Source organism: Pseudomonas sp. Irchel 3E19 (genome assembly GCF_900187585.1).
In the GTDB taxonomy this organism is placed as follows: domain Bacteria; phylum Pseudomonadota; class Gammaproteobacteria; order Pseudomonadales; family Pseudomonadaceae; genus Aquipseudomonas; species Aquipseudomonas baetica.
In genome coordinates, this window is record NZ_FYDT01000049.1 from 1 (window position 1) to 47,055 (window position 47,055).

Genomic DNA, 47,055 nt, shown 5'->3' on the forward strand with positions numbered 1-47,055 from the left:
CTGGTCGATCAGCTCTTTTGGAATGGACGGAAGGTCACGCTTGGCCTCACGGGCCGGTTTCTTTTTGGTTGGCATACATGCACCTCTGCAGCATGTTATGCCCGAACACAAAATTAATGACACTCCCGCCGTCATCGCTGGCAAGCCAGCTCCCACAGGCATTGGGGCTGGTCAGTTGGGGTTGGTTGGCTGGCAGGCCGCCTTCGCGAGCAGGCTCGCTCCCACCGTTTTAAATTTGCGTACAGCCCCAGCGGCAAAGCCGCCCCACTCAACAGGATGAGCGTTAGCTCGGCTGCAGCTCTTGATCTTGATCTTGTTCCACGGGCGACGTCGGAAGGCCTCGTTCCGGGATTTATCCGGGGGAGGGAGCGCAGCGACCGTTTGGCGCAGCCAAATGCATCGAGAGGAGGTGCAGCGAAGCAAACCGTAGGCGATGCGCCCGGATGGATCCCGGAGCGAAGGAACCCCGAGCCTCAGCGAGCGGGCCGCACGTAGGAGCAAGCCTTTTGGGTTACCTTTTCGGCGTTTGGAAAAGGTGACCCGCCGTCAGGGCGGAACCCTAAGCCGCCGTTACCGCAGCAACGGATATGTACCCAATAAAACCCACTAACTCAAAACGACAACGCCACCCGGCAACTCAGTGCATTTGACGCCATAAGCATCCCGAATCAGCAATGCAACGCCAGCAAGTTGGTCAAGGCTGAAACGAGCATGGACGCGGCGTTGGCCAAGTTCGCGGTTGAGCAGCAGCAACATGCCGGGACGGTAGCGGTTGATCTCATCAATCATCTGACTCAACGTCGCCCCGTTAAACACCAACACCTGCTGCCGCCAATTCATCACGGCCGCCGTGTCGACACTTTGTACGCTGCCAACTTGCCGCGCGTCGTAGGTCACTTGCTGCCCCGGTTCGAGGCGCAGGCTGCGGCCTTCAACGTCGACTTCCACCGCGCCATCGAGGCAGGTCACGCAGACTTGCTGATCCGTGTTACGCAAGTTGAAACGCGCCTGACTCGCGCGCAACCACCCTCCCCCAGCCTGCATCGCCAACGGCAACCGCGCGGTCTGCACTTCAACTTCACCACTGACCAGTTCAAAACCCTGCACACCTTCAGACACTGCACGCTGATTGATCCGCGTCTGCGTGTTCAGCTCCAGGCTCACACCCTGCGCCGGTTCAAAGCGGCGCTGCTGGCCGACCTCAGTAATGTAGTCAGCGCCCAGCCCTTCAAAACCACCAGGAATCGTCCCGCGCACCAGCAAAAACGCCGCCGACGCAGCAATCGCCCCACCGAGAAAAGTACGTCGACCAAACCCGCGCGGCGCCTGCAAGCCTTGCGCGGCAGGTTGCAAGTTGTGCCACAACCGCTTGGCCTCTTCGAACGCGCGGGCGTGCTCGGCGCTCTGGGCGCACCATTCGCGCAAGGCGCGGGCGTCGGCGACGGTGGCGCGGCCCGAGGTCAGCAGAACCAGCCAGTCACGGGCTTCGCTGTGCAGAGGGTCGGCCGCCGATGGCTCGGCAGGTGTCAGTCGAAAGATGTTCAAACGCGCAGATTCTCAACGAAATGATCGGGCACTATTCAGAAGACGGTTTTCCGGCCCCGCGACCGAACCGCTGAAACACTTTTCTTTCCAGTTTGGCTGCGCAGAAGCCCAACGCCGCTTTGATTTCCTTCTCGACCATGCGCGTGGAAATGCCGAAGCGCTGGGAGATTTCCAGATGCGGCGCCTCCTCCAGGCGCGCGGCGATGAAGATCCGCCGACGCCGCGCCGGCAGTTCGTAAAGCGCATTGAGCAGCGACTGGATTTCCTTTTGCCCGCCCACCACCCGCGCCGGGTCGAGCGCTTCGTCGCCGATTTGCAGCAGCTCTTCGACCTCCTCGCCGGTGAGCAGGCGCGCATCAGCCTGACGCCGGTCGGCAGCGATGTTCAGGGCCATGCGATAGAGGTAGGCATTGGGTCGCAAAAGGTTGGGCGGCGTCTCCATGCGGTCGACCCGCAGCCAGGTCTCGTGCAACACGTCGTTGGCCAGATCATCCGAGCCCAAACGCCGACGCAGGCGCACCCTGAAGTCCTCGTAAGACGTCAGGAACAGTTGAGCCATCGAACCTTGTCCGGTGTCTTTCATCCCCCGGAAACTCCTTCCCATTTGGTGCATTCCATGCGTTTCCCTGACGACTCCGGTAACAACAGCAACGTGACCGGCTGACGCAATGCGCTGGGCGTCGGCCGGTCGATCCTGAGATTGCGAAAGCTTTCCACCAGCGCGTTATCGCGCCGTACATCACCGGTCGAGGTGACCAACCGGTTGTGCTGCACCAGGCCATCGCGCCCGACCCACACCTGCAACACCGCGCGATAACTGCCGGGACGGGTCAGCGGCGAGCGGCACAGGTTGCGCTCGATTGCCGCTTGCACCGCCGTGGCGTAACTGCGGTTGACCGCGACGCTTTCCGGCGTCTGTTTTTGCGGCGGCGCCGGCACGTCTTCGACCTGCGCCACTTGCAAGGTAAATGCATCGTCCCGGGCGTAGCGCGCCATCAAACCACTGCCGCCAAGCAATCGACGCAGGGCATCGGCGGCGGTGTATTCGCCATCCACCGCCAACGAGCGCCGGCCGCGACTCAACTGACTGTCGACCAGCACCGCCACACCGGTGGCGTGGCTGTACTGATCCAGCGCGTGCGCCAGATCCTGTGCCGGAATGTGCAGCGTCATGCGCAGGTCCGCCGGCACCGCATCGGCCATGGCGTGGCCCGCCGTACAGCCAAGCAGCCACCCCAGACACATCCGGCGCACAAGCCTCGTTGAACGCTGAAACCCGTCCGTGGAATTGCCTCGCTGCACGGCTGACGAATCCTTGGAAATCGTCATCCTGAGGGCTGTTTATGAATCTGGTGTGACGGGCGGTGCAAAAAAACCATCACGGGAATTGCGCACGGCTTGCACTAGACTCAAACCAAAGCGCGGCCCCGTCGGGCCGGCCAGGAGGCGAGCATGAACACACTGTGGCGATTGAGCCTTGGCGGGCTGTTGTTGATGGCGCTGTCGAGCGCTTATGCCGAGGAACCGTTGGGCTGTGTCGAGGTGACGGTCGGCGGCTACAAGGCGCCGAATTACGATTGCCTGAGCCAGCAGATGGGCAACAACCCCGAAGGCGCTGCGGCGGCGAAAAAGAATCAAGAGGCGCTGAATGTGCCGGTGAACAAACGGCCGCCGAATCAGGTCGGCCTCGCGACACCGGCCGCGACCAGTACGCGGATGGGCAATACCTTTGGTACGTCGGTGAAACCGCAACGTCCACCGCAGTGACATCGACGAACCAATGACACCCATGTAGGAGCTGCCGAAGGCTGCGATCTTTTGACTTTGCCTTTAAAAAACAAGATCAAAAGATCGCAGCCTTCGGCAGCTCCTACACTGATTGTGCCCATGCCCCGGATGGGAACGATCATGTGGTGCTAGTCGCTTGGGGTTTGGCGGAAGCTCACCGCGAGGCGATTCCAGCTGTTGATTGTGGTGACGGCCATGGTCAGGTCGACCATCTCCCCTTCGCTGAATTGCTCGCGCGCCTGCTGGTAAATGTCATCCGGCACATGGCTGTCGGCAAGCAGCGTCACCGCCTCCGCCCAGGCGAGCGCCGCACGCTCACGCGGGTTGAAGAAGTTGCTGTCGCGCCACACCGCGATCGCATACAACCGTCGATCACTCTCCCCGGCCCTCCGCGCATCCACCGAATGCATGTCGGTACAGAACGCGCAGCCGTTGAGTTGCGAGGCGCGGATCCTGATCAGTTGCAGCAGCGGCTGCTCGATGCTCAGGTTGCTGGTCAGCGCCTCCATGGCAATCATCGCTTTCATCGCCTTGGGCGAAGCGTTGTAGTAATCCAGGCGCGGGGACATGGGCAGGTCTCGGTAGACGGAATAATGACTTCACCGTAAACGCTGACAGCGATGCATCACAGCCCCAATTGCACGGAAAACCGGCACACCACTGCATCCCAGCCAAACACAAATCCCCCTGTGGGAGTGGGCTTGCTCGCGAAGGCGGTGAGTCAGTCGATAGTTCAGTTGCCTGATACGACGCCTTCGCGAGCAAGCCCGCTCCCACATGGGAATGATGGTGGGGACGAGATTTGTGTCTGGCTACAGTCAGGGTGGGATTGGGGCCAATTTCGGGTTTTTCGGGTAGGCAACTATTGCCCATCCCGCAACAGCGGTAATCTGGCGGGCACTCAATTCGCCCTCCGGAGCCCAGTCGGTATGGAACTTCACGTTGTGATCAACGGCCGCAAGGATCTGGCCGGTCAGTTGTATCAGCAACTGCGTGGCGCCATCGAATCCGGGCGTTTGGCCGCTGGCACACAATTGCCTCCGAGCCGCTTGCTGGCCGAGCAACTGGGGATTTCGCGCAAAACCATTTCCGACACCTACGCCCAACTGACCTACGAAAACTTCCTCACCGGCGTGATCGGCAAAGGCACCTACGTCAACGCACGCCCGGCGCAAGTCCAGCGCAAGCAAAGCCATACCGAACTGGCCAGCGCCGAGGTGATCGAGCGCTGGCGCAATCTGCCGGTGTTTCTGCGTCACCCGACGCTGGAAGGTTCGCTGCGCTACGACTTTATCGGCGGCGCCACCAGCAAGGGCCAGTTCCCCCATGACGACTGGCGCCGCTGTGTCTCTCATGCGATGCGCCAGATGGCCGGTTCAAAAGGCTTCTACAGCGTGCCCGAAGGCTTGCCGGCGCTGCGCAATGCGATTGCCCGGCACATTGCGTTTTCCCGTGGGGTGAACTGCCAGGACGAAGACATTGTGGTGTGCAACGGCGCGCAACAGGCGCTGGACCTGATCACCCGCGTGTTGATCAGCCCCGGCAGTCGGGTCGCGATGGAGGACCCGGGCTACCCGCCGGCGCGCTTGCTGTTCGGCACCCACGGCGCGGATGTGGTCGGCGTGCCCGTGGATGACGAAGGCATTGTGGTTGAGCAAATTCCCGAGGGCACGCGACTGATCTACGTCACGCCCTCGCACCAGTTTCCCCTGAGCATGCCGATGAGCCAGGCGCGGCGCGAGGCGTTGCTGGCCCGCGCCTATGAACTGGGCGCAATCATCATCGAAGACGACTACGACAGCGAGTTTCGCTACGAAGGCAGGCCCACCGATTCCCTGTTCAGCCTCGACCAGCGCGGCATCGTCGCCTACGTCGGAACGTTCTCCAAAACCCTGCTGCCGGAGCTGCGACTGGGCTATGCGATCCTGCCGCCAGCGATCCTCGAAGCGGTAATCCGTGCCAAGCAACTCACTGATCTGCATGCCTGCACCCTGCCGCAATGGGCCTTGGCGAAGTTCATCGCCGAGGGTTGCCTGCTCAAGCATATCCGCCGCTGCCATACGATCTACGCCCAGCGCCGCGAACGGATTCTGGCGCGCATGGCCAGCGATCTGTCGCCGTGGCTTGAGGCGGTGCCACCCAGCGCCGGGTTCCACATGGCGGCGTTCTGCAAACGGCCGATCGATTTGCCGTTGGTGATCGAGCTGGCAAAAAAGGTCGAGGTCGGCCTCTACGCCATCGACGGCTTCTACTATCAGCAACCGATAAAAAGTGGTCTGTACTTCGGCTTCGGCGCCATCGAAAACCTGGACATCGATATCGCCCTGGATCGCCTGCGCGACATCCTCCAGCAAGTGGCTTGAGTGATTGGCCTAACCGATTAACCGCCGATTGGTTATTGGTGATACCGGGGTGCAGGCCTATTCTGCAAAGGCGTTTTCCCTCAATGAGCAGGATTCGTCCGGCCTGATTCAGGAGTGTGAGCAATGTCCAACGAAGTGATCAACACCGTACAGGTGCAGGCCGCCGCCGGCCGTTCGGATGAACTGGGCAAGCAACTGCAGAAGATCGTCGAAACCCTGCGCGAAACGCCGGGCTGCGACTCCTATATGGTCGACCGCTGCCCCGAGGACAGCCACCGCTGGATGGTCAGTGCCCGTTGGCAATCGGAAGCGGCGATGCAGGCGCATTTCAACCGGCCCGAGGCGCAGGGCTTTATCGACTTGATTGATAGCCGTCTGGCCAATAGTGTGGATTTCAACAGCTTTCCTATCGTCTGACCCGACGCCTTCGCGAGCAAGCCCGCTCCCACATTGGAATGCGTACCCTGTGGGAGCGGGCTTGCTCGCGAAGGCGTATTGCGCCCCGCCCATTTTCTTCCTGAAGCCCCACCAATTGGTCACCTGATCTTCCAGAATATTGGCCGTTTGAATGCCCTGCCCTGCGGACTACTGTGATTGCACCCCCAACCCTCACAGGTAACCCGCCATGAAAGCCCTGCACGTCCTCGCCGCCGCCCTCGCCCTGACGATTTCCGCCTCAGCCCTCGCCCATGACCCGTCCGAAAAAGTCACCGTCCTGCAAGACCAGATGCTGAAAAACGCCCCCGGCAAAAAAGCCATGATGATCGAGGTCGACTACAAACCCGGCCAGTCTTCCATCGCGCACAAACACGAGGGCACGGCCATGGCCTATGTGCTCGAAGGCGAAGTGATTTCCCAGGTGAAAGGTGAACAGGCGACCACCTACAAGAAAGGCCAGTTCTGGTACGAGCCCGCCGGCTCCGAGCATCTGGTGTCGAAAAATGCCAGCAAAAGCAAACCGGCCAAGTTGCTGGTGTTTATGGTGCTGGCCCCGGACGAACAGGTGTTGATCCCCCTGAAAGACTGATGGTTGTTTGGCCAGCCATAAATAAAAAGGCGCAAATCGCTGATTTGCGCCTTTTTATTGCTCGGGGCAATTAACCGATTGCGTTTAAAGCAAATAAAACTATCCACGCGCTGATAAACCGACAAATTGTCAGCTGCCTTACAGGTTCTCCGGTTTAGTCTGAGTTAGCGCCGAGCGCCGTTTTAAAACTCGGCAATTGCAACTTTCCGACTGAAGTTGTTTCACGGGAGATTCACCATGAAACTTGCGTTGGCCAGTACGTTGGTAATTTCGGTTTTAGCCCTCTCCGCCTGTTCAGTGCCTACCGCTCCGCGAGCGGTCTCATCCCTCGACACGCTACTGCCCCACCCGACCGGCCGCAGCAGCGCCACTCAGGTGAAAAGCGGTCCCGGCGTCGCGCTCGGCGTCATCTACAGCCCAAGTACCCAGACCAATCGCGAATACCTGCGCGACTATCAGGCCAACGCCGGCACCGGTTTCGGCCAGAGCCTGCTGGTGCAACCGATCCACGACGCCTATGTCGCCAGCTCAAAACCGGACATGGCCGTTGACTGGGTCAACGCCTCCCTGCAACGCCAGTTCGGCTCAGTGACGGTCTACCCGAACATGCAAAGCCTGCGCGCTGCAAGACCGGATGTGGTGGCAATTGTCGATACCCACAGCCAACTGATTACTTCGCGCAGTTCCGATATCAAGGCCGATGTCAGTGCCGATTTTTATGATGCGCAACTTCACTACATCGGCACGGCGAAAGGTTCGGAGGCGAAAGAACTGACGCCGATCTGGGCGGACTTCAAAGGGTCTGAAGACATTGTCGCGGATATTAATCAGCAACAGGATGTGCAAGTAAGGGCGCTGCAGAAGTTTGACCAGTCGCTCAGTAATTTATTGACCAGACCGACAAGTAACGTGTCGATGCTCGATAGTAAACAAGGTCAGAAGTTGTATTGAATGTAAGGGCCCTTTCGCGAGCAGGCTCGCTCCCACAGGGGACTTGTGTCGATCACAAAACCAATGTGGGAGCGAGCCTGCTCGCGATGAGGCCAGAACAGGCACCGCAAAACCTTCAGACATAAAAAAGCCCCGGCATCTCACGACACCGGGGCTTTCTCATTCAGCCACTACTTACGCCAATTCAGGCTCGGCATTCGCAGCAACCGCAGGCACCACCGCTTGCCCGCTCAACGCCAGATCCAGCAGTTCGCGGTTGGCAACGGCATACATGGCGTAGTCCGTGCCGCTCGCCGCACGGATTTCCACCAGCATGGCGCGCCAGCGCGAGATCATGCCTTCGTGCTGTTCCATCCACAGCGCCAGGCGTGCTTCCACGTCCTGAGTGCCGTCGCCCTGTTGCAGGACGGAGATGGTGATCGCACGTTGCTGCCAGTCGACATCATCACGGAACGCTTCACGGGCCAGGGCCTGCCAGTTGTTTTCAACCGGCAGCGCGCTGATCTGTTGCAGGTACCAGGTGATGTCCAGCGCACTGCCCACGGCGAAGTAGGCCTTGGCCACTTCGGCAGGGTTCTGCCCGGTCACGTCGGAGGCTTCGATGATCGGCAGCAGGGTGTACAGGTGCGAGGTACCCGCGACCATACGCGCCAGCAACTCCGGCACACCGGCTTCGACGTAAGCCTGATAACGCGCCTGCCAGTTTTCGCGGATTTCGCCGCTGAGCAGTTCGTCGAGCTTCAGACCCAACTCTTTCAGATGCGGACCGAAGTGCGCGGTGTCACGGGCAGCGTTCTGCTCGTTGCGACGGGCACGCAGGAACCAGCGCGTAGCGCGGCGACCCAGACGCATCAGCTCGTCCATCAGCTCCAGTTGCACGTCAGCAGAGACCTGATAGTCCAGGGCTTCGATCTGACGGAACCAGTGCGGGAGGTGGAAGATGTCGCGCACGATCACGTAGGCGCCAGCCACGTTCGCCGGGCTCATGCCGGTCGACTCTTTGAGTCGTTGAACGAAGGTGATGCCCATGTGGTTGACCAGATCGTTGGCGATCTGGGTGCTGACGATCTCGCGCTTCAGACGGTGACGACGCATGGCTTCGGAGAACTTGCTGACCAGGGTCGGCGGGAACGCCGTTTCCATGTCGCGGGTCAGGTAGTCATCATCCGGCACCAAGGAACCCAACAGCTGCTCCTTGAGGTCGATCTTGCTGTACGAGATCAGCACCGACAGCTCGGGACGGGTCAGACCGTGGCCTGCCGCAACGCGCTCGTTGATCTGTTCTTCGGTCGGCAGGAACTCGATGGCACGGTCCAGCTTGCCACGGCCTTCCAGATCGCCCATCAGACGTTTGTACTCGGCGATGCGCTCGTAGGCACGACGCGCCGCCAGGGACAGAGCCTGAGTCTGCTTGTAGTTGTTGCCCAGCACCAGGCCACCGACTTCGTCGGTCATGCTCGCCAGCAACTGGTTGCGTTGCTTGTCGGTCATGTCACCGGCCTGAACCACTTCGTTCAGCAGGATCTTGATGTTTACTTCGTGGTCGGAGCAGTCCACACCACCGGCGTTGTCGATGAAGTCGGTGTTGGAACCGCCGCCATTGAGACCGAATTCCACACGACCCAGTTGGGTCATGCCGAGGTTACCGCCCTCGCCCACAACCTTGCAGCGCAGTTCGTTGCCGTTCACGCGCAGTGCATCGTTAGCCTTGTCGCCGACATCGGCGTGGCTTTCGGTACTCGCTTTCACATAAGTACCGATACCGCCGTTCCACAGCAGATCCACCGGCGCCTTGAGCAAGGCGTTCAGCAGTTCGGTCGGGGTCAGCTTGTCGGCCTTGATGTCGAAGCGCTCTTTCATCTGCGGCGAGATCGCGATGCTCTTCGCGCTGCGCGAGAAGATACCGCCACCTTCGGACATGATGCTGGTGTCGTAGTCGGTCCAGGCCGAACGCGGCAAATCGAACATGCGCTGACGCTCAACGAAGCTGGTCGCCGGGTTCGGGTTCGGGTCGATAAAGATGTTCATGTGGTTGAAGGCAGCGACCAGTTGCAGCTTGTCGGACATCAGCAAGCCGTTACCGAACACGTCACCGGCCATGTCGCCGACGCCAACCACGGTGATGCTGTCTTCCTGAACATTGATGCCGCGCTCGCGGAAGTGGCGCTGTACGCCAACCCACGCGCCTTTGGCGGTGATGCCCATTTTCTTGTGGTCGTAACCGGCCGAACCACCCGACGCAAACGCGTCACCCAGCCAGAAGCCGTAGTCGATGGCGATGCCGTTGGCGATGTCGGAGAAGGTTGCAGTGCCCTTGTCCGCCGCGACCACCAGGTACGGGTCATCGTCGTCGTGACGCACGACGTTGGCCGGCGGCACCAGCGCGCCGTCTTTCAGGTTGTCGGTGATGTCCAACAGACCGGAAATGAAGATGCGGTAGCAGGCGATGCCCTCGGCCGCGATCTCGTCACGGCTGCCTCCCAGTGGCAGGCGACGCGGCAGGAAGCCGCCCTTCGCACCCACCGGCACGATGACCGAGTTCTTCACTTGCTGGGCTTTTACCAGGCCGAGGACTTCGGTACGGAAGTCTTCTTCGCGGTCGGACCAGCGCAGGCCACCGCGAGCAACGTTACCGAAGCGCAGGTGCACGCCTTCAACGCGTGGCGAGTAAACGAAGATTTCGAACTTCGGTACTGGCTTCGGCAGCTCAGGGATTGCATGCGGGTTGAACTTGAAGCTGAAGTACGACTTGTTCTGGCCGTTGGCATCCGTCTGGTAGAAGTTGGTGCGCAGGGTGGCTTTGATCAGGTCGAGGTAACGACGCAGGATGCGGTCTTCGTTGAGCACCTGGACGTCGTCCAGTGCGGTCAGAATCGCTTGCTCCAGGCGCTGTTGCTTGTCTTCCAGATCATCGCTGCCAAGCTTGCGTGCCAGGTAGAAACGGGTCTTGAACAACCGGGTCAACTCGCGAGCGATGTCGGTGTGGTTGTTCAGGGTGCTGGCGATGTAACCCAGATCGAAGCCCAGACGGATCTGCTTCAGGTAACGGGCGTAGGCACGCAGCAGCGCGACGTCGCGCCATGGCAGGCCGGCGGTCAGGACCAGACGGTTGAACGCATCGTTTTCGGCTTCGCCACGCACGATGTGGACGAAAGCGTCCTGCAGGGTGTCGTTGAGTTGCTGGATGTCGAGGTCCAGGCCTTCAGCGGCCGTGAACGCGAAGTCATGAATCCAGAACTCGCGGCCATTGGTGTGGCGCAGACGGTACGGGAATTCACCCAGCACGCGCAGGCCGAGGTTTTCCAGAATCGGCAGAACGTCGGACAGCGCCAGCGGGGTGTCGGCGTGGTACAGCTTGCAATGCAGCTCGCGTTGGCCGGAGACCTGGCCCAGCGGCTGATAGAAGCTCATCACCAGCGGATTTTTTTCGTTGAGGCTCAGCAGGTGCTGCATGTCGACCACGGCCGAATGCGCGGCGAAACGCTCGCGGTAACCGGCCGGGAAGCCTTTCGGGAAATCAGCCAGCACGTTGGTGCCGTGGGCTTCGCCGAAGCTTTCGACGGTCAGTGCGGCGTAGTCGTCCTGCCAGCTGCGGCACGCCTGGACGACTTCTTTTTCCAGCAGCACGGTGTCGATGTCGAGACGGTTTTTCGGGTCGACACGCAGAATCAACTGCACGCGCGCCAGCACGGACTCGGAGAAGAACGTCCAGAATTCGCAATCGGAGGCCTTCAGGCGCTCCATCAGCACTTGCTGGATTTTCTGGCGAACTTCGGTGGAATAGATGTCGCGCGGCACGTAGGCCAGGCAGTAGCAGAAACGACCGTACGGGTCTTTGCGCAGGAACACGCGGATCTTGTTGCGTTCCTGGATCTGCACGATCGACATCACGGTGGTGAACAGTTCGTCGACCGGGGTCTGGAACAGGTCGTCACGCGGCAATACTTCGAGGACCTGCGCCAGCTCCTTGCCCAGGTGCGCCTTGGACTGGAAGCCGGAGCGGTGTTCGATTTCTTCGACCTTGCGGCGGATGAACGGGATGACCCGCACGCTCTCGCCATACACCGAGGAGGTGTAGAGGCCCATGAAGCGGTGTTCCTTGATGACTTTGCCGTCAGCGTCGATTTCACGGATCGACACGTAGTCCGGGTAGGCCGGACGGTGTACACGGCTTGGGTGCGCAGCCTTGGCGAACGACAGCAGGGTCGGCTCGCGCAGGTAGCTCACGGCGTAATCTTCGATGCGCAGGTCATCGTAGGTCAGGCCGGTGCGCAGCAGCTTGGTCAAGCCGAGGAAGGAGTTCTGGTCGTACTCGATATGACCGCCATCAGCCTGATCGGTGACCACGAATTCTTCGTAGCCAAGGAAGGTGAAGTGGTTGCCCACCAGCCATTCCAGGAAGCTTTTGATTTCGTTCTTTTCGTCGGTATCGACGGCGAAGGCGCTGTTGTCGAGCTTGGCGAGGAGTTCCTGCACCTTGGCTTTCATCGGCTCGAAATCGGCGACCGCGACGCGGACTTCACCGAGAACCTGCTCCAGCTCTTTGCTCAGCACATTCAGTTCGGCCGCGTTGGCGCAGCGGTCGATTTCCAGGTACATCAGCGATTCATGCAGAACACCTTCGCCGGTGCTGCCCTTCGGCAGGATTTCCAGCAACTCGCCCTTGCTGCCACGACGCACGCTGAGCACGGTGGTTTGCAGGGTGTGGATGCTGTAGCCGCGGCGGTTCAGTTCGGTGCGGACCGAGTCGACCAGGAACGGCAGGTCATGGTGCAGCACTTCGACCGCGGTGTGGGTCGACTGCCAGCCATGACGCTCGTAATCGGGGTTGTAGACGCGCACTTGCGGTTGCGCGTGATCGAAGCGCTCAAGCAGGCGCCACGCAGAAAGAGTACAGCCAGCGAGGTCGGAGAGGCGACGTTGAGTCAGCTCGTCCAGGGAAATGATGCCGAAGAATTGTTCAGCGAACAGCGCCACTTGTGGCAGTGCCTGTTCACTGATGTGCTGCGCCAGTGCCGCTTGCAGTTGGTGCTGGAAGTCGGCTTTGCTGGCTGCGGTGAAGAACGCCATCTGTGGTACTCCGCTTAAGCTTGTTATTGATGGAAAGCGTCGCGTGCTACACCCCTTTCGGGGCTTGTGTCGCCCTGTTCCTGATTCTCGGGCAGAGGCAACAGGGGGACAGGTGGGTGAAGCTGGACGAGACACTCAGGTCACATTCACCTTCCATGAATGGGCATCTGCAAAAACGACTGTCGGGGCTGCCGACAATGCCTTTACGGGTGCTCATCCGTTGCGCAGCTTAATGGGTGCGACAATGTGTCTGCTTGCGGTGCTGCGACATATTCGGTCATTGGCACGTAAACCAAGGCTTTGGCACCGGTAAACACTAGCACTCGTGGCGCAAAACGCTGGTCTGAATGCCCGTTTTTACGGTACATGCGTGCCAGAAATGACCATTGATCCACGTCGCGTTCACGACACATCCTCTGACACTCTCACATGCAGAAATTCCCGAGGACTGGCAGAATCGCGCCCATTAGCGACCGACACGCCCCCCGAGGCAGGAATTCCCCCATGCAAATGACCACCGCCCTACTGATCGTCAACCCGTGCGATGACGAAGAAGACAACATGGCCATGCTCTGCTGCCACAGCGACAAGGGCGACATGTTCCTGATGAGCCGCTACCCGGACGAGGATGAGCTGGAGATCACCCTGGATGGCGAGCCTTCGACGCTGGATGGCGTTAAGGTCACCCTGACCTCGAATCTGTTGAAGATCGAGATTGCGGCGGCGGATGCCGATGCGTTGAATGGGGACGATGTGCTGGAGATCAGCTTTAACCCGCACATGGTTGATCTGGATGAGGTTGTCGAGACCCTGAAGAACATCCTTGACGGGACTGGCACCTTCATTAACGAAGTTTGATGGCGTCTGGGCTGGCCCCTTCGCGAGCAGGCTCGCTCCCACATACGCCGTTCAAATGTGGGAGCGAGCTTGCTCGCGAAGAGGCCCGAAAGAACACCGCAAACTCTCCCGACCTACAAAATTCCAACAATTCCCCCAGTCATTTCCCGCACTTTGCGCAAAATGCCGTTAGTCGCCACCCCCCGCGATGGATTAAAGTAATGCCCCCAGCCCCGGCGTTATCCGAACGCCTGTGGCCACCCTTTCCAGGAACAGTCATCGATGGAACATCGTGAAGCGCTGCTGGCGCTGCGAACCTTTCTTTCAACGCAGATTCTCGGCCAGGAAAAACTCATCGAGCGTTTGCTCATCGCCCTGCTCGCCGACGGCCACATGCTGGTCGAGGGCGCGCCGGGTCTGGCCAAGACCAAAGCGATCAAAGAACTCGCCGAGGGCATCGAAGCCCAGTTCCATCGCATTCAGTTCACCCCTGACCTGTTGCCGGCCGACATCACCGGCACCGAGATCTATCGCCCGGAAACCGGCAGTTTCGTGTTCCAGCAAGGGCCGATCTTCCACAACCTGGTGCTGGCCGACGAAATCAACCGCGCCCCGGCCAAGGTGCAATCGGCGCTGCTCGAAGCCATGGCCGAGCGCCAGGTCAGTGTCGGGCGCAGCACTTATGAGCTGTCGCCACTGTTTCTGGTGATGGCCACGCAGAACCCGATCGAGCAGGAAGGCACTTATCCGCTGCCGGAAGCGCAACTCGATCGCTTCCTGATGCACGTCAAAATCGGTTTCCCGGACGCCGCCGTCGAACGCCGCATTCTTCAGCAGGCCCGCGGCGAAGCGCTGAACGGCGAGACCAAACCCGAACGCCGCGTGAGCCAACAGGCGATCTTCGCCGCGCGCAAGGAAATCCTCGGGTTGTACATGGCCGACGCTGTGGAGGAATACCTGGTGCAACTGGTCATGGCCACGCGCACGCCGGCCAAGTTCGACCCGGAGATGGCCGAGTGGATCGCCTACGGCGCCAGCCCCCGTGGCTCGATCGCCCTCGACCGTTGCGCCCGCGCCCACGCCTGGCTGGCCGGGCGCGACTTCGTCAGCCCCGAAGACATTCAAGCCGTACTGTTCGACGTGTTGCGTCATCGCATTATTCTGTCGTTTGAGGCCGAAGCCGCCGGCATCGATCAGGATCGGGTGGTGCAGCGGATTCTCGACGTCGTAGCCGTCGCTTGACCCCCATGAACGCCCCTCTGCCATCCGAACCGGGCATCCGCATCAGCCTCGCCGACCTGATCGAGATGCGCCACCGTGTGCGCGAAGTGCAGCTGTTTTCCACGCCCAGCCAGCGCAGCCCGCTGATTGGCCTGCATCACTCGAAATTCCGTGGCCGTGGCGTCGACTTCGATCAGGTGCGGGTCTATCAGGCCGGCGACGACGTGCGCACCATCGACTGGCGCGTGACGGCGCGCACCCAGGAGCCGCACACCAAGCTGTTCCATGAAGAACGCGAACGGCCGATCTTCATCATGGTCGAGCAAAGCACACGGCTGTTTTTCGGTTCCGGACTGATGTTCAAATCGGTGCTGGCGGCGCAAGTGGCGGCGCTGATTGGCTGGGCTGCGCTCGGCCATAACGACCGGGTTGGCGGACTGGTGTTCGGCGATAACGAGCATTACGAAATCAAGCCACGGCGCAGCAAACAGAGTCTGCTGCAACTGCTCAACCGTCTGGTGAAGGTCAATCAGTCGCTGCACACCGAGCGTGAGCCGGATCGCGATGCCTTTGGCGTAGCCCTGCGCCGCGCCCGCGAAGTGCTGCGGCCCGGCAGCCTGGCGATCGTGATCTGCGATGAACGCGCGTTGTCCGACAGCGCCGAACAACAGTTGAGCCTGCTGGCACGCCATTGCGATCTGCTGATGCTGCCGCTGTCCGATCCGCTGGATCACGCCCTGCCCGCTGCCGGGCTGTTGAGATTCGCGCAACGCGGCGCACAACTGGAGCTCGACACCCTCAACTTCGATCTGCGCCAGACTTATCGCGCCCAGGCCGAAGCACGCATCGCCCGCTGGGAATTGCTCGCGCAAAAGTTACGGGTGCTGCTGATGCCGTTGAGCACGCAAAGCGAAATGGTCGAGCAGATGCGTGAGTTCCTGAATCCGCAGCGTCCGGGGAAAGGTCGATGAACGGCCTCGAACAACTGCAGCCACTGATTTCTCCGCCACCGATCGCCTTCTGGCCACCGGCACCGGGCTGGTGGCTGCTGCTTATATTGCTACCGCTGCTCGGTTTCGCGGTGTGGCGACTGCGCCGATTCATCCCGATCAAGAAACGCCCGATCGTGCGTGCCGAACAGCCGCTCGATCCGGTGCGCATCGCCGCCCTCGCCGAACTGGCGCAGATGCCCAAACCTTACGACGGTGCCCCGGCCGGCGCGTGGTTGCAACAACTCAACGGCTTGCTCAAACGCCTGTGCCGCAACCACTACCCCTACAGCCAGAGCCACACGCTCAATGGCCGCAAATGGCTGGCCTTCCTCGACAACCGCTGCCCGGCCGCCGGCCTTACGCGCTGGATGGTGCTGGTCGAAGGCGCCTACAAACCGGAATGCAAACTCGACGACAAAGCCATCGCCGGCCTGACCCAAGCGGTCGACACGTGGATTCGCAAGCATGTTTGAATTTGCCTGGCCGTGGATTTTTGTCCTGTTCCCACTCCCCTGGTTGATGCGCCTCGTGCTGCCCGTGGCCGACAGCGGCGAGCCGGCGCTTAAAGTCAGTTTCCTGTCTGATCTGGAAGGGCTCGCCCGCCGTCGTGCTCGGGCCAACCTGCCGGCGTGGCGTCAGCAGGCACCGTTCATGCTGCTATGGCTGTTGCTGTTGACCGCCGCCGCGCGCCCGCAATGGCTTGGCGAACCGCTGCCGATTGCCGCCAGCGGCCGTGATCTGTTGGTCGCAGTGGATGTGTCCGGCTCGATGGATTTCCCCGACATGCAGTGGCAGGACGAAGATGTCAGCCGTCTGGACCTGGTCCAGCACCTGCTTGGCGACTTCCTCGAAAGCCGTGATGGCGACCGCGTGGGCCTGATCCTGTTCGGCAGTCAGGCCTATCTGCAAGCGCCGCTGACTTTCGACCGCCACACTGTGCGCGTCTGGCTCGATGAAGCGCGAATCGGTATCGCCGGCAAGAACACCGCCATCGGCGACGCCATTGGTCTGGCGCTGAAACGCCTGCGCATGCGTCCGGCGCAGAGCCGCGTGCTGATTCTGGTCACCGACGGCGCCAACAATGGCGGTGAAATTGATCCGCTGACGGCGGCAAAACTCGCCGCCAGCGAGGGCGTGAAGATTTACCCGATCGGCATCGGCGCCAATCCTGAAGACAGCGGTTCGACCGGTTTGCTCGGGGTCAATCCGAGCCTGGACCTCGACGAACCGGCGCTCAAGGCTATCGCTGAAGTGACCGGTGGCCAGTATTTCCGCGCCCACGATGGCAAAGAGCTGCAAGCGATCAAGGACACCCTTGACCAACTCGAACCGGTGACCCAGCAACCGACCCAGGCGCGCCCGGCGCAAGCCTTGTATCAGTGGCCGCTGGCGCTGGCCCTGTGGCTGAGCCTGTTGCTGGTCGCCCGCGAACTGTGGCCGGACAACCCGCTGCAACGCCTGTTCACCAAGGAGCTGTATCTGCAAAGTCCGTTGCCTGACTGGCGTGAGCGCCTCAAGCGCCTGCGTCTGCGGAGGCGCCGATGATCGCCCTCTGGCCGCACTGGTTCCGCCCCTGGTGGCTGCTGTTATTGCCGTTGCTTGGCTGGCTGATCTGGCAACTCTGGCATCGGCAGAAACGCGCCGGGCGCTGGCAGATGATTCTGCCGCCGGCGTTTCACGCCACTCTGCTCAGCGGTGGCAACGGTCGTGAGAGCAAACTGCCTTGGATCGCCCTCGGCGTGGCATGGTTGCTGACGATGCTGGCGCTGCTCGGGCCGAGTTGGGAGCGTGTCGAACAGACCAGCCAGAAACCCGCCGATCCGTTGGTGGTGGTGCTGGAGCTGACCCCGGAAATGCTCGCCACCGATTCACCGCCGACGCGACTGGAACAGGCGCGACGCAAACTCTTCGATCTGTTGCAGGCGCGCAGCGATGCGCAGACGGCCATCGTCGTCTACGCCGGCAGCGCCCACACGCTGGTGCCGCTGTCGGATGACCTGGCCACCAGTCGTAATTTGCTCGACGCGCTCAAGCCATCGTTGATGCCGGAAAGCGGGCATCGCGCCGATCTCGCCGTGAGCAAAGCGCTGGCCCTGCTCAAACAAGGCGCGCTCGGCCAAGGCCGGATTCTGCTGATCGGCTCGTCCCTCAGCGAAGAGGAACGCCAGGGCATTCGCCGCGCACTGAGCGGGCAATCGGCGCAGTTGCTGATGCTCGGCATCGGCACCGCCGAAGGCGCACCGATCGCGCAGGAAGACGGCAGTTTCCTCAAGGACGAACAAGGCGCGATTCGCGTACCGCAACTCGACAGCCCGGGCCTTGCGGCGTTCCTCAACAGTGTCGGCGGTGAGTATCACCCTGCCCGACTGGACGAAGCTGATCTCGGCGCCCTCGGCCTGCTCAATGGCCCGCGCAGTTTGCGCGACGATGGCCAGACCGTGCGCCTGGATACCTGGGCCGATCAGGGGTACTGGCTGCTCTTGCCGCTGTTGTTGCTGGCCGCGTGTGCGGGGCGACGCGGCTGGTTGTTCTGCCTGCCGTTGCTGTTTTGCCTGCCACAACCCAGCTACGCTTTTGACTTCGAAGACCTCTGGCTGCGCCCGGACCAGCAAGGCCTGCACCTGCTCAAACAGAAGCGCCCGGCCGAAGCCGCGCAGCATTTTGACGATCACCAATGGCAAGGGGTGGCGTTGTACGAAGCCGGCGACTACAGTGGCGCCGCCCAGCGTTTTGCCGAAGGCAGCGATGCCCGCGCCCACTACAATCGTGGCAACGCACTGGCGAAAAGCGGCGAGCTGGAAGCGGCCATCGATGCCTACGAGCAGGCCCTGGAGCTGCAACCGGACTTGCGCCCGGCGCAGACCAACAAGGCTCTGGTGGAGAATCTGCTGAAGCACAAACACACGCCGCCGCCCGCCGAACCGGACAGCAAACCGAACGAGCAGAACCTGCCGGGCGACGAAACAGCGCCCGCAACTGCGCCGCCACCGGCAATAAAAAGTGCAACGCAAAGCGACGCGCAACCGGCCGAGCCCGCCAGCGAACCGCCGCCGACCACCCCACCGCAGCCAGGCCCCAACGAACTGCCGGGCAGCGATGAGGAAGAACAGACGGACACCGTGCCGACCCTGCGCCCGAGCGAGGACAACCTCGAAGGCGAGCGGCGCCAGGCACTGGAGCAATGGCTGGGCAAGATCCCGGATGATCCGGGCGAACTGCTGCGACGCAAATTCTGGTACGAACAGCAACAACATCAGGATCAGGAAAACACTCGATGACCCGCTTTACCGCTCTCTTGCTGCCACTGCTGATCTGTACGGCCACCGCCAACGCGGCCGAGCTGACGGCCAGTGTGGATCGCAGTCGCCTGAACTCCGGCGAGACGGTCGAGCTCACCCTCGAAACCAGCGATGTCACCCAGTTCGGCAAACCCGACCTGACGCCGCTGGAGCCGTTGTTTGAAGTGCGCGGTACGCGGCAAGTCAACCAGCTGAACACCCTCAATGGCGACAACCGCGCGACCACGCGCTGGATCATCACCCTGTTGCCGAAAGAGAACGGCAGTGTGGTGATTCCGCCGCTGCAAGTCGGTGATGTGCAGAGCCAGCCGATCACCGTACAAGTGGTCGAAAGCGATACCCGCGAAGACAAAAACGGCCTTGACCCGGTGTTCATCGAAGCCAGTCTCGACCAGACCAGCGTCTACGTGCAGGCGCAGGCGATCCTGACCCTGCGCATCTACCATTCGGTGTCGCTGTACGACGACAGCAGCCTGACCCCGTTGCAAATCGCCGATGCGCGCATCGAGCAACTCGGCGACACCCGCACCTACGAGAAAGACATCAACGGCGTGCGCCATGGCGTGATCGAGATGCGCTATGCGATCTACCCGCAGCACAGCGGCTTGCTGACCATTACGCCGCAGACTTTTAGCGCGACACTGGTCGACACTCAGCCGTCTCAGGACACGAATGCGCAGGGGCCTAAGCCGGGCAAACTGATGCGCGTCAGTTCTTCTGAAATCCCCCTGACCGTCAAACCCAAACCCCTGACCTACCCGGTCGACGCGCCATGGCTGCCCGCGCGCAGTCTGAGCCTCAGCGAAAGCTGGAACCCGGAACCGGAACCGGAACACACTCAGGTTGGCGATTCCCTGACCCGCAGCCTGACATTGAAAGCCGAAGGCCTGGCCGCCTCGCAACTGCCGGCGCTGCCCGCCACCGACGTCAACGGCCTGCGCCGCTACCCGGATCAACCGGTGCTGAGCAACCAGAGCACCGACCGTGGCCTGACCGGCAGCCGCGAAGAACGCGAAGCCTTGGTGCCGAGCCGCGCCGGCGCCATCGATTTGCCGACGGTGGACGTGGTCTGGTGGAACACCTTCGAAGATCACCTGGAACACACCAGCCTGCCCGCGCGCACCCTGCAAGTGGCGAACAACCCGAGCCTGCAAGTCGACACCCCGGCCGGCAGCCTGCCAGTGAGCGCCGTCGATAACGACGTGCTGTGGTGGTGGAAACTCAGCACCCTGATCCTCGCCTGCACCACCCTGCTCGGCTTCGGCCTGTGGTGGCGCGCGCGCTGGCAACCGGCAGTGCATCGCGCCGCCCAAACCGGCCCGAGCCCGCGCACCTTGATGGACGACATCAAGCGCGCGAGTCAGGCGAATGACCCGCAGGCGACGCGGCAGGCACTGGATGCGTGGGCACGTCAGCAGCCGGAGACACTAGCGGACATGGCGGCGCGGTTTGTGCCGTTGTCGGATGCGCTGGATGGGCTCAATGGTGCGCTGTACAGCGAGACCGGGCAGCATTGGCAGGGTGAGGATTTGTGGCGGGCGATTCGCGCGATTCCGGCGGCGGAACGGGTGCAGGATCCAGTGGGTGATAGCGGGTTGCCGCCGCTCTACCCGAAGTAAAAGATCAAAAGATCGCAGCCTGCGGCAGCTCCAATTACATTTGGGAATGCAGTCCCCTGTAGGAGCTGCCGCAGGCTGCGATCTTTTGATCCAATGGGGTAAGGGGATTCCATGCGGAGACTGCGCGGCGCAATAAACTGTAAACTCTCCCCCTCTTTCGCCGCCTCTTCATTCTCCTGCGGCCACCACCTCTTTATCTGTAGCGGAGTCCACCTTGCGTCTGTTTCACACCTCCGACTGGCACCTTGGGCAAAACCTGCATGGCCAGGAGCGCGATTTCGAGCATGCGTGCTTTCTCGAATGGCTGCTGCGCCAACTGCAACTGGCGCAGCCGGATGTGCTGCTGATTGCCGGGGACATCTTCGACACGGTCAATCCGCCGGTCAAAGCCCAGGAGCGCCTCTACGACTTCATCGTCAGCGCCCACGAGCAGCAGCCGTTGCTGACCATCGTGATGATCGCCGGCAACCATGACTCCGGCTCGCGGATCGAACTGCCTGCACCATTGATGCGCCGTTTGCGCACCCATGCACTGGGTCGGGTGTTGTGGCTGGATGATGGTCAACTCGACTCCGAACGGCTTTTACTGCCTTTGCCGGACGCATCGGGCGAAATCGCTGCATGGTGCCTGGCGCTGCCGTTCCTGCGCCCGGCGGAGGTCACCGGCGCACATCTGGGTGACAACTATCTGCGCGGCATCGGTCAGGTTCACGAATGGCTGATCGAGGCGGCGAATGCCAAGCGCCAGCCGGGTCAGGCGCTGGTCGCCATCAGCCACGCGCACATGGCCGGTGGTTCGGTATCCGAGGACTCCGAGCGCAGCCTGATCATCGGCAACGCCGAAGCTTTGCCCGCCAGCCTGTTCGGGCCGAGCATCAGCTATGTTGCCCTCGGCCATTTGCACAAGCCGCAGAAGGTCAACGGCGAAGAACGCATCCGCTACAGCGGCTCGCCGATTCCGCTGTCGTTTTCGGAGATCGGCTATCAGCACCAGATTCTCGACGTCACCCTTGATGGCGAAACCCTGGTCAGCGTCGAGCCGAAACTGATCCCGCGCTCGGTCAACCTGCAACGCATCGGCCCGGCGCCGCTGGCGGAGATCCTGCTGCAACTGGCGGACTTGCCGAACGTCGATCTGCTCGCCGAAACCCAGCGCCAACCTTGGCTGGAAGTGCGCGTGCGCCTCGACGAGCCGCAACCGGATCTGCGCCATCAAGTGGAAAGCGCCTTGCAAGGCAAAGCCGTGCGGCTGGTGCGTATCGCCGCTGAATACGCCGGCAATCGTGGCGCTGATGGCGCGGAAGAAGGCACTGCGCTGATCGAACTGGATCAACTCACGCCGCAGGAATTGTTCAGCCGCGCCTGGCTCGACAACTACGGCAATGAAGTCGATGAACAGACGCTCAAGGACTTCGCCGAACTGCTGCAAGACGTGCAAATGGAGGGCGAGCAGCCATGAAGATTCTCGCCATTCGTTTGAAAAACCTGGCCTCGCTGGCCGGCCCCTTCGAGATCGACTTCACCGCTGAACCTCTGGCCAGTGCTGGTCTGTTCGCCATTACCGGCCCGACCGGCGCCGGTAAAAGCACGCTGCTCGACGCTTTGTGCCTGGCGTTGTTCGGCGCCGTGCCGCGCTTGAACAACACCGGTCGTGACGCCAAGGTGCCGGATGCCGATGGCGAAATCGCCACGGGCGACCCGCGTACCTTGCTGCGCCGGGGCACCGGCGAAGGGTATGCCGAGGTGGATTTTGTCGGCGTCGATGGCCGCCGCTATCGGGCGCGCTGGGAAGCCAATCGCGCACGGGAAAAGGCTGGCGGCAAGTTGCAGGCCAGCCGGCAGAGCCTGCGCGATATCGATCAGGATCAACTGCTCGCCAGCCAGAAAGGCGAGTACAAGACTCAGCTGGAAGCCGCGCTGGGTTTGAACTTTGAACAGTTCACCCGCGCCGTGCTGCTGGCCCAGAGTGAATTCAGTGCGTTCCTCAAGGCTGACGACAACGACCGCAGCGAGCTGCTGGAAAAACTCACCGACACCGCGCTGTACACCCGTCTCGGTCGTCGCGCGTTCGACAAAACCAAAGAAGCCCGCGAAGCGCACAAGCTGTTACAGGATCAGGCCACCGGCGTCACGCCGCTGACTCCCGAGGCCCGCGCCGAACTGGATGAGCGTTTCAACGCTGCGCAGCAACAGCTGAAGTTGCAGCAGACGCAACTCAAACAGCTTGAGCAGCAGCACAGCTGGCTCAAGGATCTTCGCCAGTTGCAGGACGCGCAGCAAGCGGCTGCCGAACAACTGCACAGCGCCCAACAGCAGTGGGAAGGTTTGGCCGGTGATCGGCTAAAACTGACGCGACTGGAGCAATTGGGCCCGCAACGGCACCAGTTCGCCCGCAAGACTGAACTCGACGCGCTCTTGTCCCCGTTGGCCGCGCAGATTGCCGCGCACACGCAGCAACACGCCGAACTGACCGAGCGCCAGACGCTTCTGGAGCAAAACCTCGACGCCGCGAAAGTCGCCCTGAGCGAAGCGCAGCACACGCAAACCGACAGTGCACCGCTGTTGCGTCAGGCATTCGAAGAGCAAAGCACCCTCGCCCGTCTGACCAAGGATGTCGCCCTCAGCGCCGAAGCGAAACACAACGCGCAGCAGGCTTGCACTCAAGGCCAGAGCGCCATTGCGGCGCTGATGGAGAAGCAGACTCAAGTCGCCGAGCGCTTGCAAAAGATTGCCGCCGAACTGGAACAGAGCGCCCATCTCGCGCCGTTGAGCGACGCATGGAACGCCTACCGCGATCGCCTGCAACAATTGATGCTGATCGGCAATCGCTTGAACAAAGGCCAGACCGAACTGGCCTCGCTCGAAGAAAACGCCACTCGTAGCGCCGAAACCTTCGCCACGCAAAAACAACAACTGGAAGTGCTGTTCAAGGAGGCTGGCGCCGAGCCGGATGCCGTTGCCGAGCAAATCGGCATTCTCGGCACTCTGTTGCAGGACAACCGCAAGCAACTGCGCGCCATCGAAGACCTCTCACGCCTGTGGGCCACTCGACAGGATCTGGACAAGCGCGGCGCCGAGCTGCAACAACGTCAGCTCAGCGCTCAGCAGGAACGCGAGCGCCTGACTCAGGACGGGGTGAAAACCAAGGCTGAACTGACCGTCGCCGAACAAATCCTCAACGTCACCCGCGAACTGCTCGAACGCCAGCGTCTGGCGCGCAGTGCCAGTGTCGAAGAGCTGCGCGCGCAGTTGCAGGACGATCAGCCGTGCCCGGTATGCGGCAGCAACGAGCACCCCTATCATCAGCCCGAAGCGCTGTTGCAAAGCCTTGGCCGTCATGATGAAAGCGAACAGGCCAACGCCCAGCAAGTGGTCGATCAGCTCAAGGAAAAGATTATCGAACTGCGCGCCGAAGTCGGTGGCGTCATCGCTCAGCAAAAAGAACTGCTGCAGCAACAGGAGCAACTGACCGCGCAGCAACAAGCGCTGACGCCAAGCCTCGACGCTCATCCGCAAGCGGCGCAGTTGATGAATCAGGACGCCGACAAACGCGACGCCTGGCTCAGCCGGCAAAACGAGCAGTTGAACCAGAGTATCGCCCAGGACGAACAACGCCAGAACGCCCTGCTCACCCTGCAGCAGGACGCCGCGCGTCTGACCCAGCAATTGCGTCAGGCCGAAACCGCGCATCAGCAGGCGGCGCAACACCTGAGCAACCAGCAGCGTGAGTTGAGCAGCGACCGCCAGCGCCTCGATGAAGAACTTGGCGCGTTTGGCAGCCTGCTGCCCGCCGACACGCTTGAGGCGCTACGCCTTGAACCGGCGGCGACCTTCATGCAACTCGACCGGCAGATCGCCGAGCGTCTGGCGCAGGTCGATCAGCAGAAAGAAGAATTGGCCGAACAGCAACAGCGGCAGCAGACGCTGGAGAAAGAACAGGATCGCCAGCAGACCCGCGTACAACAGTCGCAAGCCGCCGAGCAGCAGTTCAATGCACTGGCCGAACAGCAGCAAACCTGCCAGCAGCAACTCACACAACGACTTGGCGAGCACAGCAGCGCCGAGCACTGGCAGCAGCAACTGGAACAGGCCGTGGAGCAGGCACGCAACGCTGAAACCACAACGGCTCAGGAACTGCAAAACGTGCGCACGCAACTTGTGCAGATCGCCGCCGAACGCAACGCGCAGCAGGAGCGTTTGCAGGCGCTGGAAAGTGAAGACAAGGAACTGGCCGGCAAGATTGCCGACTGGCGCGCCCGCCACCCCGAACTGGATGACGGCGGGCTCGAAGACCTGCTGCGCGTCGACGATGCGCAACTTTCTGAGCTGCGCCAACGCTTGCAGATCAATGAGAAAGCCATCGAACAGGCCAAGGTGTTGTTGCAGGAACGCGATCAACGTTTGCTCGACCATCAGGCGCAACACAACGGCAATCTCGATGCCGAGCAACTGGCCAGCGCCCTCGCCGACCTGCAAAGCCAGTTCAACGTCAGCGAGCAGCAATGCGCCGAATTGCGCGCCGAACAGGCCGAAGACCAGCGCCGTCAAAACGCCAATCAGGCGCTGGCGCAACAGATCGCCGACGCTTACATCGAGTACCAGCGCTGGGCGCGCCTGAGTGCGTTGATCGGTTCGGCCACCGGCGACACCTTCCGCAAGATCGCCCAGGCCTACAACCTCGATTTGTTGGTGCATCACGCCAACGTCCAATTGCGGCAACTGGTCAAACGCTATCGCCTCAAACGTGGCGGCAGCATGCTCGGCCTGTTGGTGATGGACAAGGAAATGGGCGACGAACTGCGCTCGGTGCATTCGTTGTCCGGCGGCGAGACGTTCCTCGTATCGTTGGCGCTCGCTTTGGGCCTGGCATCGATGGCGTCGAGCACACTGAAAATCGAATCGCTGTTTATCGACGAAGGCTTCGGCAGTCTCGATCCGGAATCCCTGCAACTGGCGATGGACGCGCTGGACGGCTTGCAGGCGCAGGGCCGCAAGGTCGCGGTGATTTCCCACGTACAGGAAATGCACGAGCGGATCCCGGTACAGATTCAGGTACAGCGTCAGGGCAATGGCTTGAGCACCCTGGAGGTGAAATGAACACGCTGTATTCCTTCCGCCGCTGTCCTTACGCGATGAGGGCGCGGATGGCGCTGCGCTATTCGGGCGTGCCGGTGAACATCGTCGAAGTCAGCCTCAAGGCGAAACCGGCTGAAATGCTGGCGATCTCGCCCAAAGGTACGGTGCCGGTGCTGGATGCGGATGGGCGGGTGATCGATGAGAGCCTGGAGATCATGCGCTGGGCGTTGGCGCAGAATGATCCGCTGGGTTGGTTGCTGGGTGGCGATTCACGGATTGCGGAGCTGATCGAGGCGAACGATCAGGGGTTTAAGGTTGATTTGAATCGGTATAAGTACGCCGAGCGGTATCCGGAGCAGCCGATAGCGTTTTATCGGGCCGAAGGCGCGGTGTTTTTGCAGCGTTTGGAAGGGTTGCTCAAGGATCGTGATTACTTGCTGACGGATCATCCGAGCCTTGCGGATATCGCCTTGCTGCCGTTCGTCCGCCAGTTTGCCCATGTCGATCGCGAGTGGTTTGCGCAGACGCCTTTTGTACGATTACAGGCTTGGTTGCAACACTTTCTAGAATCCGACCTCTTCACCTCGATCATGAAGAAGTAACCCTTACCCTCCCGCTTGATGATCGTTCCCACGCTCTGCGTGGGAACGATCAGGTAAGCGCTTTACGCCAGAGCATCGCACATACCCAACGCCGAGCAATCCACTTCAAACGGCCCGAGAAAATCGGCCGAGACCTTCACCGGCGGATTACCGGCCAGCAGCCCCAGCGTATTCGCCCGCTCAATGTTGTGCGCAATGTTGTGGTTGGCCTCTATGGCTCGGGCCAATGCACCGACCGAGCCTTGGCCAATCCCCAGTAATGAAGCGCCATTGGTGATTAATGCCAGACCGGCGATCACCCAGAATCTGTAGCCTTTCATGCGCCGCCGACTCCTGCGAGTTCAGCCCGATCGACCATCACGCTGTGCGAACGGTGTTCAAACTGGATGCCGGGGTTGGCGACTTGAATCGGTGCGTCGAAGCTGTGTTCCATCTGCGATGAGACGCTGACGATCAGCACCAGAGCCAGGTAAAGACCGATGGCCAGGTAGGCGCCGAATTTGGCAGAAGAGATGATTGCGCTGGCCATGGTGTTCTCCCGTGGGCATGTTTCAGAGCCCACAGAATCGATCAAAAAACCCTACCTAACCACTCAGCGTTTCCCATAGTAACCATCAGCTTCGTTGATTATTTAGCGCCTCTATTTGTGCGTTTGAGAAAACCTATGACCGTCCTTCACGCACGCGTGTAGGAGCTGCCGAAGGCTGCGATCTTTTGATTTTGCTTTTTAACAACAAGATCAAAAGATCGCAGCCTTCGGCAGCTCCTACAGGGAGTTGTTCGAGGGGGGAATTTCAGTGTTGGGCTTTGTGATCCAGGGCGGCGTAGAAGTTGGCGCTCTGTTGCAGGTATTTCTGGGTGTAGCTCTGGGTGTGGGATTTTTTGCTGTTGATTTCGACGTTGGCGCTGGCTGGCAGAACCACGGTGGCGGAGATGGCGGAAGCGGCGATAACGGAGAACAGATTGAAGTTCATGGCGGTAACCCTCGTGTTCGGTTGGCTTGCTTGCCCGGTTGGGCTGTGGAGCAAACTTAACGCTCGAGGGTTGATCGCTTGAAATGCTTTGTAGCATTAGCAGTTATCAGCGCGATTAATACAAAGAGACAGGCCCCGTAAACCGGGGCCTGTGGCTTATTGTCGCACGATGAACTTGAGGTCGCTCGGTGCGTCCGTCGGCAGTTTTTGCACGGTTTTACCCAGCAGACCGGTCTTGGCGTCGCGCTCGACGACGACAATTTCGTTGCTCTTCTGGTTGGCAATCAGCAGGAATTTGCCACTCGGATCGAGGCTGAACTCGCGAGGGTGATCACCCTCAACCGAACGTCGCTGTAGCTCTTTGAGCTGACCGGTGGCCGGATCGATCGCGAACACCAGCAGCTGATTGGCGGTGCCACGGTTGCTGACATAGAGGAATTTGCCGTCGGCGGACGCGTGCAACGCAGCGCCGGCCTTGTCAGACGTGGGCTGGCCAGCAGCGAGATCGACCAGTTGCGTCTGGGTCAGCATGCCGTCGTGGTAATCGAACACCGCGACTTGCGCGCTCATTTCCATGGTCAGCCAGGCGTGTTTGCCGTCAGCGCTGAACAACAGATGACGCGGGCCACTGCCGGCCGGTAATGCCACAGAGGCAGTCATCGCCGGGGTCAGTGGCAGGTCCGGGTTGGCCTTCGGGTCGAACAGGTAGACAAAGACTTTGTCCGCACCCAAATCGTTGGAGAACACGTAACGGCCGTCCGGCGAAGACACCGTCGAGTGCACGTGGTTGGAGGCCTGACGCTCGAGATTGACCCGGCTCGCCGGGTGCGCGCTCATTTGCACCACCGGTTTGAGCTTGCCATCGGCACCGACCGGCAACACCGCAAGGGTGCCACCCGGATCTTCCATCACCGAATAGTTGCTGACGAACAAGTGGCTGGCATCACCGCTCAGGCTCGAGTGAGTCGGCTCGTTACCCAGGCTCTGTACCTGATTGATCAGGCTCAGGGCGTGGGTCTTGGGATCAATGGCATAGCTGCTGACGCGGCCAACCGGGTCAGTCTGGCCCGGGCCGTTTTCGTTGACCACGAACAGGTGTTTCTGGTCTTTGGACAGGGTCAGCCACGACGGGTTTTCAGTGTTGACGACTTGCAGCGGTTTGACGGCAATCTGGCCGGTGGCACTGTCGAAGTTCATTCGATAGATGCCCTGGCTGCTGCCTGCGGTGTAGGAGCCGACCAGCAATTGATAGCTTTCGGCCGATGCCGTGGAAAGGCCCATCGCGCCGACGCTGCCTGCCATCAACAGCGGCCAGAATTTACGCATTTTCATTATTGTCATCCTCGTCGTCGCTGCTGCTGACTACGTCGCCATGACAAACCAGGCGGTGTTCGCCGATCGCTTTGGTTTCATTGAAATAGCCGACGATCAGCCAGCTCTGCTGGGAGTCATCAAACGTTGCTGCTGCAACCTGCGCCGGCGTGAATTCCCAATGCTTGGCCGCTCGGCCATCAATGCATTCGATGTGCAGATTGTCGTCTTCATCGAGGGCGAATTCGAAGGCGTGCAGGCCGTCGATTTCGACCATACCGCAGTGTTCGAGGGCGTTGAGAAGGGTTTGGGCAGTCATGGCAAACAGTCTTTCTAGGGGGGAAAGGGCCAATGATAGCTCAATGTGATCCAGAGGCCTTATGGGAACCCTTGTGGGAGCGAGCCTGCTCGCGAATGCGGTGTGTCAGGCCATGAAGGCTGACTGGGAAAATGCATTCGCGAGCAGGCTCGCTCCCACATGGATTATTGGCTGTCAGTTACAACGCGTCGCGTGAGGGCTTGCCGTCCACCAGGCGCTGAATACGCAACGGGTTGGCGTTTTTCAGCGGCTCGGGCAGCAAGCTGTCCGGGTAGTTCTGGAAGCACACCGGGCGCAGGAAGCGGTCGATGGCGAGTGTACCGACGGAAGTACCGCGCGCATCGGAGGTGGCTGGATACGGCCCGCCGTGGACCATCGAATCACACACCTCGACGCCGGTCGGATAACCGTTGAGCAAGATCCGCCCAACCTTCTGCTCCAGCAACGGTGTCAGTTCAGCGAACCGTTCGAAGTCCGCTGGCTCACCAATGATTGTCGCGGTGAGTTGCCCGTGCAAACCCTGCAACGCGGCGCTGAGCTGCGTCTGATCGGCCACTTCAACGATCACCGTGGTCGGGCCGAACACTTCTTCCTGCAGCACTTCATCGCCATTGATCAACAGGCTGACATCGGCCTTGAACAACTGCGGCTGCGCCTGATTGCCCTGCTGGGGATTACCGGCCAGATGCTCGATGCCGGAATGCGCCAGGAGTTTCTGCAAGCCTTTGCCGTAGCTGCCAAGGGTGCCGGCGTTGAGCATGGTTTGCGCCGGTTGATCGCCGATCAGCCCGGCGACTTGCTGCACGAAAGCCGTGAATTGCGGCGAGCGGATACCGATGACCAGACCCGGATTGGTACAGAACTGACCGCAACCCTGCACCACCGATGCCGTCAAGTCGCGGGCCACGGTTTCCGAACGCGCAGCCAGCGCCTGCGGCAGGACGATCACCGGGTTGATGCTCGACATCTCGGCGAACACCGGGATCGGTTGCGGCCGCGCGGCGGCCATGTCGCACAGGGCACGCCCACCCTTGAGCGAACCGGTGAAACCCACCGCCTGAATCGCCGGATGCTTGACCAGCCACTCGCCGACGCCACCGCCGTAGACCATGTTGAACACACCGGCGGGCATGTTGGTTTTTTCCGCCGCGCGAATCAGCGCATCGGCGACCCGTTCAGCCGTCGCCATGTGGCCACTGTGAGCTTTGAACACCACCGGGCAACCGGCGGCCAGCGCCGAAGCGGTGTCGCCGCCGGCCGTGGAGAACGCCAGCGGAAAGTTACTCGCGCCGAACACGGCCACCGGTCCGAGACCAATGCGGTACTGACGCAGATCCGGACGCGGCAATGGCTGGCGATCCGGCAACGGCAGGTCGATCCGCGCGCCATAGAAATCGCCACGGCGCAGCACCTTGGCGAACAGGCGCATCTGGCCGCTGGTGCGACCGCGCTCGCCCTGGATACGCCCGGCCGGCAATGCGGTTTCGCGGCAGACCACAGCGACGAAATCATCACCGAGCGCGTCGAGTTCATCGGCAATCGCATCGAGGAACTGCGCGCGACGTTCAGCGCTGAGGCTGCGATAAGCCGGGTAAAAGCGGCAGCGGCGGCTTTGGCGGCGGCGTCGACTTCCTGCTCAGTCGCCTGAATAAAATCGTGGGGCAATTGTTCGCCGGTGCTGGCGTCTACGCTTTGCAATTTGACGTTGCCAGCAGCGCTGCGCTGACCGCCGATGTAGTTGTGACCGAGAATCTGAGTCATGGGATCTCCTTAAAGGGTGCCGATGCTGCCCGGTTGGAATACGGCTTCCACCGGGACGATGCCATTGACCAGCGGCGCACCAAATTCGGCCTGGCTGATCTCGAATACGTCACCCGGTTGGGTGCGGATGCCATCGGCGAACGACAGTGTCGCGGTGCCGAAGAAGTGAATGTGTACGTCGCCGGGACGTAAAAACTGGCTGTACTTGAAGTGGTGGTATTCAAGATTCGCCAGGCTGTGGCACATGTTGGCCTCGCCGCTGAGAAACTCGTTCTGCCACAACACTTCACCGTTACGCAGGATGCGACTGGTGCCTGCAAGGTGTTGGGGTAGCTCACCGACGCGAAGTTCCGGGCCATAACTGCAACTGCGCAATTTCGAGTGGGCCAGGTACAGGTAATTCTTGCGCTCCATGACGTGGTCGGAGAATTCGTTGCCAACCGCGAAGCCAATGCGATAGGGCTTGCCGTCGTGGCCGATGACATAGAGGCCGGCCATCTCAGGCTCTTCGCCGGCATCTTCGGCAAATGGCGGTAACGGGAACGCTTGGCCGGGACGCACGACGATGCTGCCATCGCCCTTGTAGAACCATTCCGGCTGCACACCGGCCTGCCCCGCCGCCGGTTTACCGCCCTCCACACCCCATTTGAAGATGCGCATGGTGTCGGTCATCGCTGCTTCGTCGCCGGCCTGTTGGTGCATTTTGTCCCGCGCCGAAGCGCTGCCCAGATGGGTCAGGCCGGTGCCGCTGACCAGCAGGTGCGCCGGGTCCGGGTGATCGAGTGGCGGCAGGATGCGCAGGTCTTTGAGCAACTGCGCATAGTCGTGGCTGATGCCCAGGCCGAGGGTTTGTACTTGCTGCTCCAGAGTGCCGCCGGCTTCGATGGCTGCCAGCGCCAGATCGCGTGTGGTGCGGGCGTCTTGTACTTCGCGAATCAGACCGTCCTCGACCACGCCGACGCGGCGTTCGCCATTGCTTAATTCGAATTGCACCAGATGCATGAATTTTCTCTCCTTTACGTCAATCTTGAACGCTGCGACGACCCAATGTGGGAGCGGGCTTGCTCGCGAATGCGGTGTGTCAGTCAACGGTGATGGTGATTGATCCACTGCATTCGCGAGCAAGCCCGCTCCCACAGGGGATTTGCGTGGTTTCCAGAAATCAGGTTCGGGTAGCGCCTCGGGCGCTGGCGGCGAACTGGTCAACCGGCAGCACGTGTTTGCTTTCCAGTACGCGATAGACAACGCCCGTCAGGATCAACCCGAACACCATCACCCCCGAGAGGAAATACAATCCCGACGCCAGATTCCCGGTGTACTCCTTCAACGCGCCGATCACGAACGGCCCGATGTACCCACCCAGATTCCCCACCGAGTTGATCAACGCAATCCCGGCCGCCGCACTCGCGCCGGCAAAGAACCGCCCCGGCAAGGTCCAGAACACCGCCGTGCAGGAGAACAGCGCAAACGCCACCAGACACAGCGCCGCCAGTTGCGCCACCGGCAACGACAGCCAGGCACTGAGAAACAGGCCAATCGCGCCCAGCACATAAAGCACCGCCAGATGGCCGTAGCGATCGTTCAAACGGTCAGAACTGCGCGGCACAATCAGCAAGCCGATGATCCCGAAGATGTACGGCACCGATGACACGAAACCGGTCACCAGATCGCTGCCGCCAAACTGTTTGATCAGGGTCGGTAACCACAAACCGAGGCCATAAATGCTCAGGGTCACCGGCAGGTAAAACAGCGCCAGCAGTAACACGCGCTTGTCTTTGAGCGCATGCAACGGATTGCCATGGCGGGTCTGGCCGTATGCCTGCAGATCCTTTTTCAACTCGCCGGTCAGCCAGTCTTTCTCAGACTGATCCATCCATTTCACTTGTTGCGGGCCATCCGGCAGCCAGCGCAGCACCGGCCAGGTCAACAGGATCGCCGGGGTGCCGATGACGATGAACAGCCATTGCCAGCCATGCAGACCGAGGATGCCGTCCATGCCCAGCAAGCCCCCGGACACCGGGCCGGTGATCATCATCGCGATGGGTTGGGAGAGGATGAACAGGCCCAGAATCTTGCCGCGATGGCGCACCGGAAACCATTGGGTGATGTAGTACAGAACACCGGGAAAGAACCCCGCCTCCGCCGCGCCGAGTAGAAAGCGCATCACGTAGAAACTGTGCGGGCCCTGGACGAACGCCATGCCGATGGTGATGGCGCCCCAGGTGATCATGATTCGCGCAAACCAGCGCCGTGCGCCGAAGCGTTCGAGCATCAGGTTGCTAGGGATTTCGAGGAGGAAGTAACCAATGAAGAACAGCCCGGCACCGAGGCCATAAGCCGCATCGCCGATGCCGATGTCGGCGCCCATGTGCAATTTGGCAAAGCCGACGGCGGAGCGATCCACATAGGCGATCAGGTACAGCAGGATCAGGAAGGGAATGAGTTTTAGCGTGATGCGGCGAATAAGCCGCAATTCCTGGCTCATGGGATCGGTCTCCGATTGTTGTTTTTATAGAACCTCGGGGGACGCCTCTCACGGAAAACCGCCAGGGCCATCCCTCCGTCGAAAACGACTATATAGTAATACTAATTTACCAACAACACTTCCAAACCTAGGATTTTGCGCTTAGATTAAGCCGTAGCTGGAACACTATAGTCATACAATAAGAGAATCGATCATGTCTGAGAAGAAACCCACCCTGCGCTCCGCCCAATGGTTTGGCACGGCCGACAAGAACGGCTTCATGTACCGCAGCTGGATGAAGAATCAGGGCATCGCCGACCACCAGTTCCACGGCAAGCCGATCATCGGCATCTGCAACACCTGGTCGGAATTGACTCCGTGCAACGCGCACTTCCGCCAGATTGCGGAGCACGTCAAACGCGGGGTGATCGAGGCCGGTGGTTTTCCAGTGGAATTCCCGGTGTTCTCCAACGGCGAGTCGAACCTGCGCCCGACTGCCATGCTTACCCGCAATCTGGCGAGCATGGACGTTGAAGAAGCGATTCGCGGCAACCCGATTGACGGCGTGGTGCTGCTGACCGGTTGCGACAAAACCACCCCGGCGCTGCTGATGGGCGCAGCCAGTTGCGACGTGCCGGCGATCGTCGTCACCGGCGGGCCGATGCTCAACGGCAAGCACAAGGGCAAGGACATCGGTTCTGGCACGGTGGTCTGGCAGCTCAGCGAACAGGTCAAGGCCGGCACCATCACCCTTGATGATTTCTTGGCGGCCGAGGGCGGCATGTCGCGTTCGGCGGGCACCTGCAACACCATGGGCACCGCATCGACCATGGCTTGCATGGCCGAAGCACTGGGCACTTCCCTGCCCCATAACGCGGCGATTCCAGCGGTGGATGCGCGACGTTATGTGTTGGCGCACATGTCTGGCATGCGCGCGGTGGAGATGGTTCGCGAAGATTTGAAGCTGTCGAAGATTCTGACTAAAGAAGCCTTCGAGAACGCCATTCGCGTCAACGCGGCCATCGGCGGTTCGACCAACGCGGTGATTCACTTGAAAGCGATTGCCGGACGCATCGGCGTCGAACTGGATCTGGATGACTGGACGCGCATCGGTCGCGGCATGCCGACCATCGTCGATCTGCAACCGTCCGGGCGTTTCCTGATGGAAGAGTTCTATTACGCTGGAGGCCTGCCCGCAGTATTGCGTCGCCTCGGTGAGGCCAATCTGATTCCGCACCCGACTGCGCTGACAGTCAATGGCAAGTCCATCGGCGAGAACACCAAAGACGCACCGATTTACGGTGAGGACGAAGTGATCCGCACGCTCGACAATCCGATTCGCGCCGACGGCGGGATTTGTGTGTTGCGCGGCAATCTGGCGCCACTGGGTGCGGTGCTCAAGCCGTCCGCAGCCACCCCGGAATTGATGCAGCATCGCGGGCGTGCGGTGGTGTTCGAGAACTTCGACATGTACAAGGCGCGGATCAACGACCCGGAACTCGATGTCGATAAGGATTCGATTCTGGTGATGAAAAACTGCGGGCCGAAGGGTTATCCGGGCATGGCCGAAGTCGGCAACATGGGCTTGCCGGCCAAGCTGTTGGCCCAGGGCGTGACGGATATGGTGCGCATCTCTGACGCACGGATGAGCGGCACCGCTTACGGCACGGTGGTTTTGCATGTGGCTCCGGAAGCGGCTGCGGGTGGGCCTTTGGCGACGGTGAAGGAAGGCGACTGGATCGAACTCGACTGCGCCACTGGCCGGTTGCATCTGGATATTCCGGATGCTGAGCTGGCGGCGCGCATGGCTGACCTGCAGCCGCCCCAGCAATTGTTGGTGGGTGGGTATCGTCAGCTTTACATCGATCATGTGTTGCAGGCGGATCAGGGCTGTGACTTCGACTTTTTGGTCGGCTGCCGTGGGGCTGAAGTGCCGCGTCATTCCCACTGACAACACAATTCCCCTGTGGGAGCGAGCCTGCTCGCGAAGAGGGTGTGTCAGTCGACACCTGTTTGACTGATACACCGCCTTCGCGAGCAGGCTCGCTCCCACATTTGGCTTCTGTGTCTGCCTCAAGATTGTCTGGTGCCTGCTATGATGCGCGGCATCTCCATCGCTCAGGATCGCGCCGTTCCCCATGGATTACCGCAAACCCTCCGACCGCAAAAGCATGCACTCGCGCATCGTCCAGGAACTGGGCATGCAGATCGTCTCCGGACGCTTCAAGCCCGACGACAAACTGCCCGCCGAAGCCTTGCTGTGCGAGGAGTACGCGGTCAGCCGGCCGGTATTGCGCGAAGCCACACGGGTGCTGGTGGCCAAGGGTCTGGTCTACTCCAAGCCTCGGGTGGGCACGGTGGTCAAGGCGCGCCGCGAATGGCACATGCTCGACCCGGACGTGCTGCACTGGCTGATGCAAAGCAGCCCGCAGAACGAGTTCTTCAACGTCCTGACGAGTGTGCGCAGCATCATCGAACCTGCCGCCGCCGCCCTCGCCGCCCAGCATGCAAGCGATGCCGACATTGCCGCCATCGGCGAAGCCTACCAACGCATGGAAGCGGCGCCGACGCCGGAAGCACTGCTGCAACCGGACCTGGATTTTCATAGCCGCATTGCCGATGCGACGCACAATGATTTGTTGGCGAATCTGTGCAACATGTTGTCGGTGGCGATTGCCGAGGCGTTGAAGCATTCGAATCAGCGGCCGAATCTGCATGAATTGGCGTTGCCTCGGCACAAGGCGATTCTTACCGCCATCGAAAACCGTGATGCCCTTGGCGCCCGCCATGCGACGCTCGTACAGCTGGATGATGCGCGTAGTGCGCTCAGCGTTGTGCTTGGCACAGAACTCTCCTGAACACCAAAGAACCTGTGGGAGCTGGCTTGCCAGCGATGAGGGCTTAGCATTCAACATTGCTGTTGGATGTTAGTCCGCTATCGCTGGCAAGCCAGCTCCCACAGGGTTTTGTGTGGATCATAAGATGTAAAAAAGCCGCAACCCTAAGGTTGCGGCTTTGTCGTTTCAGCCCTGCAGATCAGTGAGCAAATAACGAATTGCCCTTCTGCCCCGCCAGTTTCTCCGGCTTGATCAGGAACTTCGCCAGTGCCGGCAGCAGCCACAGCGCACCGAACATGTTCCACAGCAGCATGAAGGTCAGCATCAGGCCCATATCGGCCTGGAACTTGATCGCCGAGAAGATCCAGGTGCACACGCCGATGGCCAGGCACAGACCGGTGAACAGTACCGCTTTACCGGTGGATTTCAGGGTCTGGTAATAGGCTTCCTGTAACGGCAGCCCCGCGCGCAGGAAACTTTCCAGACGGCTGTAGATGTAGATCCCGTAGTCCACGCCAATCCCCACGCCCAGCGCCACCACTGGCAAGGTTGCAACTTTGACACCGATGCCCATGAACGCCATCAGCGCGTTGCCCAGTACCGAGGTCAGCACCAGCGGCAGGACGATGCACAGGGTCGCGGCCCAGGACCGGAAGGTGATCATGCACATCACCGCCACGCAGATGTACACCAGAATCAGGATGGTCAGTTCGGCCTGTTTGATGACTTCGTTGGTGGCCGCTTCGATCCCGGCGTTACCGGCGGCGAGGATGAATTCCAGACCGTCCTTGTTGTTGTCCTTGGCAAATTCCTGCACCGCCTGCACCGCACGATCAAGGGTTTCCGCCTTGTGATCGTTGAGGAACACCAGCACCGGCGCCAGCGAGCAACTGTTGTTGTACAGACCGTCGGCCCGGGCAATCGAGTTGTTCAACACGTCGGGGTTGCGCGACAGGGTTTCCCACTTCAGGTTGCCCTCGTTCATGCCCTTGATCATCTGCTTGGACACGGTCACCAGCGAGATCGCCGACTGCACGCCCTCGGTGTTCTGCATCTTCCACATCAGTTCATCGATCGGCGCCATGGCTTCGAAGCGTGAGCAACCTTCAGCCTTGGTCTTGACCATCACCACCAGCACGTCGGAGCTGGTCGAGTAGTTGCTGATGATGAAGTTGTTGTCCTTGTTGTAGCGCGAGTCCGGACGCAGCTCCGGCGCGCCTTGGTCGAGGTCACCGATTTTCAGGTTCTGGCTGTACCAGAGGCCGCCACCGAAGGCGATCAGCGCCAGGGCGACAGAGATCGGTGCAACTTTCGGGCTGGCGAAATTCGACAGCAGGCGCCAGAACGGATGCTCGCGGTTTGCGTCTTTCTTGCTCTTGGCGATCGCACGCTTGCTGATGCCGACATAGGAAATCGCCACCGGCAGCAGGATCAGGTTGGTGAAGACGATGACCGCCACGCCGATCGACGCGCCGATGGCCAACTCACGGATCACGCCGATGTCGATGATCAGCAGCGTGATGAAACCCACCGCATCCGCGAGAATCGCGATCATCCCCGGCAGGAACAGTTGCCGGAACGTGCGGCGTGCGGCGGTCAGGGCGTTATCGGCCTCACTGGATTGCAGGGCGATACCGTTGATCTTCTGCACGCCGTGGGAGATACCGATGGCGAAGATCAGGAACGGCACCAGCATCGAATACGGATCGAGGCCGAAGCCGAAAAAGTGCATCAAGCCGAGTTGCCAGACCACCGCCACCAGCGTCGTGCTCAACACCGCGATGGTGCTGCGCACGCAGTTGGTGAACCACAGCAGCAAAATCAGAGTGATGACGAAGGCGATGCCGAAGAACAACACCACCATCACCAGGCCGTCGATCAGGTCGCCGACCTTCTTGGCGAAACCGACGATGTGGATCTTGACGTTGGGGTTCTGCGCTTCGAACTTGTTGCGGATCTTGTCTTCAAGTTCATGGGAGAACTTGCGGTAGTCCAGCGCCAGCAACTTGCCTTGATCCTGCGGGTCCGGGTAGGACTCCAGCAGCGGGATGTCGACGATGCTCGACTTGAAGTCGTTGGCCACCAGCCGCCCGACCTGACCGGACTTGAGCACGTTGTTGCGCAGCAGATCGAGGCTGTCCTGCGAGCCGTTGTAGCTCTGCGGGATCACTTCACCGCCGGCAAAACCTTCTTCGGTCACTTCGGTCCAGCGTACGCTCGGACTCCACAGTGACTTGAGGCCGGAGCGGTCAACACCGGAGATGTAGAACACCTCGTCGTTGATCTGACGCAGCGTCTCCATGTACTCCTTGGAGAAGATGTCGCCGTCAGTGGCCTCCACCGAAATGCGCACGGTGTTGCCCAGGTTCGCCAGATCGTTGCGGTGCTCCATCATCTTCTCGATGAACGGATGCTGCAGCGGGATCATTTTTTCGAAACTGGTCGACGGCCGGATCAGCGTGGCCTGCCAGAACAGGAAAATGCTCACCACCAGGCAGATCAGGATCACGGCCGGGCGGTTGTTGAAAATCAGACGTTCGAGGAGCGTCGCTTTTTCCTGCTGAGGAGTGATCAAGGAAGTCATAGCCCCGCCTTCTTATTATTAATCTCGGCGCCGTTTGGCAGGGTGGTGTGAACGCCACCCTGCCCGGTCAGAATCAGGTTGCCGTCGCCAGCGGCGGTGACCGACGACAGGGAAATGCGATCCGGGCGGTTGAACACGCTGAAGGTTTCGCCGTTGTCGCTGCTGCTGATCACCGAGCCGCCGTTACCGACGATGACGATGGAGCCGTCTTCGAGCAACGTGGCGCCGGACAGACCGAACTCCAGCGCGCCGCGAGCAGCCTTCAACTCAACCTGTTCCCAGTTGCTGCCGAAATCGGTGGAGCGGTAGAGGTTGCCGCGCAAGCCGTAGGCCAGCAGTGTCTGCGGTTGCGCCGTACCGATCACACCGAACAGCGAACCTTCATACGGGCCTTCGAGTTTTTCCCAGGTCTGGCCCCAGTCGGCGGAGCGGAACATGCTGCCCGACTCACCGACGATGAACAGCCCGGCGTCTTTTACAGCGGCGATGGCGTTGAGGTGGAACTGGTCCTCGTTGTCGAGGCGATCGCTGACGTCTTGCCAGTTCTTGCCACTGTCGGTGGTTTCCAGCAAAGCGCCGTAAGCGCCCACGGCGAGGCCGCTGTTGACGTCCTTGAACCAGACATCGAGCAGCGGCGATTCGCGTTTGAGGTCTTCAAATTGTTTGGTCCAGGTCAGACCGCCGTCCTCGCTGGCGAGGATCTGCGCGTCGTGGCCGACCGCCCAGCCGTGTTTGTCATCGACGAAATACACAGCCGTCAACAGTTGCCGGCTTGGCACTTTGGCTTGAGTCCAGGTCTTGCCCTGGTCATCGGAATAGAGAATGTGCCCGCGATCCCCGACCGCCACCAGCCGTGCTCCGGCGTGGACAACATCGAGAATCAGGCTTTTTGCAGCTTTGGCGGATGCGCTGGCATAGACCACGTCGGCCGGAGCCTCGGCGGCAATCACAGGTGCCGACAACGTGGCAAAGCCCAGCAGCGCGAGTGCTGTGGCCAGCAACGCGGTGTTGCGTAACGCCGGCGGGCGGCAACGACTCATAGACCTTCCCCTATTTATTATTGTTAGGCCATTGGCCTTCAAGGGCGCCGCAAGTGTGCTCCGCTGATGGCTGGTCAGAAGCATAGTCCTCAAACCCGCAATCCAGAGCCACTTCGGAAGCTGGCTCATCCTATCGGGCTTTGGAAACGTCTGACAATCGGCGCCACGTTATCTTTTGTTAACCGGATGCAGGCTCCTGTCGCCAGTGAATTCCATTGTGGGAGGGGGCTTGCTCCCGAAGACGGGGTGTCAGCCACTATAAATGTCGCCTGATCCGCCGCTTTCGGGAGCAAGCCCCCTCCCACAGGGGTTAGCGGTGTTTGGGGGATCTGCGGTGACGGGTGAATGCAGCGCCATTCGCCGGATGGATGCGGCAAATCTTGTGCGGGGGACTTGCGCGATCGGTATTATGGTATACCATCAGACGCACAGACACTCTCAATCCCCCCTACGGAGCAGCTCATGAGTTTCGAAATTCGCAAGATCGTCAGCTATGTCGAAGAAACCTTCATCGAAGGCGGCAAAGCCACCGACAAGCCAGTGACCATGGTCGGCCTCGCTGTCGTGATGAAAAACCCTTGGGTGGGTAACGGCTTTGTTGAAGACCTCCAGCCGCAGATCCGTGCCAATTGCTCGGATCTGGGCGCGATGATGGTTGAACGTCTGGTCGCCATCATCGGCGGCGCAGAGAAGATCGAGGCTTACGGCAAAGCAGCCGTGGTCGGCGCTGACGGCGAAATCGAACACGCCTCCGCCGTGATCCACACCCTACGCTTTGGCAACCACTACCGCGAAGCGGTCAAGGCCAAGAGCTACCTGAGCTTCACCAACAAGCGCGGCGGCCCGGGCACTTCGATCCAGATCCCGATGATGCACAAGGACGACGAAGGCCTGCGTTCGCACTACATCACCCTGGAAATGCAGATCGAAGACGCGCCGCGCGCCGACGAAATCGTTGTCGTGCTGGGTTGCGCCGACGGTGGCCGCCTGCACCCGCGCATCGGCAACCGCTACATCGATCTGGAAGAACTGGCCGCCGAAAAAGCCCAGTAATCACAATAAAAAGGCACTGCAGGAGCGCTCCATGATTCGGCTCACCGCTGAACTCACCCCGGCTGGCACCAGTTACCTGGCGACCGGCCAAGGCCAGCCCGTGGTCTTGATCCACGGCGTGGGCCTGAACAAAGAAATGTGGGGCGGGCAGATTGTCGGCCTGTCGACCCAGTACCGAGTGATCGCCTACGACATGCTCGGCCATGGCGCCAGCCCGCGACCGGCCAGCGGCACCCACCTGCTTGGTTACGCCGATCAGTTGCTGGAGCTGCTTGATCATTTGAATCTGCCTGAGGCAGCAGTGATCGGGTTTTCCATGGGTGGCTTGGTAGCGCGGGCGTTTGCCCTGCATTACCCGCAGCGCCTGCAAAGTCTGGTGGTCTTGAACAGTGTGTTCAACCGCAGCGAAGAACAGCGCGCCGGCGTCATCGCACGCACCGCGCAAGCGGCCGAACATGGCCCGGACGCCAATGCCGAAGCGGCGCTGTCGCGCTGGTTCAGTCGTGAATATCAAGCGGCCAACCCGGCGCAGATCGCCGCGATCCGCCAGACCCTGGCCGGCAATGATCCGCAGGGTTATCTGACCACTTACGAATTGTTCGCCACTCAAGACATGTACCGCGTCGACGACCTGGGCAGTATTCAGGCGCCAACGCTGATCGCCACTGGCGAACTCGACCCCGGTTCGACCCCGGAAATGGCCGAGCAACTGGCCCGACGCATCCCCGGTGCGAAGGTTGCCGTACTGCCCGAGCAACGGCATATGATGCCCGTAGAGTCGCCGCGTCTGGTCAACCAGACACTGCTGGAATTTCTCGAATTCGCACACTCCCGACAAAACCAAATAAAGGGGATCGTTGCATGACACTCGCACGCTTCCAGATGTGCATCGGCGGAGAATGGGTCGACGCCCTCTCCGGCAAGACTTTCGAAAGCCTCAATCCGGCATTGGCCAAGCCATGGGCGCAACTGCCCGATGCTGACGAAGCCGACGTCGAACGCGCCGTGCAAGCCGCGCAGACGGCCTTCGACAGCCCGGCCTGGCGTGGCCTCACCGCCACCGCACGCGGCAAGTTGCTGCGTCGCCTCGGTGACCTGATCGCAGAAAACAAAGAGCAACTGGCGCAACTGGAAAGTCGCGACAACGGCAAGCTGATCCGCGAAACCCGTGGTCAGGTCAGCTATCTCCCAGAGTTCTTCCACTACACCGCCGGTTTGGCCGACAAGCTTGAAGGCGGCACCCTGCCGCTGGATAAACCGGATCTGTTCGCCTACACCGTGCACGAAGCCATGGGCGTGGTCGCCTCGATCATTCCGTGGAACAGCCCGCTGTACCTGACTGCAATCAAACTGGCCCCGGCCCTCGCCGCCGGCAACACGATTGTGATCAAGCCGTCCGAACACGCCTCGGCGACGATTCTGGAGCTGGCGCGTCTGGCCCTCGAAGCCGGAATTCCGCCGGGCGTGGTCAATGTCGTCACCGGTTACGGCCCGAGCACCGGCGCCGCCCTCACCCGCCATCCGCTGATCCGCAAGATCGCCTTCACCGGTGGTGCGGCCACAGCGCGGCATGTGGTGCGCAGCAGCGCCGAGAACTTCGCCAAGCTGTCGCTGGAACTGGGCGGCAAGTCGCCGAACATCATCTTCGCCGACGCCGACCTGGACAGCGCGATCAACGGCGCGATTGCCGGGATCTACGCGGCGTCCGGTCAGAGTTGCGTGTCCGGCTCGCGCCTGCTGGTGCAGGACGAAATCTACGACGAATTCGTCAATCGCCTGGTCGAACGCGCCCAGCGCATCCGCATCGGCAACCCGCAGGAAGACAATAGCGAAATGGGCCCGATGGCCACCGCGCAGCAACTGGCGGTGGTTGAAGGTCTGGTCGCCGATGCCATCGCTGAAGGCGCGCGTCTGCGCACGGGCGGCAAGCGCCCGGCAGATCTCGGCGACGGCTGGTTCTATGAGCCAACGCTGTTCGAATGCGACCGTAATTCGATGAAGATCATGCAGGAAGAAGTGTTTGGCCCGGTGGCGTCGGTGATTCGCTTTAAAGATGAAGCAGAAGCGCTGGCGATCGCCAACGACTCGCAGTTCGGCCTCGCCGCCGGTATCTGGACGCGCGATCTCGGTCGCGCTCATCGCCTCGCTCGCGATGTGCGTTCGGGGATCATCTGGGTCAACACTTACCGCGCGGTGTCGGCCATGGCGCCCATCGGCGGCTTCAAGAACAGTGGCTATGGACGCGAAAGCGGCATCGACTCGGTGCTGGCCTACACCGAACTGAAAACGGTGTGGATCAACCTTTCTCAGGCGCCCATGCCTGATCCGTTTGTGATGCGCTAGGAGTCCTGCGAAATGATCGAACCCGGCATTTACAAAGACGTCATGAGCTCGTTCCCGTCCGGCGTCACGGTGGTCACCACCCTCGACCCGGATGGCGGCATCGTCGGCATCACCGCCAGCGCCTTCAGCGCGCTGTCGATTGACCCGGCACTGGTGCTGTTCTGCCCCAACTATGCCTCCGACACCTACCCGGTGCTGCGTGACAGCAAGAAATTCGCAATCCATTTGCTGTCCGCCGAGCAGACCGCCGAGGCCTATGCCTTCGCCGGTAAAGGCAAGGACAAGGCCAAGGACATTGAGTGGCATTTGAGCGAACTGGGTAACCCGATTCTGGCCAAGGCCACGGCGATCATCGAGTGCGAGTTGTGGCGGGAATACGATGGCGGCGATCACGCGATTATCGTTGGCGCAGTGAAGCACCTGATCCTGCCCGCGCAGCCGGTGACGCCGATGATTTATCACAAGGGCAAGTTGGGCCCGTTGCCAACCCTGGCCTGACAGCCAGACACGATTGCCAATGTGGGAGCGAGCCTGCTCGCGAAAGCGGTTGATCATTCAACATTTGCATCGACTGACACGACGCCTTCGCGAGCAGGCTCGCTCCCACAGGGAACACCTGTGGATTGGAGGAATGATGAGTAACGAAAAGTACGAAAAAGGCCTGAAGATCCGCACCCAGGTGCTCGGCGAAGCCTACGTGCAGCGCTCGATCGACAACGCCGACGACTTCACCCGCCCCTTGCAGGAAATGGTCACCGAATACTGCTGGGGCCACGTCTGGGGTCGCGAGGGGTTGTCGCTCAAGGAGCGCAGCATGATCAACCTGGCGATGATCTCGGCGCTCAACCGTCCGCACGAACTCAAGCTGCATGTGCGTGGCGCCTTGCGTAACGGCCTGAGTCGTGAGCAAATACGCGAAATTCTGCTTCAGGTCGGCATTTATTGCGGCGTCCCGGCGGCCGTGGACAGTTTCCGGCTCGCCCGTGAAGCCTTCGCCGAAGCCGACGCCGAGGCCTCCAGTTAAACCCTCGGCTGTTTTGATGCCCGTCTGGCATGGACAGCCACAGTAAAGAGCGGACCCCATGAAACGCCAGCCACTCGACGACAGCTTCAAGGTCAATCGCAACCCCGTTACCCTGCGCGAAATCGTGCTGGATAAACTACGTAGCGCGATCATGAATTTCCAGCTTATGCCAGGGGATCGTCTGGTCGAACGCGATCTGTGCGATCGCCTGGGCGTGAGCCGCACGTCGGTGCGCGAAGCCTTGCGTCACCTGGAATCCGAAGGTCTGGTGGAGTTCGCCGACGCCAAGGGCCCGCGCGTCGCCATCATTACACTGGCCGATGCCGTTGATATCTATGAGCTGCGTTGCGTGCTCGAAGGTTTGATCGTGCAGCTGTTCACCCTGCGCGCCAAAGCCAAGGACATCAAAGCCCTGGAAAAAGCCCTCGATGACAACCGCAAGGCACTCAAGGACGGCGAGTTGCAGCAGGTGATCGATTCGGTGCAGGGTTTCTACGACGTGCTGCTCGAAGGCTCGGGCAACCATGTCGCGGCCACGCAACTGCGTCAGTTGCAGGCACGCATCAGTTACCTGCGGGCGACTTCGGTGTCTCAGCAAAACCGTCGCGGCGCAAGTAACCATGAGATGGAAAAAATGGTCGAAGCGATCAAGAGTGGCGATCCACTGGCGGCGCATCAGGCGTGCGTCGATCACGTGCGTGCCGCGGCTGCTGTCGCTCTCGATTACCTCAAGCGCAAGCAGGAAGAAACAGGCGCCGTGCCTGCGATCACCCTGCCCATTGCGCTGAAAGAACCTCGTATAGGTCACTGACATGTCCAGCCCGAGCTATTGCCCGAAATGCGGTGGCCCTGACCTCGGTCAGCAGGTGCCGCCGGGCGATACGCACGAGCGCCTGATGTGCCGCGGCTGCGGCTACATCCACTACGTCAATCCGAAGATCATTGCCGGCTGCATCATCGAGCAGGACGGCAAATACCTCCTGTGCCAACGGGCGATCCCTCCACGTCCGGGCACCTGGACGCTGCCAGCCGGTTTCATGGAAAGCGGCGAGACCACCGAACAGGCGGCGCTGCGTGAAGTCTGGGAAGAAAGCGGTGTGCGTGCGGAAATCGTCTCGCCGTACTCGATCTTCAGCGTGCCGAAGATCAGCGAGGTGTACATCATCTTCCGCGCCAGCGCGCTGGAGATCACCGGCCAGTACGGCCCGGAAACCCTCGACTATAAATTCTTCGCCCCCGAAGACATCCCGTGGGAACAGATCTATTACCCGGCGATCCGGCAGATCCTCGAACGCTATATCGAGGAGCGCCAGGCCGGGGTGTATGGCATCTACATGGGCAATGACGATAGCGGCAAGATCCACTTTATCCGCTGAGGATCACCTTCGCCGCTGTGGGAGCGGGCTTGCTCGCGAAGGCGTCGTGTCAGTCGATAAAAATGTTGAATGAACGACCGCTTTCGCGAGCAGGCTCGCTCCCACAGTGTTTAGTGGTGTTGCTTAAAGTGGCGCAATGCCCTCGACGATGATGATTTCCGCCCTAGCCCATTCTTCGCGATAACGTTTCGCTTCTTGATACGCCGCTGACCGGTAGCACGCCACAGCCTTTTCATAGCTTTCGAATTCAATCACCACGCTGCGCTGTGGCGTCTTGCGCCCTTCCATCGCCTCGCTGCGCCCGCCTCTGGCCAGAAACTTCGCGCCGAACGCGGCGAAGGCTGCCGGCGCGCGCTGGGTGTATTGGCTGTAGTGATCGGCATCGGCTATATCCACGTGAGCAATCCAGTACGCCTTCATAGTGACCTCTTTGTTGATTTTGTATTATGGTATACCAATATATTTCCAGCAAACCCTGAGAGTCCAGCATGGCCTTCAACAGCATCGAAGAAATCATCGAAGATTATCGCCTCGGCAAAATGGTGCTGCTGGTCGATGACGAAGACCGGGAAAACGAAGGCGACCTGTTACTCGCCGCCGATTGCTGCACACCCGAGGCGATCAGCTTCATGGCCCGTGAAGCGCGTGGCCTGATCTGCCTGACCTTGACTGACGATCACTGTCAGCGTTTGGGTCTGGAGCAGATGGTGCCCAGCAACGGCAGCGTGTTCAGTACCGCGTTCACGGTGTCGATTGAAGCGGCGGTCGGCGTCACCACCGGTATTTCCGCCGCCGACCGCGCCTGTACGGTTGCCGCCGCCGTGGCCAAAGATGCCCGCGCCGAAGATTTGGTGCAGCCCGGCCACATCTTCCCGCTGCGCGCCAAGGAAGGTGGCGTGCTGACCCGCGCCGGGCACACCGAGGCCGGTTGCGATCTGGCCCGCCTCGCCGGTTTCACCCCGGCATCGGTCATCGTCGAGGTGATGAACGACGACGGCACCATGGCTCGTCGCCCGGATCTGGAAGTGTTCGCACGCAAGCACGGGATCAAGATCGGCACCATCGCCGACCTGATCCACTATCGCCTCAGCACCGAGCACACCATCGAGCGCATTGGCGAACGCGAGCTGCCGACGGTGCATGGCACGTTCCGTCTGATGCAGGCGATCACCGAACCGCTGCCGTCAGGTTGGAATGAGGTTTCAGCGAAGGTGGTGGAAGTGCTGTTCCTGGGCGAGAGCCAGACTTGCAGCGTGGTCACTTCGGGTGGGACATCGATGACGGTGAAGGCATTATCCGCCGCCGGCATGCCGCTCAAGGCTGGCGACCCTGTGCAAGTGCGCTGGGCCACCGCTGATGCCTGCGTCTACACCGAATGGACCGAAAGCGACCTCAACAAAGCCGCCGGGGCTCACTGAGCCCCTTGTAGGAGCTGCCGCAGGCTGCGATCTTGGGAGTGTCATTAATTTTGTGTTCGGGCATAACATGCTGCAGAGGTGCATGTATGCCAACCAAAAAGAAACCGGCCCGTGAGGCCAAGCGTGACCTTCCGTCCATTCCAAAAGAGCTGATCGACCAG

Annotated in this window: 39 protein-coding genes and 2 pseudogenes; 25 read left to right on the forward strand and 16 right to left on the reverse strand. The window is 60.8% G+C overall.

Annotation, left to right across the window (positions count from 1 at the left end; translation table 11 throughout):
• Positions 1-606: 606 nt before the first annotated feature.
• The 3 genes from CKW18_RS23690 to CKW18_RS23700 are packed head-to-tail and all read right to left on the reverse strand — an operon-like array spanning position 607 to position 2,790.
• The gene (locus CKW18_RS23690) at positions 607-1,545 is read right to left on the reverse strand and encodes a DUF4880 domain-containing protein (RefSeq protein ID WP_095191014.1); all 939 of its coding nucleotides are present in this window, start codon (positions 1,543-1,545) and stop codon (positions 607-609) included.
• A gap of 31 nt (positions 1,546-1,576) precedes the next feature.
• Positions 1,577-2,128, reverse strand: coding sequence for an RNA polymerase sigma factor (locus CKW18_RS23695; RefSeq protein WP_095191015.1), 552 nt, complete (start codon positions 2,126-2,128; stop codon positions 1,577-1,579).
• Entirely contained in the window at positions 2,125-2,790 is a 666-nt protein-coding gene (locus CKW18_RS23700) for a secretin and TonB N-terminal domain-containing protein (protein ID WP_095191016.1), read from the reverse strand. Before CKW18_RS23700 ends, CKW18_RS23695 begins: the two co-directional genes overlap by 4 nt.
• Before the next feature lie 207 nt (positions 2,791-2,997).
• Between CKW18_RS23700 and CKW18_RS23705 the strand changes: the two genes are divergently transcribed.
• On the forward strand, positions 2,998-3,312 hold the full coding sequence (locus tag CKW18_RS23705; protein ID WP_095191017.1) for a hypothetical protein: 315 nt from the start codon (positions 2,998-3,000) through the stop codon (positions 3,310-3,312).
• 149 nt (positions 3,313-3,461) lie between these two features.
• Here CKW18_RS23705 and CKW18_RS23710 read toward each other — a convergent pair whose 3' ends face one another.
• On the reverse strand, positions 3,462-3,902 hold the full coding sequence (locus CKW18_RS23710) for a carboxymuconolactone decarboxylase family protein (protein ID WP_095191018.1): 441 nt from the start codon (positions 3,900-3,902) through the stop codon (positions 3,462-3,464).
• A 360-nt stretch (positions 3,903-4,262) separates the two neighbouring features.
• On the opposite strand from CKW18_RS23710, the gene CKW18_RS23715 reads away from it, so the two are divergent.
• The 4 genes from CKW18_RS23715 to CKW18_RS23730 all read left to right on the forward strand — a co-directional run bounded on the left by CKW18_RS23715 (position 4,263) and on the right by CKW18_RS23730 (position 7,674).
• Positions 4,263-5,696 (forward strand): PLP-dependent aminotransferase family protein, encoded by a 1,434-nt coding sequence (locus tag CKW18_RS23715; protein WP_095191019.1) that lies wholly within the window; start codon positions 4,263-4,265, stop codon positions 5,694-5,696.
• Positions 5,697-5,819: 123 nt separating this feature from the next.
• Positions 5,820-6,113 carry a putative quinol monooxygenase gene (locus CKW18_RS23720; RefSeq protein ID WP_095191020.1) on the forward strand — a complete coding sequence of 98 codons (294 nt, stop codon included), beginning with the start codon at positions 5,820-5,822 and terminating at the stop codon, positions 6,111-6,113.
• Positions 6,114-6,321: 208 nt separating this feature from the next.
• Positions 6,322-6,723, forward strand: coding sequence for a cupin domain-containing protein (locus CKW18_RS23725; protein WP_095191021.1), 402 nt, complete (start codon positions 6,322-6,324; stop codon positions 6,721-6,723).
• A gap of 237 nt (positions 6,724-6,960) precedes the next feature.
• Positions 6,961-7,674, forward strand: coding sequence for an ATPase (locus tag CKW18_RS23730; protein ID WP_095191022.1), 714 nt, complete (start codon positions 6,961-6,963; stop codon positions 7,672-7,674).
• A 174-nt stretch (positions 7,675-7,848) separates the two neighbouring features.
• On the opposite strand, the gene CKW18_RS23740 is transcribed toward CKW18_RS23730, so the two are convergent.
• The gene (locus CKW18_RS23740) at positions 7,849-12,744 is read right to left on the reverse strand and encodes an NAD-glutamate dehydrogenase (protein WP_095191024.1); all 4,896 of its coding nucleotides are present in this window, start codon (positions 12,742-12,744) and stop codon (positions 7,849-7,851) included.
• A 504-nt stretch (positions 12,745-13,248) separates the two neighbouring features.
• Between CKW18_RS23740 and CKW18_RS23745 the strand changes: the two genes are divergently transcribed.
• From CKW18_RS23745 to CKW18_RS23790, 10 genes are all read left to right on the forward strand, one after another.
• Positions 13,249-13,602 (forward strand): hypothetical protein, encoded by a 354-nt coding sequence (locus tag CKW18_RS23745; RefSeq protein WP_095191025.1) that lies wholly within the window; start codon positions 13,249-13,251, stop codon positions 13,600-13,602.
• Between the two features lie 261 nt (positions 13,603-13,863).
• Positions 13,864-14,823 (forward strand): MoxR family ATPase, encoded by a 960-nt coding sequence (locus CKW18_RS23750; RefSeq protein WP_003218556.1) that lies wholly within the window; start codon positions 13,864-13,866, stop codon positions 14,821-14,823.
• 5 nt (positions 14,824-14,828) lie between these two features.
• Positions 14,829-15,773 carry a DUF58 domain-containing protein gene (locus CKW18_RS23755; protein ID WP_095191026.1) on the forward strand — a complete coding sequence of 315 codons (945 nt, stop codon included), beginning with the start codon at positions 14,829-14,831 and terminating at the stop codon, positions 15,771-15,773.
• Positions 15,770-16,267, forward strand: coding sequence for a DUF4381 domain-containing protein (locus tag CKW18_RS23760; RefSeq protein ID WP_095191027.1), 498 nt, complete (start codon positions 15,770-15,772; stop codon positions 16,265-16,267). Before CKW18_RS23755 ends, CKW18_RS23760 begins: the two co-directional genes overlap by 4 nt.
• Positions 16,260-17,339 carry a VWA domain-containing protein gene (locus tag CKW18_RS23765; RefSeq protein ID WP_095191028.1) on the forward strand — a complete coding sequence of 360 codons (1,080 nt, stop codon included), beginning with the start codon at positions 16,260-16,262 and terminating at the stop codon, positions 17,337-17,339. Before CKW18_RS23760 ends, CKW18_RS23765 begins: the two co-directional genes overlap by 8 nt.
• Complete coding sequence (locus CKW18_RS23770; RefSeq protein ID WP_095191029.1) at positions 17,336-19,072, forward strand: tetratricopeptide repeat protein; 1,737 nt, start codon at positions 17,336-17,338, stop codon at positions 19,070-19,072. Before CKW18_RS23765 ends, CKW18_RS23770 begins: the two co-directional genes overlap by 4 nt.
• Entirely contained in the window at positions 19,069-20,712 is a 1,644-nt protein-coding gene (locus CKW18_RS23775; RefSeq protein ID WP_095191030.1) for a BatD family protein, read from the forward strand. Before CKW18_RS23770 ends, CKW18_RS23775 begins: the two co-directional genes overlap by 4 nt.
• A 214-nt stretch (positions 20,713-20,926) precedes the next feature.
• Positions 20,927-22,171: an exonuclease SbcCD subunit D C-terminal domain-containing protein gene (locus tag CKW18_RS23780; RefSeq protein WP_095191031.1), complete on the forward strand. Its 1,245-nt coding sequence runs from the start codon at positions 20,927-20,929 to the stop codon at positions 22,169-22,171.
• Positions 22,168-25,809, forward strand: coding sequence for an AAA family ATPase (locus tag CKW18_RS23785; RefSeq protein ID WP_095191032.1), 3,642 nt, complete (start codon positions 22,168-22,170; stop codon positions 25,807-25,809). Before CKW18_RS23780 ends, CKW18_RS23785 begins: the two co-directional genes overlap by 4 nt.
• Positions 25,806-26,390, forward strand: coding sequence for a glutathione S-transferase (locus CKW18_RS23790; RefSeq protein WP_095191033.1), 585 nt, complete (start codon positions 25,806-25,808; stop codon positions 26,388-26,390). Before CKW18_RS23785 ends, CKW18_RS23790 begins: the two co-directional genes overlap by 4 nt.
• A gap of 62 nt (positions 26,391-26,452) precedes the next feature.
• Here the strand turns inward: CKW18_RS23790 and CKW18_RS23795 are convergent, their stop codons facing one another.
• The 8 genes and pseudogenes from CKW18_RS23795 to CKW18_RS23830 form a co-directional block, all read right to left on the reverse strand.
• Complete coding sequence (locus CKW18_RS23795) at positions 26,453-26,710, reverse strand: hypothetical protein (RefSeq protein ID WP_095191034.1); 258 nt, start codon at positions 26,708-26,710, stop codon at positions 26,453-26,455.
• Positions 26,707-26,919 carry a hypothetical protein gene (locus tag CKW18_RS23800; RefSeq protein WP_095191035.1) on the reverse strand — a complete coding sequence of 71 codons (213 nt, stop codon included), beginning with the start codon at positions 26,917-26,919 and terminating at the stop codon, positions 26,707-26,709. The genes CKW18_RS23795 and CKW18_RS23800 overlap by 4 nt, the downstream gene beginning before the upstream one ends.
• 265 nt (positions 26,920-27,184) lie before the next feature.
• Positions 27,185-27,364: a hypothetical protein gene (locus tag CKW18_RS23805; RefSeq protein WP_007917967.1), complete on the reverse strand. Its 180-nt coding sequence runs from the start codon at positions 27,362-27,364 to the stop codon at positions 27,185-27,187.
• Between the two features lie 156 nt (positions 27,365-27,520).
• Entirely contained in the window at positions 27,521-28,696 is a 1,176-nt protein-coding gene (locus CKW18_RS23810; RefSeq protein WP_095191036.1) for a lactonase family protein, read from the reverse strand.
• Positions 28,683-28,994 (reverse strand): DUF5629 family protein, encoded by a 312-nt coding sequence (locus tag CKW18_RS23815; RefSeq protein ID WP_095191037.1) that lies wholly within the window; start codon positions 28,992-28,994, stop codon positions 28,683-28,685. Before CKW18_RS23815 ends, CKW18_RS23810 begins: the two co-directional genes overlap by 14 nt.
• Positions 28,995-29,172: 178 nt before the next feature.
• Positions 29,173-30,755, reverse strand: a pseudogene (locus tag CKW18_RS23820) (aldehyde dehydrogenase (NADP(+))).
• A gap of 9 nt (positions 30,756-30,764) precedes the next feature.
• Entirely contained in the window at positions 30,765-31,757 is a 993-nt protein-coding gene (gene araD1, locus CKW18_RS23825) for an AraD1 family protein (RefSeq protein WP_095191038.1), read from the reverse strand.
• Positions 31,758-31,917: 160 nt separating this feature from the next.
• The gene (locus tag CKW18_RS23830) at positions 31,918-33,240 is read right to left on the reverse strand and encodes an MFS transporter (protein WP_095191039.1); all 1,323 of its coding nucleotides are present in this window, start codon (positions 33,238-33,240) and stop codon (positions 31,918-31,920) included.
• Between the two features lie 193 nt (positions 33,241-33,433).
• On the opposite strand from CKW18_RS23830, the gene CKW18_RS23835 reads away from it, so the two are divergent.
• On the forward strand, positions 33,434-35,170 hold the full coding sequence (locus CKW18_RS23835; protein WP_095191040.1) for an IlvD/Edd family dehydratase: 1,737 nt from the start codon (positions 33,434-33,436) through the stop codon (positions 35,168-35,170).
• 187 nt (positions 35,171-35,357) lie between these two features.
• Positions 35,358-36,077 (forward strand): FadR/GntR family transcriptional regulator, encoded by a 720-nt coding sequence (locus CKW18_RS23840; RefSeq protein ID WP_095191041.1) that lies wholly within the window; start codon positions 35,358-35,360, stop codon positions 36,075-36,077.
• Between the two features lie 178 nt (positions 36,078-36,255).
• Here CKW18_RS23840 and CKW18_RS23845 read toward each other — a convergent pair whose 3' ends face one another.
• Entirely contained in the window at positions 36,256-38,640 is a 2,385-nt protein-coding gene (locus CKW18_RS23845; protein WP_095191042.1) for an RND family transporter, read from the reverse strand.
• Complete coding sequence (locus CKW18_RS23850; protein ID WP_095191043.1) at positions 38,637-39,680, reverse strand: YCF48-related protein; 1,044 nt, start codon at positions 39,678-39,680, stop codon at positions 38,637-38,639. Before CKW18_RS23850 ends, CKW18_RS23845 begins: the two co-directional genes overlap by 4 nt.
• A 462-nt stretch (positions 39,681-40,142) precedes the next feature.
• Here CKW18_RS23850 and CKW18_RS23855 point away from each other — a divergent pair, with 462 nt between their 5' ends.
• The 7 genes from CKW18_RS23855 (at position 40,143) to CKW18_RS23885 (ending at position 45,476) form a co-directional block, all read left to right on the forward strand.
• The gene (locus tag CKW18_RS23855) at positions 40,143-40,733 is read left to right on the forward strand and encodes an amino acid synthesis family protein (protein ID WP_095191044.1); all 591 of its coding nucleotides are present in this window, start codon (positions 40,143-40,145) and stop codon (positions 40,731-40,733) included.
• Positions 40,734-40,764: 31 nt separating this feature from the next.
• The gene (locus CKW18_RS23860) at positions 40,765-41,598 is read left to right on the forward strand and encodes an alpha/beta fold hydrolase (RefSeq protein ID WP_095191045.1); all 834 of its coding nucleotides are present in this window, start codon (positions 40,765-40,767) and stop codon (positions 41,596-41,598) included.
• Positions 41,595-43,076 carry an aldehyde dehydrogenase gene (locus tag CKW18_RS23865; protein WP_095191046.1) on the forward strand — a complete coding sequence of 494 codons (1,482 nt, stop codon included), beginning with the start codon at positions 41,595-41,597 and terminating at the stop codon, positions 43,074-43,076. Before CKW18_RS23860 ends, CKW18_RS23865 begins: the two co-directional genes overlap by 4 nt.
• 12 nt (positions 43,077-43,088) lie before the next feature.
• Positions 43,089-43,574 carry a flavin reductase family protein gene (locus tag CKW18_RS23870; RefSeq protein ID WP_095191047.1) on the forward strand — a complete coding sequence of 162 codons (486 nt, stop codon included), beginning with the start codon at positions 43,089-43,091 and terminating at the stop codon, positions 43,572-43,574.
• A gap of 136 nt (positions 43,575-43,710) precedes the next feature.
• Positions 43,711-44,100 (forward strand): carboxymuconolactone decarboxylase family protein, encoded by a 390-nt coding sequence (locus CKW18_RS23875; protein WP_027613073.1) that lies wholly within the window; start codon positions 43,711-43,713, stop codon positions 44,098-44,100.
• A 58-nt stretch (positions 44,101-44,158) separates the two neighbouring features.
• The gene (locus CKW18_RS23880) at positions 44,159-44,911 is read left to right on the forward strand and encodes a GntR family transcriptional regulator (protein ID WP_095191048.1); all 753 of its coding nucleotides are present in this window, start codon (positions 44,159-44,161) and stop codon (positions 44,909-44,911) included.
• Between the two features lies 1 nt (position 44,912).
• Positions 44,913-45,476, forward strand: a complete 564-nt coding sequence (locus CKW18_RS23885; RefSeq protein WP_095191049.1) for an NUDIX hydrolase — start codon at positions 44,913-44,915, stop codon at positions 45,474-45,476.
• A 123-nt stretch (positions 45,477-45,599) separates the two neighbouring features.
• Here CKW18_RS23885 and CKW18_RS23890 read toward each other — a convergent pair whose 3' ends face one another.
• Positions 45,600-45,896, reverse strand: a complete 297-nt coding sequence (locus tag CKW18_RS23890; protein ID WP_095191050.1) for a DUF1330 domain-containing protein — start codon at positions 45,894-45,896, stop codon at positions 45,600-45,602.
• 68 nt (positions 45,897-45,964) lie between these two features.
• On the opposite strand from CKW18_RS23890, the pseudogene ribB reads away from it, so the two are divergent.
• Positions 45,965-46,828, forward strand: a pseudogene (gene ribB / locus CKW18_RS23895) (3,4-dihydroxy-2-butanone-4-phosphate synthase); the annotation flags it as partial.
• Positions 46,829-47,055 lie beyond the last annotated feature (227 nt).

Coding starts and splice junctions, on each gene's coding strand:
- CKW18_RS23710 (WP_095191018.1), bottom strand. CDS start 3,902: ATGTCCCCGCGCCTGGATTACTACAACGCTTCGCCCAAGGCGATGAAA.
- CKW18_RS23700 (WP_095191016.1), bottom strand. CDS start 2,790: ATGTGTCTGGGGTGGCTGCTTGGCTGTACGGCGGGCCACGCCATGGCC.
- CKW18_RS23705 (WP_095191017.1), top strand. CDS start 2,998: ATGAACACACTGTGGCGATTGAGCCTTGGCGGGCTGTTGTTGATGGCG.
- CKW18_RS23870 (WP_095191047.1), top strand. CDS start 43,089: ATGATCGAACCCGGCATTTACAAAGACGTCATGAGCTCGTTCCCGTCC.
- CKW18_RS23880 (WP_095191048.1), top strand. CDS start 44,159: ATGAAACGCCAGCCACTCGACGACAGCTTCAAGGTCAATCGCAACCCC.
- CKW18_RS23800 (WP_095191035.1), bottom strand. CDS start 26,919: ATGGCCAGCGCAATCATCTCTTCTGCCAAATTCGGCGCCTACCTGGCC.
- CKW18_RS23750 (WP_003218556.1), top strand. CDS start 13,864: ATGGAACATCGTGAAGCGCTGCTGGCGCTGCGAACCTTTCTTTCAACG.
- CKW18_RS23720 (WP_095191020.1), top strand. CDS start 5,820: ATGTCCAACGAAGTGATCAACACCGTACAGGTGCAGGCCGCCGCCGGC.
- CKW18_RS23745 (WP_095191025.1), top strand. CDS start 13,249: ATGCAAATGACCACCGCCCTACTGATCGTCAACCCGTGCGATGACGAA.
- CKW18_RS23885 (WP_095191049.1), top strand. CDS start 44,913: ATGTCCAGCCCGAGCTATTGCCCGAAATGCGGTGGCCCTGACCTCGGT.
- CKW18_RS23830 (WP_095191039.1), bottom strand. CDS start 33,240: ATGAGCCAGGAATTGCGGCTTATTCGCCGCATCACGCTAAAACTCATT.
- CKW18_RS23785 (WP_095191032.1), top strand. CDS start 22,168: ATGAAGATTCTCGCCATTCGTTTGAAAAACCTGGCCTCGCTGGCCGGC.
- CKW18_RS23850 (WP_095191043.1), bottom strand. CDS start 39,680: ATGAGTCGTTGCCGCCCGCCGGCGTTACGCAACACCGCGTTGCTGGCC.
- CKW18_RS23815 (WP_095191037.1), bottom strand. CDS start 28,994: ATGACTGCCCAAACCCTTCTCAACGCCCTCGAACACTGCGGTATGGTC.
- CKW18_RS23875 (WP_027613073.1), top strand. CDS start 43,711: ATGAGTAACGAAAAGTACGAAAAAGGCCTGAAGATCCGCACCCAGGTG.
- CKW18_RS23860 (WP_095191045.1), top strand. CDS start 40,765: ATGATTCGGCTCACCGCTGAACTCACCCCGGCTGGCACCAGTTACCTG.
- CKW18_RS23775 (WP_095191030.1), top strand. CDS start 19,069: ATGACCCGCTTTACCGCTCTCTTGCTGCCACTGCTGATCTGTACGGCC.
- CKW18_RS23795 (WP_095191034.1), bottom strand. CDS start 26,710: ATGAAAGGCTACAGATTCTGGGTGATCGCCGGTCTGGCATTAATCACC.
- araD1 (WP_095191038.1), bottom strand. CDS start 31,757: ATGCATCTGGTGCAATTCGAATTAAGCAATGGCGAACGCCGCGTCGGC.
- CKW18_RS23865 (WP_095191046.1), top strand. CDS start 41,595: ATGACACTCGCACGCTTCCAGATGTGCATCGGCGGAGAATGGGTCGAC.
- CKW18_RS23760 (WP_095191027.1), top strand. CDS start 15,770: ATGAACGGCCTCGAACAACTGCAGCCACTGATTTCTCCGCCACCGATC.
- CKW18_RS23855 (WP_095191044.1), top strand. CDS start 40,143: ATGAGTTTCGAAATTCGCAAGATCGTCAGCTATGTCGAAGAAACCTTC.
- CKW18_RS23725 (WP_095191021.1), top strand. CDS start 6,322: ATGAAAGCCCTGCACGTCCTCGCCGCCGCCCTCGCCCTGACGATTTCC.
- CKW18_RS23845 (WP_095191042.1), bottom strand. CDS start 38,640: ATGACTTCCTTGATCACTCCTCAGCAGGAAAAAGCGACGCTCCTCGAA.
- CKW18_RS23715 (WP_095191019.1), top strand. CDS start 4,263: ATGGAACTTCACGTTGTGATCAACGGCCGCAAGGATCTGGCCGGTCAG.
- CKW18_RS23755 (WP_095191026.1), top strand. CDS start 14,829: ATGAACGCCCCTCTGCCATCCGAACCGGGCATCCGCATCAGCCTCGCC.
- CKW18_RS23765 (WP_095191028.1), top strand. CDS start 16,260: ATGTTTGAATTTGCCTGGCCGTGGATTTTTGTCCTGTTCCCACTCCCC.
- CKW18_RS23730 (WP_095191022.1), top strand. CDS start 6,961: ATGAAACTTGCGTTGGCCAGTACGTTGGTAATTTCGGTTTTAGCCCTC.
- CKW18_RS23695 (WP_095191015.1), bottom strand. CDS start 2,128: ATGAAAGACACCGGACAAGGTTCGATGGCTCAACTGTTCCTGACGTCT.
- CKW18_RS23810 (WP_095191036.1), bottom strand. CDS start 28,696: ATGAAAATGCGTAAATTCTGGCCGCTGTTGATGGCAGGCAGCGTCGGC.
- CKW18_RS23835 (WP_095191040.1), top strand. CDS start 33,434: ATGTCTGAGAAGAAACCCACCCTGCGCTCCGCCCAATGGTTTGGCACG.
- CKW18_RS23790 (WP_095191033.1), top strand. CDS start 25,806: ATGAACACGCTGTATTCCTTCCGCCGCTGTCCTTACGCGATGAGGGCG.
- CKW18_RS23805 (WP_007917967.1), bottom strand. CDS start 27,364: ATGAACTTCAATCTGTTCTCCGTTATCGCCGCTTCCGCCATCTCCGCC.
- CKW18_RS23770 (WP_095191029.1), top strand. CDS start 17,336: ATGATCGCCCTCTGGCCGCACTGGTTCCGCCCCTGGTGGCTGCTGTTA.
- CKW18_RS23890 (WP_095191050.1), bottom strand. CDS start 45,896: ATGAAGGCGTACTGGATTGCTCACGTGGATATAGCCGATGCCGATCAC.
- CKW18_RS23840 (WP_095191041.1), top strand. CDS start 35,358: ATGGATTACCGCAAACCCTCCGACCGCAAAAGCATGCACTCGCGCATC.
- CKW18_RS23740 (WP_095191024.1), bottom strand. CDS start 12,744: ATGGCGTTCTTCACCGCAGCCAGCAAAGCCGACTTCCAGCACCAACTG.